The following is a 55,551-nucleotide window of genomic DNA, read 5'->3' as shown; positions in this document are numbered from 1 at the left end:
ACGCCGAGCGCGTCGGCGATATCGAGTTCGTGCATCCAGCAGTCGAACAGCCGCACCCGCATGAACCGGCTATAGCTGACCTTGCCGATCGGCGATACGGTCTCGGCCTGCCATTCCGCATCACCGAAGGATGCGAGCGCCGCGCGCCTGCGGTCGGTGACCTCGCGGTACAGCTCGAGCAGTCGCCTACCCGACAGCGGCCGCAATCGGTCGACCCAGATCTCGTTGAGCACACCGGTCTCGTTGCGCACATGTGGCAGCGTGGTCACATCGGTTTTGGGCCGGATCGGATCGTGCGCGGGCGGGCGTTCACCGAGCAACCAGGATTCCGTCCCGACAACGTGGGCCACCACATCGAACAGCGACCAACCCGGCAGCGGAGACGGTGTGCGCCAACGCTCTTCGTCGAGATCGGCGACGAGCGTCGCGATCGTCTCCCATTGCTCGGACAGCAGGCCGGTCAGCTCGTTCCGGTCCTGGGTCGGGTCGGTCATTCTCGCTCCTCGGCGCTGGTCTCGTCTTCGTGTGCCAATGCCGATATTCCGGCGCGGATGGCGGCCGCGGTGGACTCGAGATCGTGCGGTCGCCGCAGCAGCAGTCCTGCGGCGAAGCTCAGTTTGTCGCCGTGCCGGCGCGGTATCACGTGCAGGTGGACGTGCGCGACGGTCTGGAAGGCCGCGGTGCCGTCATTGAGCACGAGATTCGCGCCGTCCGCGGCCAGGTCGCTGCGCCTGATCGCCAGCGCGAGCCGGTGTCCGGCACGGAAAATGTGCGCTCCCGATTCGGGGTCCAGATCCACCAATTCGGATGCGTGTCGCTTCGGGATGATCAGGGTGTGGCCGCGGGCGATCGGGCGAATGTCCAGGAACGCGCACAGCGTGTCGTCCTCGTAGACCTTGGTCGCCGGGGCCTGCCCCGCCGCGATGCGGCAGAAGACGCAGTCGTTCACACCGCCGACCATACGGCGTACCGCTCACCGGGAACATACTCGGCATGACGCACGTCACTATGGGAAGGTATTGCGCCGCAGCGACCAGGATTCGAACCTTTATGTTGGTCGCGAATCCGACATAACGGCGGAATCCGGCCGCAACTTGTGACCGCCATCTCAGCTACGCTCGCCGCTAGCGATTGCTTGGCAGGTCGCTCGAAAAGATCAGCGAGCCGGGTACAGTTGCGAGGATTTGGACGAACTTACTCCAAAGTAACATCGTCCGGCCGTCGACCGGTTGCTTGAAGCTCAGCCAGAGAAGGAAGTCTGACAAGTGGAGACAACGCAGAGCGTAGGCGACCAGTCGCCGCGCGGAGCGCGTGTCGGAGTCGTTCGCGAGTCAAACGCGGGCGAGCGGCGTGTCGCATTGGTGCCCAAGATCATCCCGAGCCTGCTGAAGCAGGGCGTGGAGGTGGTGGTCGAGGCGGGCGCCGGGGTCGGTGCGCTCATTCCGGACGCGGCCTATGTGGATGCGGGCGCGACCATCGGTGATCCGTGGTCGGCCGATGTGGTCGTGAAGGTCGCTGCGCCCAGTGACACCGAGGTGGCGAAGCTGCACAGCGGGCAGACCCTGATCGGGTTCCTCGCCCCGCGCAATGCCGACAACCAGATTCCCGCGCTGAAATCGGCCGGGGTGCAGGCCTTCGCCGTGGAGGCGATTCCGCGTATTTCGCGGGCCCAGGTGATGGACGCGCTGTCCTCGCAGGCCAATGTCTCCGGGTACAAGGCTGTGCTGCTGGCGGCGTCGGAATCGACGCGGTTCTTCCCGATGCTGACCACCGCGGCGGGCACTGTGAAGCCCGCGACGGTGCTGGTGCTCGGTGTGGGTGTCGCGGGTCTGCAGGCGCTGGCGACGGCGAAGCGTCTGGGTGGCCGGACCACCGGCTACGACGTGCGCCCCGAGGTCGCCGATCAGGTGCGGTCGGTGGGTGCGCAGTGGCTGGATCTGGGGATCGATGCGGCCGGTGAGGGTGGTTATGCCCGTGAGCTCACCGATGAGGAAAAGGCGAAGCAGCAGCAGGCGCTCGAGGATGCGATCAAGGGCTTCGACGTGGTGATCACCACCGCGCTCGTGCCCGGGCGTCCCGCGCCGCGCTTGGTCACCGCGGCAGCGGTGGAGGGTATGAAGCCGGGCAGTGTGATCGTGGATCTGGCCGGTGAGACCGGCGGCAACTGCGAGTTGACCGAGCCGGGTGAGGTCGTGGTCAAGCACGAGGTGACGATCGCTTCGCCGTTGAACCTGCCCGCGACGATGCCCGAGCATGCCTCGGAGTTGTACTCGAAAAACATCGCGGCATTACTCGAGTTGATGCTGGTCGACGGAAAGCTCGCGCCGGACTTCTCCGATCAGGTGCTCGCCGATTCATGCGTCACCCGTGATTCGACCGAATCGGACGCTGCGGCCTCGGCTGGCGCGACCGAGGCGGTGGAGTCGACTGAGACTGCGGAGCCCGCTCATGTGGCGGAGTCTGGCGAGGCGACGGAGATGACCGAGGCGAAGGTGAAGAACTGATGTACACCGAACTGTTGGCGAATATCGCGATCCTGGTGTTGTCCGGGTTCGTCGGGTTCGCGGTCATCTCCAAGGTGCCCAATACCCTGCACACGCCGTTGATGTCGGGTACCAACGCTATTCACGGCATCGTCGTGCTGGGTGCGTTGGTCACCCTCGGGAACGTGCAGGATCCTTCGATCCTGACCCAGATCATTCTGTTCGTCGCGGTCGTGTTCGGAACCCTGAACGTTATCGGTGGTTTCGTCGTCACTGACCGGATGCTGGGAATGTTCAAGGGTAAGAAGGCCGCACCGGTGAAGGTGGATCAGTGATGCATACCTTCGACAATGTGACCTATCTGGTCAACGGGCTCTACATCATCGCCTTCGGCATGTTCATCTACGGTCTGATGGGTTTGACCGGCCCGAAGACCGCGGTGCGCGGCAACCTGATCGCCGCGGCGGGCATGGTCATCGCTGTGGTGGCCACCTTGATTTCGATCCGCCACACCTCCAACTGGATCCTCATCGTCGCCGGACTCGTGGTCGGTGTTGTGCTGGGTGTGCCGCCCGCGAAGTACACGAAGATGACCGCGATGCCGCAGTTGGTGGCCGCGTTCAACGGTGTCGGTGGTGGCACCGTCGCGTTGATCGCGTGGTCGGAATTCATCAATTCCCAGGGGTTCTCGCACTTCGATGAAGAACCCACGATCCATATCGTGATCGGATCCTTGTTCGCGGCGATCATCGGTTCGGTGTCGTTCTGGGGCTCGCTGATCGCGTTCGGCAAACTGCAGGAAATCCTACCCGGACGTCCGATCGGGGTCGGCAAGCTCCAGCAGCCGCTGAACCTGCTGTTGCTGCTCGGCGCGATCGCCGCCGCCGTGGTGATCGGTATCGGCGCTACCAAAGACGGTGTGCCCCAGTACTGGATGATCGCGGTGCTCGTGCTCGCCGGTGTGCTCGGCCTGATGGTGGTGCTGCCCATCGGTGGCGCGGACATGCCGGTGGTCATCTCGCTGCTCAACGCCCTCACGGGATTGAGTGCCGCCGCGGCGGGTTTGGCGCTGAACAACACCGCGATGATCGTGGCGGGCATGATCGTCGGCGCGTCCGGCACCATCCTCACCAACCTGATGGCCAAGGCCATGAACCGTTCCATCCCCGCGATCGTCGCGGGTGGATTCGGTGGCGGCGGCACCGCACCGAGTGGGTCCGGTGGGGAGCAGAAGCAGGCCAAGGCCACCTCCGCGGCGGATGCCGCGATCCAGATGGCATATGCCAACCAGGTGATCGTGGTCCCCGGCTACGGTATGGCCGTCGCCCAAGCCCAGCATGCGGTCAAGGAGATGGCGTCGTTGCTGGAGGCCAAGGGTGTGGAGGTCAAATACGCCATCCACCCCGTCGCCGGTCGCATGCCCGGGCACATGAACGTGCTACTCGCCGAGGCTGAAGTGTCCTACGACGCGCTCAAGGAAATGGACGACATCAACGGTGAATTCTCGCGCACCGATGTGGCTTTGGTGATCGGCGCGAACGACGTCACCAACCCCGCCGCGCGTGAGGACGCCTCGTCCCCGATCTACGGCATGCCGGTGTTGAATGTCGACCAGGCCAAGAGCGTGATCGTGCTCAAGCGTTCCATGAACTCCGGTTTCGCCGGTATCGACAACCCCCTGTTCTACGCCGACCACACCTCGATGCTCTTCGGCGACGCGAAGAAATCGGTCGGTGCGGTCACCGAGGAACTGAAAGCACTGTAAGCACCTCTGCATGAAAGCCCGCTTCCGCGAATGGAAGCGGGCTTTCGTCATTGCAGGTGCCGTTCGCGCGCTTCGACCGCGTCCTTGGCATCCCTCAGACTTCTGCCCGTCAGGTCGCGATAGAGCTTGATCGCGTGGATCTTCTTGCCCTGCCGAATGAGTTCGTCGATTTCGTCATAGGGTGTCGCCGGGTCCGGGCTGGGCAGACCGAGGTGCTTGATGATCATGTCGAGCTTGCGCTCGAGGTTATCGATCCGGCGCTCGAGCCTGTTGTTGTCGAACATCTCTCGAACTTACCGATTCCGACGCTGTTCGCCCGGACTACGCAGGGCATCCGTGACGAGCCGGAGCAGTCGATCCGGTTGATTCGGATCGGTGCTGTGACGTGCTCCCAGCGCTATCCCGGCAACCAGTTGGATCACATCGTCGATGCCGACATCCGCACGGATGCCGCCACTCTGCTGTGCCCTGGTGAGCAGAGCAGCGCCCGCCTGATGGACCGCCTGCCGGCAGTCGAACCCCAGGTCTACCGGTCCGGCCAGGACGGCGCCGCCGAGGCCGTGATCGGTCTGGGCGTGCACGAGTAGGGCGCGCAGCCATGCGGTGAGTGCCTCGGTCGGCTCGCGGGACTGCAATTCTTCGGCTCGGCCGCAAAGCATTTCGATCCGCTCGCTCAGCACGGCGGCCTGCAGCGCCTGCCGGTTGGGGAAGTGTCGGTAGAGAGTGCCGGGGCCGACGCCCGCCCGGCGGGCGATGTCATTCAGCGAGGCCTCCGGACCTTCCTGCGCGAATGCCGCTGCAGCCGCCTCGAGTACGCGTTCGTAGTTCCGTTGAGCGTCGACCCGCATGCGCACCCCTTGTTAACCGGAGAAGTTCTCCGCTATCGTACCGCCCAGGGAAGCGGAGAACCTCTCCGTTTTAGCGTTGGGAGCGCGATGATGATGGAGCACGAACTCGGCGGCGTCGGCATCTGGACCTTCGCATTCGACGGACAACCGGTCGGGCGGGTGCGCGAGGCCGCCGCCGAGATCGAGGAATTGGGTTACGGCGCACTGTGGTTCGGCGAAGCGTTCGGACGCGATACGGTCGGGCAGGCGTGGCTATTGCTCGGGGCTACCGAGCGAGTGGTAGTCGCCGCGGGCATTGCCAATGTGGCACTGCGGGATCCGATGGCCATGGCCACCGCCGAACGCGCACTCGGCGAGGCGTTCCCTGGTCGCTATCTGCTCGGACTCGGCGGTCAGCGAGTTGGTGGTCGCCCCATCGAGGCCGGTGGCTACACGGTTCCGTCCGGCGGCAAACCGCTGGCGCTGATGCGCGGCTATCTCGATGCGATGGATGCCGTTCCGCAGCAGGGGCCGCGGCCGGACCCGGCGCCACGGCGGGTGCTAGCCGCGCTGGGCCCCAAGATGTTGGCATTGGCCGCCGAGCGGACCTGGGGTGCGCATCCCTATCACGCACCGGTCGAGCACACCGCCGAGGCGCGGCGGATCATGGGGCCGCAGGCATTTCTGTGTGTCGAGCAGGTCGTTGTCCTCGATGCCGATCGGGCGCGCGCTCGTGAGGTCGCCAGGGCGCATATCGCGGGCTATCTGGAATCCGCGCCGCATCAGTCGGCGAATATGCGACGCTTCGGTTTCGGCGACGAAGATATCCTCGGTGGTCCCAGCTCACGGCTGGTGGATTCGGTTGCGGCGTATGGGGATATCGAGGTGATCGGCGATCGCGTTCGGCAGCACTTGGATGCCGGGGCCGATCACGTGTGTCTACACGTGCTCACCGCCGATCCGACGGAGCTACCGCTGCCGCAATGGCGTGAACTCGCCACGCTTGCCCGGGAATCAGCTGCTATCCGGTAGTCCGTTGCGGGGCAACCGCACCCGCGTAGCCACAGCAGAGCAGGACCGCGATGAGCGGAACGGCCATCGCGGTGGTGAGTGGGACCAGGGCGGTCAGCCAGCCGATAATGGAGGGGCCCGCGAGCAGGCCGAGGTAACCGAGGCTGAATACCCGCGACATATCGGTAGCCGCCGTAGTCGAGCCGAGATTTCCTGCGGCGGTGAAGATTTGCGGTATTCCGCCGGACAGGCCGAGGCCGCACATCGCCCAGCCGAGCAGCGTCAGCGGCAACCAGCCCGAGGCCATGATCAGGACCAATCCGAATGCGGCGATCAAGGTGCCGTACCGGACGACGGCGACGCGGCCGAAGGCGCCCGCGAAGCGGTCGGCGGTGAATCGGCCCGCGGTCATGGTGCAGGAGAATGCGCCGAACGCCAGTGCGGCGGTGGCATCGTCGACATCGAGGTGGTCGCGGACCTGCAGTGCGCTCCAGTCGGCGGCGACGCCCTCGGTGAGGAGTAGGGCGAAGGCGATTGCGGCCAGCGCCCAAACCTTTCGGGAGCGGTTCGGTGCGGTTGTCGACTGGGCTGTTGCGCCATCATGCGGTGTCGCTTCGGACTCACGATCGCGGTCCGTGCTTTCCGGAATGTGGTCGTGTGGGCCACTTTCCATGGGCGTATCCGAATTCGCTTCTCGTGTCGCCGATCCGGTGTCGACCAGCAGGCGTGGCACGAGCGCGGCGGTAATCGCCAACCCCGCCACCGCCGCGAGCGACAAGCTCAGGCGCACATCCCATCCCGCGCCCTGAGCCGCCGCACCCAGCAGCGAGCCGAGGAATCCGCCACCGGAGAACAAGGCGTGGAACGCCGACATGATCGGTCGGCCATAAGCCCGCTCGACGTGCACCGCTTGGGTATTCATCGAAACGTCGAGCGCACCGTTGCCGAAACCGAAGCAGGCCAACGCAATCGCCAGGCTGACCGGTCCGGTCGCCAATCCAGGGCCGAGCACCGATATCGAGACGATCGCCGCGGCGGCCGCGACCACGGTCCGGCTGCCGAATCGGTCGGCGAGCGGGCCCGCGATGCGCATGCCGACAATGCCCGCACCGGCCAGCATGAGAATGAACATGCCGAGCGTGGAATGCGCGATACCGGTCCGGTCGGTAATGGCCGGGATGTGCACTACCCACATGGCCAGTAGGAAGCCGTTCAACGCGAACACCACGAATACCGCGGCGCGTGCTATCCGTATCTGCGGATCGATCGTCGTGGTCGCCACCGATTCGACGGTACCGCGTCGACCGCGATCTCGCGGCCGCACGGGGAGCCGGTCCGGGACATCGTCGTCCGATGGCCCGGCTCCGCGGATCTCGCCATTGAGATCGGGTGTCCGTGCGGCGGTCTCATTTCCTACAACCACCTACTCGCCGGAGATGTTCCAAATTCCGGCGGCCGCAGTCTCGTCGGCGTAATCCCGGAAATCTTTCGGTTCCCGGCCGAGCGCACGCTGGACGCCGTCCGCGGTCTTGGAGTTCCGGCCGTCCAGGATCGTGCCGAAAAGGTAGTCGAGCAGGCTGACGACGTCGGCGGGAACCTGGTACTCGGTCAGTGCCGCAACGAAATCCGTGCGGGAGATCGGAATGAAGGCGACTTCGCGTCCGGTCGCCGCGGCGATCTCCGCGACGGCTTCGGCGAACGTCAACGACCTGGGTCCGGTCAGTTCGTAGAGTTCGCCGCTGTGCCCGTCCTCGGTCAACGCGGCGGCCGCGGCATCGGCGATATCGTCGGCATGCACGAACGGTTCCGGCACATCGCCATTCGGCAGTGCCACCTCACCCGCAAGCACGTACTCCAGGAATGCGCCTTCGCTGAAGTTCTGTGCGAAGAAACTGCAGCGCACGATGGTCCAGTCGAGCCCCGAACCCTGCACGATCTGCTCACACGCCACGGCCTCCGGTTCGCCGCGACCGGAGAGCAGCACGAGTTTGCGCACACCGTTGACCTTGGCCGCATTGGTGAATGCGCGGATGGTCTCGGGCGCACCCGGTACCGCCAGATCCGGCTGGAAGGCGACGTACACCGCGTCCACGCCGAACAGTGCCGGTGTCCACGTGCTGCGGTCGGCCCAGTCGAAGGGGATCTCGGCCGCGCGGGAACCGATCCGGATCGGATGACCGGCCTGCCGGAGCCGGGTCGCGACGCGGCTGCCGGTCTTGCCCGTACCGCCGGTGACGAGCATGAGACGCTGGTGGGAGGTGCTGTTTGTCATGTTTCCAGTACATCGGCGCGGCGCGCGACGAAACATAGTTCAGCGACTCGTGATCATGCGTCAGCGTCTACTGTTTGTCATGTGGATGCGCTCGCCAGTCTGCTCGAAGGTCCACGCGCCCGAGGTGCGTTCGTCATGTGTTCATTGCTCGACCCGCCCTGGTCGCTGCGCATCCAGGATCGGGCGCCGCTGACGGTGGTGTCGATGATCCGCGGCACGGCCTGGATCATGACCGACGCGGCGGGCAGTAAGCCACGGCAAGTGAGCGCGGGCGATATCGCGATCTTCCGCGGACCCGATCCGTATACGGTCGCCGACGATCCGGCCACCGCACCGCAGATCTTCATCGATCCGGGCAATATCACCAAGACCGCCGATGGTGAAATCCTTTGCGAGACATTGAGTCTCGGTGTGCGCCAGTGGGGCACCGATGCGGACGGCGCCACCATGATGGTCACGGGGACCTATGAGTCCGCGGGCGCGGCGAGTCAGCGGCTGTTGCGTGCTCTGCCGCCGGTAATCATCTTGCAGCGCGGCGATTTCGACACCCGGCTGCTCGACATCCTGGTCGACGAAGCCACCAAGGACGAGCCCGCACAGGGTGTCGTCCTGGACCGGCTGCTCGATATGGTGCTGATCGCGGCCCTGCGTGCCTGGTTCGCCCGCAATGACGCGCCCGCGTGGTATCACGCGTACAGCGATCCGCTGGTCGGCAAGGCGCTGCGGCTGTTGCAGCACAATCCGGCGCACGGCTGGACGGTCGCCAGCTTGGCGGAGGCGGTCGGGGTCTCGCGCGCCGCGCTGGCCCGCCGGTTCACCGATCTGGTCGGTGAACCGCCGATGGCTTTCCTCACCGAATGGCGGCTGGCCCTGGCGGCCGACCTGCTGCAGGAATCCGATGCCACCATCGAATCCATTGCCCGCCAGGTCGGCTACGGCAGCGCGTTCGCGCTGAGCACGGCATTCAAACGTCACTTCGGTGTGAGTCCGCGCGACCACCGGCAGGGCGGCACCCCGGCTGAGCTATCGTCGGCCGGGTGACCCAGCAGTATCCAGTCCTCTGGCCGATGCCGACCCGGTGGGCCGATAACGACCACTACGGCCACGTGAACAACGTGACGTACTACTCGTACTTCGACACTGCGGTCAATGCCTGGCTCATGCATGCCACCGGCACGGATATCCGCGAACTGCCCGCCCTCGGCGTGGTCGCCCAGACCTCCTGCCAGTACCACGGCTCGCTCAGCTTTCCGGACCAACTCCAGGTAGGCCTGCGCATCTCCCGCCTCGGCCGCTCCAGCATCACCTACGACCTGGCCATCTTCCGCGAATCCGAAGATGGTCTGGAACTGGCCGCGACGGGCGCCTTCGTCCACGTCTACGTAGACAACGAAACGCGCAAACCAGTAGAAATCCCCGAAGTAATCCGCACCGCCGCAACAGCCCTGGTCACCGACTGAACCTGCCGGGCGCCGAAGGCATAGCTAACCGCACTCCATTGGTGACTTCGTTCCAGATTCCCGGCACGGCGGCGTGAACCCCGCGCTGTCGGACCTCCCGGTGCGGAAGGTCTTGCGAGTCTTGGAAACCGAGAACTCGCCGACAATGCCGCCGGATCAGGCTCGTAGCGAGCGATCGGCGGATCCGGCCAGGCGATCCAGCAGTGGAGCCGTGCGCGGTCCGACGAATTGCTGCATCACCAATGCCATATTGGTGCGTTCCACCCCGGGAATCTTCAAGATCTGCCCGGCGATCCGGTACAGATCGTCCGCATCCCGCGCCACCACCCGCACGGTGAGATCGGTCAGGCCGGTCATGCCGCACACCTCGGTCACCTCCGGCACCCGGGCGAGTTCGGCGACCACCGAATCCAATCGGTGCTGATCGACGACGACGGCGACGAAGGCCGCCAGCGGGTAGCCCAGCGCGTGCGGTTGCACTCGACGTTCGAAGCTGGCGAGCACACCGCTCGCCTCCCAGCGCGACAACCGCGCCTGCACGGTATTGCGGGACAACCCGAGCCGGGTCGCCAGCTCGACACCGGTCGCGCGTGGGTTGGCGACCAGCTCGAGCAACAGTCGCGCGTCGGTGGCGTCCAGGGTCGCGTCGGCGGGTTCTCTACTGGTCATACAACGCAGTATGACATCAGTTCGCGGGAAAGAATTGGGCATTCTGCTTACTCGCGTGTTGATCACTTGCGCACTTCGCCTACTCGTGGATGCTATGTGATATAGGGCACACCAGCCCTGCGCTCATGGTCAGGAGGCGATCCCGAATGACGAACAAATCCGACTATCCGGTTCAGTTGGTGCAACCCGACGGCCGCCGCGTATTCGACCGGGAACACGCGGCCCTGATCGCCGATATCGGGCCCGCACAGCTGCGCGCGATGTACACGGACCTGGTCGTGACCCGCCGGATCGACACCGAGGCAACCGCTCTGCAACGCCAGGGCCAGCTCGGACTGTGGGCGCCGATGATCGGGCAGGAGGCCGCCCAGGTCGGCTCGGCATACGCGTTGCGCCCCGACGACTACGTCTTCTGCAGCTACCGCGAGCACGCCGTCGCCTACTGCCGCGGCGTCCATCCCAACGAACTCACCCGGATGTGGCGCGGGGTCGCGCACTCCTGCTGGGATCCCGAAGCGGTCAATATGACCAACCCGAATATCATCGTCGGCTCGCAGGGCCTGCATGCGACCGGTTACGCCTATGCCGCCCACCTCGACGGTGCGGAGATCGCGACCATCGCCTACTTCGGCGACGGCGCGTCGAGCCAGGGTGATCTCGCCGAGGCATTGGGCTTCGCCGCGAGTTGGGGCGCGCCGGTCGTCTTCTTTTGTCAGAACAACCACTGGGCGATCAGTTCCCCGGTCCGCATCCAGAGCGCGACCCCGATCGCGCGGCGCGCCTACGGGTATGGAATTCCCGGCCTCCAGGTCGACGGCAATGATGTGCTCGCCGTCCTCGCGGTCACCAGGCAGGCCGCCGTCCGCGCCCGCACCGGTGGTGGACCGTCGTTCATCGAGGCGCTCACCTACCGGATGGGTCCCCACACCACCGCGGACGATCCGACGCGCTACCGCTCCGCCGCCGAGACCGAGGAGTGGGCGCGCCGCGATCCGATCGCGCGGCTGCGCAAGCTGCTGGAACGTGAGTCTCTATGGGACAACGCATTCGAGCGCCATGTCGATGCGACCGCCGGCGAAGTCGCGCAACAGGTGCGCACCGCGACCATCGATATGCCGGATCCGGCGCCGACACAACTGTTCGATCACGTCTATGCCACCCCGCATCCGCTGATCACCCAGGAGCGGAACGAGTACGCGGAGTATCTGTCCGGCGATCCCGGTGACAGTGCCGCGCGACCGGAAGGAGTCCCCACATGATCACGACCTTCGCCGCAGCGCTCAATGCCGGGCTGCGGCGGGCCATGGACGACGATCCGAAAGTCGTTCTGATGGGCGAGGATATCGGCCGCCTCGGCGGGGTGTTCCGGGTAACCGATACGCTGCAAAAGGATTTCGGAAACAATCGCGTCATCGATACGCCGCTGGCCGAATCCGGTATTGTCGGAACGGCTTTCGGCATGGCGCTGCGCGGCTACCGCCCGGTCTGCGAGATTCAATTCGACGGCTTCGTCTATCCGGCCTTCGACCAGATCGTTTCGCACGTCGCCAAGATCCACTACCGGACGCAGGGAAAAGTGATCGCGCCCATCACGATTCGCATTCCGTTCGGCGGTGGAATCGGTTCGGTGGAGCATCACTCCGAGTCGCCGGAGGCGTATTTCGCCCACACCGCGGGACTGCGCGTCGTGACGCCGAGCAATCCCGCCGACGCGTATTTCATGATCCGCCAGGCTATCGCGCTCGATGATCCGGTGATCTTCTTCGAACCCAAGCGGCGCTACTGGGATAAGGCCGAGATCGATTTCGATGCCGAGGCCATGCCGTTGGACCGGGCCCGCGTCTGCGTCAGCGGTACCGATGCCACCGTCCTCGCCTACGGCGGCACCGTCGCCTCGGCCATTACCGCCGCGAAAATCGCTGCCGAGGAAGGGCATTCGCTCGAGGTGATCGATCTGCGCAGCTTGTCGCCGATCGATTTCGACACCATCGAGGCCTCGGTGGCCAAGACCGGCAGGTTGATCGTGACGCACGAAGCGCCGGTCTTCGGCGGGCTCGGCGCCGAGATCGCCGCGCGGATCGCCGAGCGCTGCTTCTACTACCTGGAGGCGCCGGTGCTGCGCGTCGGTGGCTTCGACATCCCCTACCCCCCGGCTAAGCTCGAAAAGCACCACCTGCCCGATCCGGACCGCATCCTCGCCGCGGTCGATCGCTCACTCGCCGCCTGACTACCGCTCACTGAGAGGTGCCCCAGTGGAAGATCGTGCCCCCGAGGATGATCAGGGAAATATCCTGGAATTCCGGCTACCCGATCTCGGCGAGGGACTGGCCGATGCGGAGTTGGTGTCGTGGTCGGTGGGCGTCGGCGACACCGTGCAGCTGAATCAGACGATCGCCGACGTGGAGACGGCCAAGGCGGTGGTCTCGCTGCCGTCGCCGTTTTCGGGCACGGTGATCGAATTGCTCGCTCGGCCCGGCGAGACGGTCGCGGTGGGGGCGCCGCTGATCCGGGTGCGCAATGATCTGGCGGTCGCGCAGGAGGGGGCGAACGGGCGGACGTCGGTGCTGGTCGGATACGGGCCCGATGATGAGACGGTGTCCCGGCGACGCAGCAGGGTTGCGGAACCGACCGCGCCGCAGGAGGGTTCGGCCGCTGAGCCGGTCGAGTCGGGAATGGCCAGGGCTGCGGCGACACCCGGTGCGCGCAAACTCGCCAAGGAACTCGGCATCGACCTCTGGTACGTCGCGGGTTCGGGCCCCGACGGTGCGGTCACGGTCGAGGATGTGCGCGGGGCGGTCCCGGTATCGCAGCCGCGCGCCGCGCCGACCCGCGCCGACGGCCCGGCCGCGCCGCCGACGCCATCGGTCACCGATCCGAATGCGGGCATCATTCGCCCCGCGACCCGCGAGGAACGCACGCCGATCAGCGGCATCCGCAAACGCACCGCGGCCGCAATGGTGGCGAGCGCGCGCACCATCCCACAGGCCAGCACCTTCGTCACCATCGACTTCACCGCATCGATGGAACTGCTCGACCACCTGCGCACCACCAAATCCTTCGAGGGCCTGACGCTGACGCCATTGGCCCTGGTCACCAAATCCGTCCTAGCCGCCCTCGCGGAATATCCCGGCATCAACGCATTCTGGGACGAGGCGAATCAGCAGATCGTCACCAAGCACTATGTGAATCTCGGTATCGCGGTCGCCACCGAACGCGGCCTGTTGGTGCCCAATCTCAAGGAAGCCCAGGCATTGAGCCTGCGCGACCTGTGCCGGGAGATCGGCTGGCTCGCCGAGACGGCGCGTTCGGGCAGCGCCACCCCGACCGACCTGCGCGGCGGCACCTTCACCATCACCAATGTCGGCGTCTTCGGGGTCGACGCCGGTGTTCCGCTGGTCAATCCGGGTGAGGCCGCGATCCTGTGCCTCGGCTCGATTCGCAAGCGCCCCTGGGTATTCCGCGACGAACTCGCCATCCGGTGGGTCACCACCATCGGCATCAGTTTCGACCACCGGATGGTCGACGGTGAGCTGGCAGCGCGCTTCCTCGCGACCGTCGCCGGATTGCTCGAGGATCCGCTCACGCTATTGGGCCGGATGTAGTCACGCCCCCGGGTCGCCGTAGTGCGCGGCGATGTCTTCGGAGCCGCTCCATCGGCTGTAGGTCGGCGACTGCGGCCACCCCTCGGGCGAGTCCTGCCACTGCTCCTGCCGCCCGTACGGCAGCACGTCGATCAGCGCGAAGCTGTGACTCAGCTGCTCGGTGCCACGGCCGTTGGTGTGCCAGGTGCGATAGACCGTGTCGCCGTCGCGCAGGAATACGTTGACCGCGAATCCGCCGCCGGGCGGTGCGCCGACGTCGGTGCCGAATGGACTGTTCGCCGTGGAATACCAGGCCATTTTGTTCCCGACCCGCCGCTTGTACGCGAGTGCCTCGTCGATCGGCCCCTGGGTGACGATGACGAACCGGGCATCGTAGTTGTCCAGGAACTCCAACCGGGTGAACTGCGAGGTGAACCCGGTACAACCACCGCACTGCCACTTCTCGCCAGGAAACCACATGTGGTTGTAGACGATCAGCTGTGACTTACCGTCGAAGATGTCCGCCAGCCGGACCGATCCCTCCTCGCCCTCGAGGGTGTATTCGGGCATTTCGACCATCGGCAGGCGCCGCCGCTGGGCGGCGATCGCATCGAGTTCTCGGGTCGCTGCCTTCTCCCGGACGCGCAGCTCATCGAGTTGGCGCTGCCAGGTGCCGGCATCGACGACGGGCGGCAGGGCATTCATGACTGCGCCTCGCTGGCGTTCGGCTCCGTCATGACCGCCCTGGGCGCTGTGTTGATTCTTCGCTCGCTGCGCTCGCTCATGTGAGAGTCCTCCCTGATCGTGTTGCCTTTGCGGATATAGACGCGGCCCGGTCGCCGAACTAATCGGTCGCCGGAAAAATCCCTGAACTCGCCGAGATGAACCAGTTACTACCCCTTGGCACCATTTTCGGAACATACTGGTATATCCGCTGGTCATCGCATGAGAACCGCAGTTGGGCGTCAACGGAAAGCGGAGGGCAAAGCATGACGATTCTGCTCCAGGTACTCGAGCAGAGCTTCACGCCGACCACGCCGTGGGAACGGCGCAAATTCACCTTTGTCAATGCCGACAAGATCGTCGGCATGCGACTGGACGGACAGTCCGGCGTCTGGCTCGACCTGTCCCGGCCCGGTGAATCACAGCGGCTGGCCCGAACCCTGGACCCGCGTGACGCCGTCACGTTCCTGCTCACCACCTTCGCGAAGATCGCCGAGTGCGAGGAGCGCGGTGGTTCGTGGCTGATCGGACACGACGGCGCGCACACCGAGTCCATTGTGGCCACCAGATTCCCACCCCGGTCCAGTGAAGTCGCCAATGACGATCTGCTGGCTCGCGCCTGGCTGTAGGTCCTGACCGGCTCCGAGGCGCTTTTCCAGCTGTGTTCTGCGAATGTCGGTCCATACGGGTACATCTGGCACCGTGCGTGCCGACATCCGACGATGGCTGCCTGCCCTGATCGGGGCGGCGCTGTTCGCGCTGCCCGGATGCGCCGAGGTGAGCGGTGGTCCGGTCGCGCCCGCATCCGGCAGCGGGGAGGGGGAACTCAGCCCGACCCGGGTTCAACTCGGGCAGTTGTTGGCATCGGTGCGAATCGTTGCCGCCCGGGGACATCCCGGCGGTTATGAGCGCGGCTGCAAGGAAGGTCAGCGGTGCGCATTCGGACCGTCATGGACCGATGACTACGACGGCCCCGGCGGTCACGACGGCTGCGATACCCGCAACAACGTACTGAGCGCGCAGCTGACCGTGGTGAGCTTCCGGCCGGATACCCACGACTGCGTGGTCACCGCGGGCACACTCGACGATCCGTACACCGGCAAGCGGATCGCTTTCAGCAAGGCCGATGCGGGCGATATCCAGATCGACCACGTTTATCCGCTGGCCGCGGCCTGGGATATGGGTGCGGTGTCCTGGCCGCTCGAGCGGCGGGTGCGTTTCGCCAACGATATCGACGTGAATCTGCTGGCCACCGCGGCGAGTGTCAACCAGGCCAAGGGTGACAGCACCCCGTCCGAATGGACGCCGCGCACGAACCGTTGTTTTTATGCGGGCAAATACCTGACGGTCGCGGTCCGGTACGACCTACCGGTGACCGCTGCGGACAATGCCGCACTGAACGACATTGCCCGCTCATGCCCGTAGCGAGCTATGTCCCGGTGGCGACCGGGCGTTTCGGGTCGTTCGACCATTGCGACCACGAGCCCGGATACAGCGCCGCTTCGATGCCTGCGGCGGCGAGTGCCGCGATCTGGTGGGCGGCGGTCACCCCCGAGCCGCAATAGACCGCGACCGGCCCGGACCCGAATGCGGCGAAGCGATCTTGCAAAACGTCCACGCTCCGGAACCGTCCGTCGGCGTCGAGGTTCTCCGCGGTCGGTGCGCTGATCGCGCCCGGAATGTGGCCCGCCTGCGGATCGACCGGTTCCACCTCGCCGCGGTAGCGTTCGCCCGCGCGCGCGTCGAGCAGTACACCGGACCACTTGGCGGCCGCATCGGCATTGATGACCGGCAGCTGCCCCGGATTCACCTCGACGTCACCGAGTTCGGGATCGTCCTCCTCGCCGGAGGCGATCGCACCGCCCGAACCGGTCCACGCGGGCAGTCCGCCGTCGAGAATCCGCACGTCCGCGATTCCGGCCCAGCGCAGCAGCCACCAGGCCCGCGCCGCGGCCATACCGCCCGTCGCGTCGTAGACGACCACCGGATCGCCGGTCCGTAGACCCCAGCTGCGTGCGCATTTTTCGAGCTGCGCGGGATCGGGCAGCGGATGCCGCCCGCGCGCGGGTGATGGCGGTGCGGCCAGTTCGGTCTCGAGATCGACGAAGACCGCGCCGGGAATATGTCCGTCCAGATAGTGCTGCGGGCCGTCCGGATCACCGAGCGCCCACCGCACATCGAGTAGACGAACCCGCTTGTCCGCCAATACTTCCCGAAGCTCATCCGCCGAGATCAGCACCGCGCTCAACAAGCTCTGTTCCGCCTCTCTGTTCCGCCTCCCCGAATATTCAGGCCATACTAGTAAGAGCCGCTATGCCTGCGTACAGGTCCTGCGTCATGTGCCACATCAGTTTTGGGTGTACCCGGCGAGTTACCCATGTACACGCCAAATAAGTTGGTACGTCCACGTTCGAATTGAATGCGGTTTCGGCGATTCACCCTAGCCGGATGCCACGCAATTCAGTCCAGTTTCCGGGGACTGGCTGTGACAACTGGACTGATGACCGGGGAGGATTCCAGAAATGTTCAGGCTTTCCCCGGCGCTCGCCGACACTCCGACACCGGTCCACCGTGAGGCGCGGCTCGCGCAGCCGGTCGGGGCCGGTGTCGTCACCGCGCTGGTCGGATTCACCAGCTCATTCGCGGTGGTGCTGAGCGGGTTGACGGCGGTCGGGGCCACCCCGGCACAGGCGGCGTCGGGACTGCTCGCGCTCTGCCTCACGCTGGCCATCGGGATGATGCTGCTCAGTTATCGATATCGGTTGCCGATCACACTGGCTTGGTCGACGCCGGGTGCGGCACTGCTCGCCGGCACCGGTTCGGTCGCCGGTGGCTGGGCCGCGGCGGTCGGGGCGTTCGCGATAACCGGTGTGCTGATCGTGATCACCGGACTGTGGCAGCGGCTCGGCAATCTGGTGGCCGCGATTCCGGTGGAGATCGCGCAGGCCATGCTCGCCGGTGTGCTGTTGCCGCTGTGTCTCGCGCCGGTGAAGGCCGTGCAGGCCAGTCCGGCGGTGGTGGTGCCGGTGATCGTGGTCTGGCTGGTGCTGCAGCGATTCGCCAAGCGCTGGGCGGTGATCGCGGCCTTCGCGACCGCGGCGATCGGGGCGGGGATCAGTATCGCGGTGCAGCACAAGCATCTCGATCTCGCGGCGATGCGCCCCTCGCTCGAACTGACAGTGCCGCACTGGAGTTGGCAGGCGATGATCGGTATCGCCATTCCGCTCTACATCGTCACCATGGCCTCGCAGAACATTCCGGGCACCGCCGTGATGAAGTCCTTCGATTACCAAATCCCTTGGCGCGCTTCGATGTCCGTCACCGGTATCGGCACGATTCTGGGCGCACCGGCCGGTGGGCACGCCATCAACCTGGCCGCGATCAGTGCCGCGCTCTCGGCCGCGCCCGCCGCCCATCCGGATCCGAAGCGTCGCTGGATCGCGGCCTGCACCGCGGGTGCCTCCTATCTGATTCTCGCCCTCGGCTCGGCGGCGCTGGTCACCCTGATCGCCACCGCGCCCAAGGGCACGCTGGAAACCGTTGCGGGCCTTGCCCTGCTGGCGACTCTCGCGGCCGCCCTTGCCGGTGCCCTGAAATCCGAACAGCACCGCGAGGCGGGCGTTGTCACCTTCCTGATCGCCGCGTCCGGTGTCGGGTTCCTCGGCATCGGCGCGGCCTTCTGGGCACTGGTCGTCGGTCTTGTCGTGCGCAAGGTCCTCGCCCACCGCAAAGACTCGTGAAAAGTTGTCGGTACCTGCCGTTACGCTGCGCCGCATGAAAGCAATCGGCACCTTCTCCGTCGCCTCCTTCACCCCAACCGATGTCGTGCCGGATCCGGCCATCGCCACCGCGCTGCCGGTCGGCATCGCGCAGATCGAGAAGGAGTTCGCGGGCGAGGTCACCGGACGGTCCGCGACTCTCTTCACCGCCGCCTTCGACCAGGCGACGGGTGCGGGGACTTATGTCGCCATGGAATCGTTCGAGGGCGCGCTGCACGATCGCGCGGGCAGCTTCAACTTCGCGCATTCGGCGACCACCCTCGGCACCGACCGCACGGCCGAGTTCTTCACCATCGTGCCGACCAGCGGCACCGGTGGGCTGACCGGTATCACCGGCACCGGTGGTCTCACCGTCGACACCGACGGTGTGCACCAGATCTGGTTCGATTACGAACTCGACTGAGCAGCGGGCGAGGATGGCCGCGGCGTCTGTCGGACCCGCCTGATTGGATGGGGTGATGCTGCACGGTCTGTGGTCGCCGGGATCGGGCTTGCTGCTCTGGCAGGAGGCCCCGGTCGCGCTACCCGAACCGTTGGGCGGGGTGCTGACGGCGTCGAAGTTCCGGCATCGGGCGCAGGTGCTCGTCAGCGGGTCGCAGGGGGCGACCGAGCAGGTCAGGGCGCATGCGATGGTGCCGGCCGCGGCCGCGGTCGCGCTGCGCCAGCGGCTGCCGGTCGACGCGGTTTCGGGGGATCTGCGGTTTCTCGCGCACGTGGCGCACGGTGTCGAGCGGTGGGTGCGGGCCGGGCGGGTGGTGCCCGAGCTGCGCCGCGACGACGGGCAGTGGTGGGTGCGCTGGCGGTTGGTCGGCGGCGAGCGTCAGCGGGCCTGGCTGGCGGAGTTGGCGGTGGCCATGCCGCCCGCACTGCGCGTCGCGGGGAAGCCGGGGATGCTGCTCGAGGATATGATCACCGAACTCGCCGATCCGATCGTCCGGGAGTTGATGGATCCGCCGCCGTCGGCGCATCCGCTGGTGGCCGCGCTCATCGATGATGTCGCCCTGGATGGCGGCAGCCATCAGCTGGCCGAGGTGCTGGAACGCTGGCGGGCGAGTCTGACCGGGGACGAGCCCGAGTTGGTGCTGCGCCTGCTGGAGCCCGAGGGCGATATCGCGCTCGGCGAGGCCGGTACCGATGCCGATGACGTGGTGGCGCTGTGGCGACTGCAGGTCTGTCTGCGTGCCGATGGCGAAGCGCCGAATCCGGTTCCGCTGCTGGGTGATCCGGTGCTGGTCCGCACCGCGATCGAGAAGCTGGGGGAGGCGACGCGGGCCTATCCGCGCCTGCGCGACCTGCCGAACGATCCGCAGTCGATGGACCTGCTGCTGCCGACCGAGGTGGTCGCGGACCTGGTCGAACACGGTGGACATGCGCTGCAGGCGGCGGGTGTGCGGCTGCTGCTGCCGCGCGCTTGGAATATCAGCGCCCCGACCATGCGGCTGCGCGTGGAGAGCGGCGTACCCGCCGCCGAGAGCACGGTCGGCATGCGCGGACTCGTCTCCTATCGTTGGGAACTCGCCCTCGGCGATACCGTGCTGACCAAGGCCGAGATGGAACGGCTGGTCCGCTCGAAATCGGATCTGGTGCAGCTGCGCGGCGAATGGGTGCAGGCCGACCACAAGGTGCTGGCCGCTGCCGCACGCTATGTCGCCGCCCATCTCGACGACACCGAAATCACCTTCGCCGATCTGGTCGGCGAACTCGTCACCGGCCATGTCGAGAAGGTTCCGATCACCGAGGTGAGCGCAACCGGTTGGGCCGCGGACCTTTTGGACCAGACCCGCGACGCGGTTCCGGTGAGTGCGCCGGTCGGTTTGAAAGCGCAGTTGCGGCCGTATCAGGAGCGTGGGTTGGCCTGGCTTGCCACCATGAGTCGCTACGGGGTGGGCGGAATCCTGGCCGACGACATGGGCCTGGGTAAGACCGTGCAGGTCTTGGCGCTCTTGGTACATGAACGCGAGGTCGATCGCCAACTGACGCAACGGCACACCGGTACTGCGCGGTCCGAGGACGCGCAGGTCGTTTCGCTGCGCGATGTGAGGCAGCGGGGTGCAGCGCTTCGCCGGGACGACCGCGACGCGCGCGCTAGCGGGCAGGAGTCACCGGATGGCGACGGTGCGCCAGGGCCGACCCTGCTCGTGAGCCCGATGTCGGTCGTCGGCAACTGGCAGCGCGAGGCGGAGCGATTCGCCCCCGATCTGCGGATTTTGGTGCACCACGGTGTCGGCCGCAAGTCGGGCGCGGATCTGGACGAAGCCGTTGCGGACGCGGACCTGGTGATCACCACCTATTCGCTCCTGGCGAGGGACGCGGCCGAATTGGCGCGGCAGCAGTGGGATCGCGTGGTGCTCGACGAGGCGCAGCACATCAAGAACGCGGGGACCAGACAGGCGAAGGCGGCGCGGGCGCTACCTGCCCGACATCGGTTGGCGCTCACCGGAACTCCGGTGGAGAACCGCCTCGAAGAATTGCGCTCGATTCTGGACTTCACAATGCCGAAGGTGCTCGGTAGCGCACAGACTTTCCGTGCTCGGTTCGCCGTGCCGATCGAACGCGATCGGGACGAGAACGCCATCAGCCGGCTGCGCACCGTCACGCAGCCGTTCGTGCTGCGCCGGGTGAAAACCGATCCCGCCGTCATCAGCGATCTGCCGGAGAAGCTGGAGATGACGGTGCGCGCCAACCTGACCGTGGAGCAGGCGGCGCTGTACCAGGCGGTCGTCGACGACATGATGGCCAAACTGAAGGATGCGAAGGGTATGGCGCGCAAGGGCGCGGTGCTCGGCGCGCTGACCAGGCTCAAACAGGTCTGCAACCATCCCGCGCATTTCCTCGGCGACGGCTCCGGCGTGCTGCACCGCGGCAGTCACCGCTCCGGCAAGCTCGCCCTGGTGGAGGATGTCCTCGATGCGGTACTGGCAGATGGCGAGAAGGCATTGCTGTTCACCCAGTTCCGCGAATTCGGCGAGCTCATCGCGCCCTATCTGATCGAGCGCTTCGGTACGAAGATTCCGTTCCTGCACGGTGGCGTGCCGAAGAAGCACCGCGACACCATGGTCGAGCGCTTCCAGGAACCGGACGGCCCACCGCTGATGCTGTTGTCGCTCAAGGCCGGTGGCACCGGCCTGAACCTCACGGCGGCCAACCATGTTGTGCACCTGGATCGTTGGTGGAATCCGGCCGTCGAGAACCAAGCGACCGACCGCGCCTTCCGGATCGGTCAGCAGCGCAATGTGCAGGTGCGCAAACTGATCTGCGTCGACACCATCGAGGAGAAGATCGACGAAATGATCAGCGGCAAACGCCAACTCGCCGATCTGGCCATCGGTGCGGGCGAGAACTGGATCACCGAATTGAGCACCGACGAACTGCACCGGCTCTTCGCCCTCGGCGCGGAGGCGGTCGGCGATTGAGTCCGTTCGAGGATTACAGCAAGTACGGCAAACGCCGCCCGGTGCGCGGCGGGGTCGAAGCACGCAGCCGCCGTGGCGGATTCGGACGAACCTGGTGGGGCAAGGCGCTGATCGAGGCGGTCGAGCAAATGGCCGAACCCGGTCGACTCGCCCGCGGCCGCACCTACGCCCGAGCCGGGCAGGTCGTCAGCTATCGGATCGAACCCGGTGCGGTTACCGCGGAAGTCCAAGGGAGTCAGCCGCGCCCGTTCACCTCGGTATTCGCCATCCGGCCACTGCGCGACGAGGAACTCGAACTGCTCATCGAGACCATCCGGACCACGCCGGGTGTACTGGCCGAAATCGCCTCCGGTGCTTTGCCGACGAGCCTCGGCGAACATCTGCTCCCGACCACGGCCGCCGATCTCGACTTCTCCTGCACCTGTCCGGATCCCGGCTGGCCGTGCAAGCATGTGGCCGCGGTCTGCTATCTGCTCGCCGAACGTCTGGATGAGCGTCCTCGTGAAATCCTCACCCTGCGCGGCCTCGACCTGGATACCCTCATCGTCGGCATCGAACGCGATACGACCCCGACAGTTTCCGACGACCCCTACGGCGACCGTATCCAACTGCCCGACCTCCCAAAGCTCGAATTCCGCCCCGCCATCGATGATCTGGACCCGACCTTGCTACGTCGCGCTCTGCGCATGATCGCCGAGGACGAATCGACGGCCGCGGCAGGGCTGCGCGACATCCGCGCGCTCTACGACGCCCTGGATCGCTGAGTTCGGTTCAACGCTGTTCGATCGGCCCGGCTATCAGCACGGCCGCAAAACACAGTGTGGCAATGCCGGACAGCACTATCACCGGCAGCGGAAAATACAGCGCGGCAATACAGCAGAGACCGCCCGCTGCCACCACGCAGCCGAGATTGAACAACGACCAGCGGGCGATCAACTGTGGCGCGGCCCGGACCGCGCTGATCACCAGTACCCCGAAAAGCAGCCCCAGCAGACCCATTCCGACGCTGTAGCCGGTATTCAGATCGAAGACGCTGACCCGTCTGTCACCGTCGAACAAGGCTGTGGGGGTGCGTCTGGACAATTCGTCGACCACCTCTTCGCCCGCGGAGTCGGGGCCGTTGAAGATGTGCACGACGAGCAGATGAACCGCTCCGATGAGGCCGATGAGCGTGGCACCAGCCATATGCACGGGTGCGGCCCACCGGGCGGATGTCCCGGTGTGTGTGGTTGGCGGGGTCATCGCGACCTCCCGTGAATTATGGTGCGCTCCAGAACAGAACAAAATTTATGTTATAGGCTGGCCAACGTGGCGGGCAAGGCATCATGGTTGGCATCAGGGCTGGTGATCCTCGGTACGGCCGGGCCGACCGGACTCACGATCGACAAGCTGGTCGCGGCGACCGGACTCAGCACCGGGTCCTTCTACCACCACTTTCCGGGTATGCCCAGCTACAAATCCGCTTTGCTGGCCTACTTCGAGGAAATGCACACCACGCGGTACCTGCGCGAGATCGCGGCCGCCGACCTCGATCCGCGCGGTCGGCTCGACCTGCTCATCGATCTGGTGCTCGAGGATGACGAGCCCGCCGCCATCGAGGTTGCCGTGCGGGCCTGGGCGCTGGACGACCCGATCGCGGCCGCGGCCAAGGAGCGCGTCGACGGTACCCGGCTCGGTGTGTTGCGCACGCTGCTCGCGGACTGCGGATACGCGGAAGCCGATGCCGAGCAAACGGCGCAGATTCTCTATCTGCTGGTTCTCGGCGCGGGCAATATGCTGCCGCCCGTGCCACCCGAACAGTTGCGTGTCCTCTGCCGTCGGGTGCTGTCATGATCGATGATCTGGGCGCGGCCGTGCGCATCGACCGCCCGGTGCGCCGGGTGGTGTCGCTGGTTCCGTCGCTGACCGAGGCCGTCGCGGTGAGTCGCCCCGAAGTCCTTGTCGCGGCGACGGATTGGTGCACCCACCCCGCGGACCTGGACGTCGAGCGGGTTCGCGGCACCAAGAATCCGAATGTGCGCCGAATCATCGAGCTCGCACCGGATCTGGTGCTGTGCAATCAGGAGGAGAACCGCCGCATCGATGTGCAGCGGCTGCGCGATGCGGGAATCCCGGTGTGGGTCACCAGAATCGAAACGCTGGACGAGGGTTTCGCCTCGCTGCGCCGACTTTTCACCGAAGCGCTCGACGGTCCGGTGCCCGGCTGGCTTGTCGAGGCCGAAATATCCTGGGCCGCACCAGCTCCCGCGCCGTCGCGCAGTACGGTCATTCCGATCTGGCGCAACCCCTGGATGGTGGTCGGCCACAACACCTTCACCGGTGACCTGGCGGCGCGCCTCGGCCTCCGGCTCGTGCACGTCGACCGCATCGAGCGTTATCCGCACGTCGCCGAGGACGAGCTGACTCGCGATGTCGAACTCGTCCTGCTCCCTGACGAGCCGTACGTATTCACCAGATCCGATGGTCCCGAGGCATTCCCCGGCTTGCCTGTCGCTTTGGTCGAAGGCCGTAGTCTCACCTGGTACGGCCCATCCCTGGCCACCGCTCGCGACACCCTGACCCGCGAAATCGCCGAAGCCTTCGTCCCTTGATCGAGCGGTGGTGCCGGGTCCGATCCCCGGGCCGCGAAGTTTCGGCCGGGTTCAGGATTCGATTCGGTAGGTCCGTTGGGCGTTGGTTCGGAAGATCTGCTCGAGCTGATCGTGTCTGCCGCCGTGCTCGGTGATTGCGGTGGCGATGAGCTCGACGCTGTCGGCGATGCTCGTAATCGGCTTGTCCACTGGGAAATTGGAGCCCCACAGCAGGCGGTCGGCGCCGAAGACTTCGTAGGCATGTGCGACGAGCGGACGAATTCGATCCAGCAGCACCGGAATCGGTGTCGACGTGCCGCGTGGTGGTACCGGGTGGCCGAGGATCGGCATCATCAAACCGCTGACTTTCGCTACCACATTGGGGTTTTCGGCGAGCGCGGTGAGATGGTCGCGCCAGCGGACGAATAGTTCCCGGCGCAGACTCGGATTCGTTCCGGTGTGTTTGCCGACCGGGCCGAAAATCCCTGCGGGCGTGGCGAGATGGTCGAGCACGATCGGGACTTCCGGATAACGTTCGGCAAGCGCCGTCACATCGGGTAGCGCATGCGAATACACCCAGGCCTCGAAAGACAACCCGCGCTCGGCAAGTGCCGTGAAACCGTTGAGGAATTCCTTGGTGGTGAGTGCGCTCTCGTGCTCGGTATAGGGCCGGACATCCGGATCGGGATGGTGCGCGACATGTGCGCGAATGCCGCGCACCAGCGGCGATGCGGCCATGTGGGCGTCGAGCAGCGCCGCGAAATCCGGTGCCGCCGGATCGGCATTCCCGATGATGGCGCCGAGCGCCGGATGGTCGCCGCCGAATGGCAGCCCGGCCACCCATTTCGTCTCATCGGCCCCGGCCAGCGCGCCCTTTCCGGTCCATCCGACCTCGATATGCACGATCGACTCGACCGGGACGCCGTCGGCATCCACGCGGTAATTCGCGGGCAGATATGGATTCGCATAAGCGGTCGGATCCCCGACGAACTCCCGATCCCGGCGCGGTGCCACCCGCTTGGCCCAATCGATCGGAATGGGCAGCATCCGGAGCAACTTGGCCGTCTGGCTGAATTCGCGCGGCGTGCGGAACGGATCCCACTGATGAATGTGGCTGTCGATAATCCGGATATTCGAGAGATGCATGTCCGCCGTCCCAACCACGCTGAAGGCCCTGACATCGCGATTGTCACACGCGCGCGGGCGGGCGCGTTCGGGTTCAGCGGGAACCGTAGGCGGACAGGAATGTCCGCACCGCCGCATCGGCGATATCGGCCTGCTCGGCGTCGCTCACCTCGCGAGTGCCGAGCCGGGACCGGGCCTCCAGCGGGGCGGTGAGCAGGGCGAGCAGCTGTTCGGCGGCCTGCGCAGGATCGTTGGTCCGCAGCCTGCCCGCAAGAGCGAGTCGCGCAAGTCGATCGGCCAGCGCCTCGGCAATGTGTCGCGAGGTGCGCTCCAGCACGGTGTCGGCCAGGTCCGGAAAGGCGGCGAGCTGCGCGTAGGTGAGCGCACGCAGCGAACGGGCGCGCTCGCCCGAGCATTCCGCGAGCAGCGCGCGCGCCGTCGCGGTGAGGGCGGCGGATAGATCGTCGCCCGGCTCGCGCAGGCGATCGATGATCGCGAGGGTTTCGGCGGCCACCGTGTCGGCGGCGGCCAGCACGGCGTGGCGGAAGAGGGTCTGCTTGTCATTGAGGTGGTTGTAGACCGTCGGTTTCGCGACGCCCGCCTCGTCCGCGATCTCCTGCACACAGGCCTTGTCGTAGCCGCGCCGCGCAAAGACGGTGAAGGCGACGTCCAGGATCGCCTGCCGCTTATCGATGCGCCCGCGCGCCGCCGTCGTACCTGTCACCCCTGCATGTTAGCGCCCGATTGAACTTATGGGTTCACTCTTGTGCATCTACCAGTCAGTTATCTAGATTGAACTCGCTAGTTCAAAACGAGGAGGTATCCATGATCGTTCATCTGTTGCGCTTCGGCTTCCGCGAAGAGACCACCGATGCGCAGAAGGCCGAGGTACTGGCGCTGATGAAGCGCACCGCATCGGTCGAATCGGTGTCCTTCGCGACCGTCGGCCAGAATCTCGGCGACGTGAGCGAAGGGCTGACCCATGCCTATTGCGTGGGCATCGAGGATCTGGACGCGATGGAGCGCTATATGCACGATCCGGTCCACCTCGCCGGTGATCCGCAGATCGTTCCGCACTTCCAGAAGATCGCCATCGGACCCGACGTATCGGATGAGCCGGACCCCGAACTGCGCGACAAGATCATGGCGCTGCACAACGCCAAGCTGGCGAAATACCCGGAGTGGGCGCGTCAGATGGACTCGATTCCAGAGGTGCGAATCTTCTGACGGCCCAACCTATTTCACACGTTGCGGCGGTACTGTCCGCCGACGGTGAAGAAGGTGTCGGTGATCTGTTGCAGGGTGCAGACCCGGGCGGCGTCCATCAGGACCTCGAAGATGTTGTCGTCGGTGCGGGCCACCGCGTCCAAGCGGGCGAGGGCGGCATGTGCGGCATCGCGGTGGTCGTTCTGGAACTGGCGCACGCGCTGCAGTTGTGACTGCTTCTCCGTCTCGGTACCGCGAGCCAATTCGATGACCCGATGCGGTTCGCCGTGCGGGTTGCGGAAGGTATTGACGCCGATGATCGGCAGCGAGCCATCGTGTTTGCGGTGCTCGTAGCGCATGGATTCGTCTTGGATCTTGCCCCGCTGGTAGCCGGTCTCCATGGCCCCGAGGACCCCGCCGCGCTCGCTGATGCGATCGAATTCGGCGAGCACGGCCTCCTCGACGAGATCGGTGAGTTCATCGATGAGAAAACTGCCCTGGAGCGGATTTTCGTTCATCGCGATGCCCCACTCGCGGTTGATGATGAGCTGAATGGCCAGGGCGCGGCGCACCGATTCCTCGGTGGGTGTGGTCACTGCCTCGTCGTAGGCATTGGTGTGCAGGCTGTTGCAGTTGTCGTAGATGGCGATGAGCGCCTGCAGGGTGGTGCGAATGTCGTTGAAGCTCATCTCCTGTGCGTGCAGCGATCGGCCCGAGGTCTGCACGTGGTACTTCAACTTCTGCGAACGCTCGTTGGCGCCGTAGCGATCTCGCATGGCAACGGCCCAGATGCGCCGCGCCACCCGGCCGATCACCGAATATTCCGGATCCATGCCGTTGGAGAAGAAGAACGACAGATTCGGTGCGAAGTCATCGATCTGCATGCCGCGTGTGAGGTATGCCTCGACATAGGTGAATCCGTTGGCGAGGGTGAAGGCCAGCTGGCTGATCGGATTCGCACCGGCCTCGGCGATGTGATAGCCGGAAATCGAGACCGAGTAGAAGTTGCGAACGCCCTTGCGCACGAACCATTCCTGGATATCGGCCATCATGCGCAGACTGAATTCGGTGGAGAAGATGCAGGTGTTCTGCCCCTGATCCTCCTTGAGGATGTCGGCCTGAACGGTGCCGCGCACTGTCGTCAGGGTGCGTGCCGTGATATCGGCGGCCTCCTCGGCAGTGGGTTCGCGGCCTTCGGCGGTCGAGAACCGTTCCAGCGCTTGGTCGATGGCGGTATTGAGGAAGTAGGCCAGGATGGTCGGGGCCGGGCCGTTGATGGTCATCGATACCGAGGTGGTCGGCGCGATCAGGTCGAAGCCGTCGTAGAGCGCCTTCATATCGTCGAGTGACGCGATCGAGACACCGGAGGTGCCGACCTTGCCGTAGATATCCGGGCGTTCGGCGGGATCGTGCCCGTAGAGCGTCACCGAATCGAAGGCGGTGGAAAGCCGTGTCGCCTCGGCATGTTCGCTGAGCACCTTGAAGCGCCGGTTGGTGCGGAACGGATCGCCCTCACCGGCGAACATCCGCGCCGGATCCTCGTTATCGCGTTTGAACGCAAAGACGCCCGCGGTGAACGGGAACCGTCCGGGTAAATTCTCCGAGCGCAGGAATCGCAGCAGCTCACCATGATCGGTGAAGCGTGGCAGCGCGACGCGCGGAATGGAATTGCCGGACAGCGTCTCCCGGCGCAGGGGGGTGTGGATCTCCCGATCACGAACCCGAACCACCTGCTCCGCACCCCGATAGGAGTCGGCCAGTTCGGGCCAACCCGCCAGCAGTTCGGCATTGTCGGCATGCAGCGCGTCGCGGGCTTTTTCGGCGAGTTCGGCCACCGCGATGTCATCGGGCAGTTCGGCCGCCACCTGCTCGAGCCGCTGCAGGCGCTGTGCCGCAACGATTTGCGTGGCCGTATCGGCGTGGTAGTCGCGGACCGTATCGGCGATCTCGGCGAGGTAGCGCACCCGGGCGGGCGGGATGTTCTGGGCGAACCTGGTGGAGGAGCGGGTTTCCACCTTCGGTAGTACGCCGGGCTCCAGGTGCAGACCGTGCTCGGCGAGCAATCCGGTGAGGTGCTGGTAGAGCGCCGTTACTCCGTCATCGTTGAAAGTGGCTGCGCTGGTGCCGAATACCGGCATCTCCTCGGGAGATTTGGCGAACTCCTCGCGATTGCGAATCAACTGGCGCGAGACATCACGCAGCGCATCCTCGGCGCCGCGGCGCTCGAACTTATTGATCGCCACCACATCCGCGTAATCCAGCATGTCGATCTTCTCCAGCTGGGAGGCCGCGCCGAATTCCGGTGTCATCACATACATCGAAACGTCGACGTGGTCGGTGACCGCGGCGTCGCCCTGGCCGATGCCGGGGGTTTCCAGGATGACCAGGTCGTATCCCGCTGCCTTGCAGGCGGTCACGATGGCATCGATATTCTGCGGCAGCTCGTGGCCGCCGCGGGTGGCCAGTGAGCGGAAGAAGATGTGATCGCCGTCGAGGGCGTTCATCCGGATGCGGTCGCCGAGCAGCGCACCGCCGCCGCGTCGCCGGGTCGGGTCCACCGCGAGAATCGCGACGCGCAATTTGTCCTGCTGATCGGAACGCAGACGCCGCACCAATTCATCGGTGAGTGAAGACTTTCCGGAACCGCCCGTGCCGGTAATGCCGAGCACCGGCACCGTGCGTGCGGCGGCGGCCGAGGCCAGGGTCTGGCGATCGGACTCCGACAGCGTGTCCTGCTGCAGGCAGGTGATCGCGCGGGCGAGCGCGGCCCGTTCACCGGCGAGTACCGCGTCCAGCACCGGCGGCTCGGCGGCGAGATCGAAATCGCAGGTCCGGATCAGCTGATTGATCATGCCGGGCAGGCCGAGGCGCTGGCCGTCCTCGGGGGAGAAGATGGTCACCCCGGATTCGGCGAGGCGCGCGATCTCCTCGGCGACGATCACCCCGCCGCCACCGCCGAAAATCCGGACATGGCCGGCGCCGGCCTTCTTCAGTGCGTCGGCGAGATATTCGAAGTACTCGACATGTCCGCCCTGATACGAACTCACCGCGACGCCCTGGGCGTCCTCGGTGAGCACCGCGTCCACGACCTCACTGACCGCGCGATTGTGTCCGAGGTGGATGACCTCGGCGCCCTGCGCCTGCAGGATCCGTCGCATGATGTTGATCGCCGCATCGTGCCCGTCGAAGAGCGCGGCCGAGGTCACGAATCGGACGGGATGGGTGGGCGTGTGGAGCGCGGTGCTGTCGGCCACGGGGGTCCTCCGGGGGAGATCCTGTTTGGCGCCCGATACTAGGACGTCAAACTAATCTTACGGTGATGGCAGTCACAGCGCCAGGTGAACCGCGGGCCGGATAGTTGGCCGAATGATTGCCGCGGAATTCCGCTCACCGTGACCGCAACCCGCGACATCCACCCCGGCTCGAGTTCCGATGGAGGCAGCTGCCGAACGGCGACCATTTCCGCTGGCAGGACCGCACCTCGAGCCAAGGACTATCCATGGGAACGAACCGCACACCGCACAAATGCGATTGGTGGTGAGTCGAAATGAACTCGCAGGCTGTCCGCCAGTGGTGCACCGCTGGTGTCGATCGGATCTCGCGGTGGTGCGAAATCAGCGCCGGGGCATGGACCACGGTCGAAGCCCCGACGGTCACCACCGGGATGCGCGATGCGGTCGTGGCCGCAGCCGTCATCGAATTCGGTTCGCCGCTTCGGCCGAATGTGGCAGGCGGTGGCTATCGCATTTCACCTCACTCGCGCACCCCGGCACGGTATTGGAACTCGGCCTGAAGCGCTGAGTCGGCTTGCAGCAGTTAACGATTGCCGATGCACCGTCCATACTCGATACATGGGGATCCAGGATCGGTCGGGGGCGGCCTTGCGGCGGCTGGTCGACGAAGGTGTATTGACCGAAGCTCAGCGCGATGCGGTTGCGAAGGCGCTGGTGGCGGAGCGGACAAAGCCGGAATCTCCCGGCAAGTTACTCGCCGAGATCGCCGCTTACATCGGCGCGGGGTTGGTGTTCGGTGCTCTCGCTCTCTTGCTCATATCGTCCTGGGACGACCTACAGCGGACCGGGCGCGTCGTCATTTTCGGGCTGGTATCGGCTGGCCTCGCCCTCGGCGCGATCACGCTCGCCGGTGGCGTCTCCGCCTTGTTCGGGCGCTCCGCGGTCCCGCCCGGCTCTCGCGTGCGGCTTGCGACAGTGCTCTTCGCACTCGCATCCGGATCGGTCGCCGTGACGGTGGGTTCGGCCATCGATGGCGGCGATATCGATGACGCCTGGGTGTCCGCCTGCCTTGCGGGCTTGGTGGTGGCCGTACTCGGCTACCTTGCGTTGCCGTCGGTCATCGGCCTGCTGGTTGCCGCCTGGTACAGCGTTGTCCTGGTCCCGGGCGTACTCGACGAGGTGTTCGGGGTCGAAGAAGTCTGGATCGGGCTCGGGCTGCTCGTCCTAGGCGCGATCTGGTTCGCGCTCACCAGGATCGGCGTGGTCGTCGAAACCTGGGCGGGCTATCTTGTCGCGGTCCTCATCTCGGCGGCGGGCGTCGTGACCGTCTACGTCGACGCCGAGCGCGCGGGTTTCGTACTCGCCGTCACGGTGGCGGTCGTCTGCTTCGCGCTGCAAGCCACGCAGCGCTCGGCAGTGCTCATGATCGGCGGCGCTGTGATGATCGCGCTGGCCGTGGGCTCAGCGGTTGCCCATTGGTTCGACGACGGGGTCGGGGTGATGGTTGCGATCCTGATCATCGGCACAGTGGTCCTCGCTCTCGGTGCGTGGTTGCTCACCCGCCAGTCGAAGTCCTCCACCTGACCGGCAACAGCTCTCCCACGGGATTTGCGCCCCGCCGAGCGCAGTCGAATGGTGGTGGTCGCCGGGGTTCCGAGCCGCCATGCGACTACGCTCACCGCGCTGGTCGGGCGGCGGGTGCACGCTCAGTTCGCTGGGCGGTTGCCGTGGGATGAATCACAGTCTGTTCCCGCGCCTATATTTACTTGGACATCCAACTATAGGATGACCGTAAATCGCGCGATGCGCGGCGTCCACTACGAGAACAGGACTGGCATGGTTCGCGAACTCACTCATTACATCGGCGGACAGCATGTCGCCGGGGCCTCGGGCAACTTCGCCGATGTCTTCGATCCGAATACCGGCCAGGTGCAGGCGCGGGTGCCGCTGGCGAGTAAGGCCGAGGTCGATGCCGTCATCGCGAATGCGGCCGAGGCGCAGCAGGTGTGGGCCGCGTTCAACCCGCAGAAGCGGGCCAGGGTGCTGATGAAGTTCCTGACACTCGTGCAGGACGAGATGGATTCCCTTGCGGCGCTGCTGTCTGCCGAACACGGCAAGACCATCCCCGACGCCAGGGGTGATATCCAGCGCGGTATCGAGGTCATCGAATTCGCGGCGGGTATTCCGCATCTGCTCAAGGGTGAGTACACCGAGAGCGCGGGCACCGGCATCGACGTCTACTCGATGCGTCAGCCGCTCGGTGTGGTCGCGGGCATTACCCCGTTCAACTTCCCGGCCATGATTCCGCTGTGGAAGGCCGGTCCGGCGCTGGCCTGCGGAAACGCCTTCGTGCTCAAGCCGTCCGAGCGCGACCCCTCGGTGCCGCTGCGGCTGGCCGAGCTGTTCCTCGAGGCGGGTCTGCCCGCGGGTGTGTTCAACGTGGTCAACGGCGATAAGGAAGCCGTCGACGCGATCCTGCACTCGCCGACCGTCAAGGCCGTCGGCTTCGTCGGCTCCACCCCGATCGCGCAGTACATCTACGAGACCGCGACCGCGAATGGCAAACGCGCACAATGCTTCGGCGGCGCCAAGAACCACGCGATCGTGATGCCGGACGCCGACCTCGACGATGTCGCCGACCAGCTCATCGGCGCGGGCTACGGCTCGGCGGGCGAGCGCTGCATGGCCATCTCGGTTGCTGTCCCGGTCGGCCATGAGACCGCGAATCGCCTGCGCGAGAAGCTGATCGAGCGAATCGCCAAGCTGAATGTCGGGCGCTCCGACGATGCCGGTGCCGATTTCGGCCCGCTGGTCACCAAGGATGCGCTCGGCCGAGTCGAGAACTACGTCCAGATCGGCATCGATGAGGGGGCCGAGCTGGTGATCGACGGGCGCGGTCTCGCGGTCGACGGCGGCGAAGGCGGGTACTTCACCGGCGCAACGCTTTTCGACAATGTCACCCCGGAAATGCGGATCTACAAGGAAGAGATCTTCGGTCCGGTGCTCGCGATCGTGCGGGCCAAGGATTACGACGAAGCGCTGGCCCTGCCCAACGAGCACGAATACGGCAACGGCGTCGCGATCTTCACCCGCGACGGCGATACCGCACGGGATTTCGCCGCCCGCGTGCAGGTCGGCATGGTCGGCATCAATGTGCCGATTCCGGTGCCGATCGCGTACCACACCTTCGGCGGCTGGAAGCGCTCCGGTTTCGGTGATCTGAACCAGCACGGTCCGGATTCGATTCGCTTCTACACCAAGACCAAGACCGTTACCCAGCGCTGGCCTTCCGGGCTGAAGGACAGCAACCACTTCGTCATTCCGACGATGGACTGAATGGCCCACGGACGGGAGGTCGACGATCGTGTTCGCACTGAATGACGACGAGCGCGCCATTTCCGAAATGGCGCGCGACTTCGCCGACGAATACCTCGCCCCGAACGCCCTGGAATGGGATGAGCAGAAGCACTTTCCAGTGGATGTGCTGCGCAAGGCGGGTTCGCTCGGCATGGGTGGCATCTATATCGGCGAGGACGTCGGCGGCTCCGGACTGCGCAGGCTCGATGCCGTGCGCATCTTCGAACAACTGGCCACCGGCTGCCCCGCCATCGCCGCGTATATCTCCATCCACAACATGGTTGGGTGGATGATCGACAACTACGGCAATGCCGAGCAGCGCAACCATTGGCTGCCCCGGCTGACCTCGATGGAATGGCTCGGCAGCTACGCGCTCACCGAGCCGGGCGTCGGATCGGATGCGGCGGCCTTGAGCACCAAGGCCGTTCGCGACGGTGACGACTACTTGCTCACCGGGGTAAAGCAATTCATCTCCGGGGCGGGCAGCACCGATGTGTACGTCATCATGGCGCGCACCGGCGATGCGGGCGCGCGCGGGATTTCGGCATTCATCGTTCCGGCCGATACCCCGGGAATTTCCTTCGGCCCCAACGAGAAGAAGATGGGTTGGAATGCCCAGCCGACTCGTCAGGTGATTCTGGACAATGCCAGGGTGCCCGCCGCCAATATGCTCGGCGTCGAGGGCAATGGCTTCCGCATCGCCATGAACGGGCTCAACGGCGGGCGACTCAATATCGCCGCCTGCTCGTTGGGCGGCGGCCAGGCGGCGCTCGAGAAATCCGTGACGTACCTGGCCCAGCGCAAGGCATTCAACAGCCGACTGCTGGACAACCCGGCATTGCAATTCCAGCTCGCGGATATGCGCACCTCGCTGGAGGCGGCGCGGACCCTGCTGTGGCGGGCCGCCGCCGCATTGGATGCCGATGCCGACGACAAGGTCGAACTGTGCGCCATGGCAAAGCGATTCACAACTGACGCCGGATTCGAAGTCGCGAATAAGGCGCTGCAGATGCACGGCGGCTACGGGTACCTGGCCGAATACGGCGTGGAAAAGATCGTCCGCGATCTGCGGGTGCACCAGATTCTGGAGGGCACCAACGAAATCATGCGGGTGGTCGTCGCCCGCTCGGTGGTAGGAGCAGCATGACGGAATCCGAAGTTCACATCGATAAGCGCGACGGACTCGGTCTGATCACGCTGAACCGGCCCAAGGCCATCAACGCACTGAATCATCCGATGGCCCTTGCCATTTCCGCCGCACTTCAGGTGTGGGCCGATGACGACGAGGTGCGCACCGTTGTCGTCACCGGTGCGGGGGAGCGCGGGCTCTGCGCGGGCGGCGATATCGTCGCCATCCACCGTGACGCGTCCGCATTGCATGGTGGCTCCCCGGCCGGTGCCGCCGATGCGGATTCGGCCACCGGTGTGTTCTGGCGCGACGAGTACATCCTCAACGCCCTGATCGGCCGCTACCCGAAGCCGTATGTGGTGGTCATGGACGGCATCGTGATGGGCGGCGGTGTCGGTCTTTCCGGCCACGGCAGCCATCGGATCGTCACCGAGCGCTCCAAGATCGGCATGCCGGAGGTCGGCATCGGCTTCATTCCGGATGTCGGTGGCACCTACCTGCTCGCCCGCACGCCGGGCGAAATCGGCACGCACGTCGCACTGACGACCGCGCGGATGAGCGCCGGTGACGCCATTGCCGCGGGATTCGCCGATTACTACGTGGCCTCGGAACACATTCCGGCACTGCTGGAAACGCTGCGGACCGAGTCCGCGGAAATCGCGATCGCCAAATTCGCCACGGCCGCACCGGAATCCGAGCTGGTCGCCCAGCAGGACTGGATCGATGCCTGCTACGGCGCAGATTCCGTCGAGGAGATCGTCGATCGGTTGCGGTCGCACGGCTCGCCGGAGGCAGCCAAGGCCGCGACCGAACTGCTCGCCAAATCGCCTGTGGCGCTGAAGGTGACGTTGCGTTCGCTGCGTGCCGCCCGTGCCGCCAACAGCCTCGAGGCAGTGCTGAACGAGGAGTACCGGGTGTCCATCGCTTCGCTGGCCTCGCACGATCTGGTCGAAGGCATCCGCGCGCAAGTGATCGACAAGGACCGCAACCCGCGGTGGTCGCCCGCGACGCTCGCCGATGTCACCGCCGAGCAGGTCGACGCGTACTTCGTCGAATTGGGCGATAAGGAACTGGGTTTGGAGGCAATCAAGTGACGAAGAAGATCGGTTTTCTCGGCCTCGGCCATATGGGCGGTCCGATGGCCGCGAACTTGGTCAAGGCCGGATATGAGGTACTCGCCTTCGATCCCGTCCCCGCGGCACAGGAGCAGGCACGCAAAGACGGTGCCACCGTGGTGGATTCGGCCACTGCGGCGGCTGCGGGCCGCGATGTCGTGATCACCATGTTGCCCAATGGCAAGCTCGTCCTCGACGTCTACGCCGATCTGCTCTCCGCCGCGGCTCCGGGCACTTTGTTCATCGACTGCTCGACCATCGATGTCGCCGACGCCAAAGCGGCCGCCGCTACCGCCATCGACGCGGGTCATCGTGCACTCGACGCCCCGGTCTCCGGTGGTGTCGCGGGTGCCGCGGCGGGCACGCTGACCTTCATGGTCGGCGGCACCGAGGCCGACTTCGCCGATGCGCTCGACGTGCTCCAGGTAATGGGCGGCAAGGTCGTGCACTGCGGTGGCTCCGGTGTCGGCCAGGCCGCGAAGATCTGCAACAACATGCTGCTCGGCATCTCGATGATCGGCCTGTCCGAGGCCCTGGTGCTCGGCGAGAAGCTGGGCCTGAGCCACCAGTCGTTCTTCGATGTGGTCTCGACCGCATCCGGCCAGAGTTGGGCGCTGACCAGCTACTGTCCGGTTCCGGGTCCGGTACCGACCAGCCCAGCGAACAACGATTACCAGCCCGGTTTCGCCACCGCGTTGATGACCAAGGACCTGGGTCTTGCCGCGAATGCCCTGCGCGATAACGACGTCGATGGTCAACTCGGCATACTCGCCGCGGAGATCTACACCCGGTTCAACCAGTCGCAGGGCGGGAAGGACTTCTCCGCTATCGTCACCGATATCCGTGACCGTTCCGATGAAGAGGGTGTCTGAAAGATGGATACATCGCGAAGCGATTCCGTGGGGGGCGGTGGTCGGGCGACGGGAGGGCGCGACTTCGAGACGATTCTGCTGGAGCGCAAGGGCCGGGTCGGCTGGATCACGCTCAACCGCCCGAAGGCGCTGAACGCGCTGAACGCGCAGGTCCTCGACGATGTCATCGCTGCGCTCGACGAACTCGAGCACGATGACGCGATCGGCGCCATCGTCATCACCGGTTCGGAGCGGGCCTTCGCGGCCGGTGCCGATATCAAGGAGATGCAGCCCAAGTCGTACATGGACATGTTCATGAACGACTACTTCGCCCGCTGGGACCGGCTGGCGCAGTTCCGCAAGCCCACCATCGCCGCCGTCGCCGGTTACGCCCTGGGCGGTGGCTGTGAGCTGGCCATGATCTGCGACATCCTGCTCGCCGCCGACAACGCGAAATTCGGTCAGCCCGAAATCAAGCTCGGCGTCATCCCGGGCATCGGCGGCTCACAGCGCCTGACCCGTGCCATCGGCAAGGCCAAGGCGATGGATCTGGTGCTCACCGGCCGCAATATGGATGCCGAGGAGGCCGAGCGCGCCGGCCTCGTTTCCCGCATCGTGCCCGCCGCCGAACTGCTGGACACCGCACTCGAGGTCGCCGAAACGATCGCCTCGATGTCGCTGCCGGTCACCATGATCGCCAAGGAGGCCGTGGACCGCTCCTTCGAAACCACCCTCGCCGAGGGCCTGCGCTTCGAACGCCGAGTCTTCCACTCGCTCTTCGCAATCGACGACCAGAAGGAAGGCATGAGCGCCTTCGTCGAGAAGCGTCCGGCGAAGTTCACCAACAGCTAGCGCTGACGCATAGCACTGTGCCCGGCCGGGTGGATCTCGGCCGGGCACAGGTGTATTCGATCAGCCGCGGCCACGTCGCCGGAACGATTGCGACAGATCGGCCGTGGCGAACGCGATCGGCGCGTTGCCATCAACGCTGTACCGGTACAGCGCCGTCTGGTAGATGCCCGACAGCGCGGACACGACAACCCCGGTCGCCATGAGCCATGCGATGCCGAGCGCGATCACTGCCAGCCCGGCTACCGCACCCGTGCCGAGCATCAGGAATCCGACGAACATCACCAGAATGCCCGGCAGGGCGAACAGCAAGCCGAACAATCCGAGCCCGGCATTGCCTGCCAGATTCTCCCCCCAGGTCCGCTGCAAAGCCGCCGACGAATCCTTCACCGCCGCAACAACATTACGATCCTCGAGCACGATCTTCGGCAACACCAGGAATGTCACCACCTGCCATGCCGTCCCAGCGATAGCGGCCAAGATCATCCCGAGAAACGGCACTCGATCCTGTAGCCACCGCAACGCCTGCGACACCGTGGCCGAAATCGCCGCCCACACCAGAATCTGCGGCCATCGCGCCCCCGCCGCCCGCAGCCCCTCGGCCACATCGGGGTCCCCACCCTGCAACGCAACATTCGCCTGCGAGATCAATGCCGCATTGAAGAAAATCGTGACGAACGCGGAGACCAGATACATCAGCCCGAACAGCACGTAGGTCATCGTCGATGATTTGTGCCAGATATCGTTGGCAATGATCGGCACAATGAATGTCGCGGCCACCAGGACGCTCGCGACCGCCGAGAACACCGGAAAAACCGCCAATTCTTTGCGCGACTTCAGTACCGCGGCCGATGTCCTGAACATCTGCCACGAGCTTGCGAACGCCATTCCTGCCTCCAAGACCATCCGATCGATTGCGTCCACAATCGGTCAGGCCCCCTAAGAACCCCTTGCCGACTCCTTAAAAGGCACCGTCGGTCTTCGTATACCGCGTCGGGTTCAGTTGAAGGATTTCGCCGGGATTTCCGCGACTTCGACTGGGGTCGGCGCGTTGACACCACCGGGCGGCTGGGCGGAGCTGTGGTCCATGGCGAGCAGTCCGGCGATGGTCGCGCCCAATGCGATCGTAACCGCAACGGCGGCAATGAGTTTGCGGCGGCCGGTGGTGGTCGGCACCAGTGAACCGGTCAGCGCACCACTGCGTAAGCGCGCCATACGCACATCGCCATTGGGACGTTCCGCGGCAAGCAAAACCGCCCCGCGGGCCGAAACGTATTCGGGCTCCTCGTCGTAGATGACCGGGAGTTCGATCATTTCGGACAATTCTTCGCGGATATCGGGGTTGCGAGTGCAGCCGCCCAGCAAGATCAGAGCTTCCGGTTGGACGCCGGTTTCCTCGACCAGCTGGCGGACGAATGATGCGGAGTGGTGGATGCCCGCGGCGCACAGTTCGGCGAGGTCGCTGCGGGTGACCACGGCGCGTCCGCCGGAACTGTTGTCCATGGCGGTGATCACCCGAGCACTGCTGAGTTCTTCGCGATGCTTGCGGCTGGTGAGTTTGTCGGTGAATACACCGCCGCGGGCCAATTGCCAGCGCAGCAGTGCGTCGTAGCCGTCGCCGCCGAGTACGGTGCTGCGCTTGCTGGACAGGATGGTGTCGGTGCGGCAGTCGGCGTGGGTGATGGTCAGGCCGGAACTGCCGAGGTCGTAGAGGATGACCGAGCCAGTGGTAGGCAGGCAGCCGGTGAAGCGCAGGTAGCGCAGCTGGGCCAGCGGTTCGTCGACGATGGTGAGCCGGGTGCGGCCCGCGGTGGTGCGGATGGCGTCGGCGTGCAGCGGGCAGCGGCAGGTCACGGCGGTTCCGGTGATGAGCTCGTCGCGCCGGTCGGCGGCCGCGCGCATCTGGCGGATCGCCTCGAAGACTGGTTCCTCGACCCCACCACCCGCCCGACGCGGCACCTGGCATCGATCGATCGGGGGGAGATGCGGCTGATCGGAATGCGTCAGCATCGCGCGGGCACCACCAGCGCCCGCCGATACCCCCAAGACCAGCACCATGGATTCCATGGTGGACCCTTTCGCCTCCGCTGCCAAGAAGACGGGGCGGGAAATTCGCTAGTTGGATGCCAGACCGTTACCGCGCGGTCGTCCGCGCAGTGTAAAGACCGACCGGTTCGGCTGTTTGGTTACTGCTCGTGTGCCGACCATCGGGCCGGTTCATCACCGGTGTCGAAGTCCCCTGCGGCATGGCGGAATTCCGCGAGCAACTGCAGCAGCGTGTGCAGCCGATCCGGCGGAAGGCCGGGAATCGCGAAGACTTTCGCGTTGAGTTCCTCGGTCGCGTCGGCGACCAATTCCCTTCCGGCAGAGGTGATTTCGATCAGGGTGGCACGTCGGTCGCTGGGGTGCGGCACGCGCTCGACGAGCTTCGCGGCCTCGAGTCGATCGACGGTATTCGTCACGCTGGTGGGGTGTACCTGCAGTCGCGCACTGGCCTTCGCCATGGGCAGTGCACCCGTCTTGCTGAAAGCGAGCAGCATGAGGAGTTCATATCGAGAGAATGTCAGACCGGTTGGTTTCAGGGCCTCGTCCACTCGAGCCATCACGATTTGCTGGGCGCGAACCAGCGAGGTCACCGTCGCCATTCCGTCGGCGAAATCGCCCCAGCCGTGGCCGACCCATTGACGATGGGCCTCCTCGATCGGATCAATCGGAAGTGGGCGTGGCCGCGACATGGTCTTGATCATTCCACGTTCCGCCTCCGCTCCGGCTCTTCTCCCGATCGGTGAGCACCGCAGAAGTCGCATTCCGGAGATTCGAGCGTCATCGGTTCAGATCACACTGAGTGCAAACGTGGGCATTCCGATGCGGCGACGGCAATATTCATTGCGAGGCGGGCGTGGCTGAGTGGTTGAGGCAACGGTCTGCAAAGCCGTTTACGCGGGTTCAATTCCCGCCGCTCGCTCCGAAGGTGAGGGTGCGCCATGGGTGCCCGGCCCGGTGATACGCCACCGCCGGGCCGGGTGTCCGTGGTTCAGGCCGCTTCGAAGGCCACGGCGTTTCCGAGCACCTCCAGGCGGACGCGCTCGCCCGCGGTCGGCGCCGCGACGCTGGCCCGGCGCACCCGCACCGGATCGACATCGCCGTCCAGCGCGATGGTAAGCATCACATCCGCCCCGCGGAACTCCACCTCGTGCACGATCCCGCTACTCGCTTCGCTGTCCGAAACCACCTGCGCCACAAGCTGTTCCGGGCGGATCATGATGGTCGTCGACCCCGTCGGCGCGGACTTCTGCACCGGAACCCGGCCGAGCGCGCATTTGGCCACATCGCCGTCGACCACCGCATCGAGCAGTACACAATCACCGAGGAATTTGGCGGTGAACAGATCCGTGGGCGCGGCGTAGACCTCTTCCGGCGCGCCTACCTGGGTGAATACCCCCTCGCGCATGACCGCGACCTGTTCGGCGAAGCAGAGCGCTTCCTCCTGGTCGTGGGTGACCAGGATGCTGGTCATGCCCGCCGCGCGCAGCGTCTCGGCAACGGCCTGCCTGGTGGTGGCTCGCAGCCCGGCATCGAGTGCGCTGAACGGCTCGTCGAGCAGCATCACATTGGGTTTGCGGGCGAGCGCACGCGCGAGCGCGACGCGCTGCTGCTGGCCGCCGGAGAGCTGATGGGGGCGACGGTCGGCGTAGGACGGATCGAGCGAGACCATCTCCAGCAGCTCGTTCACTCGATTCCGGCCGCGTCGTAGTCCGCAGAATCCGTTGTGCAGACCGTAGGCGATGTTCTGGCCGACGGTCAGGTGCGGGAACAGCGCACCGTCCTGCGCGACGTAACCGACATTGCGCCGCTGCGGCGGTACCGAAAACCGGTCGCGGGTCACGGTTTCCGTGCCGATCGCGACCGAACCCGTGTCCGGCGCCTCGAATCCGGCGATCACCCGCAAGAGCGTGGTCTTTCCGCATCCCGATGACCCGACCACCGCGGTCGAACTGCCGTTCGGCACTTCGAGGTCGATCCCGCCGAGTACCCGGTGGTGGCCGAATGTCTTCGAAACATCCGCCACGACAAGCCGACTCATAACCCGGCCGCCTTCCTGGATTGGGTGAACAGCAGATACGTCACCGGCACGGCCGCGACGATCATGATGAGTGCGTAGGGTGCGGCCGCGGCATAGTCCAATTCGCCCGAGAGCGACCAGAATCGCATCGCCAGTGTGCGAGTTCCGCTGGGCGCCAACAGCAATGTCGCGGTCAATTCGGTCGCGACCGCAACGAATACCAGCGCACCGGCGGAGGCCGCGGCGGGTGCGGTCAGCCGCAAGGTGACGCGCACGAAGGTGACCGGCCCCGATTGACCGAGCGAGCGCGACACTTCCTCCAGCCCGACCGGCACCTGCGCCAGCCCGGCCCGCACGCTGACCAGCGCCCGCGGCAGAAACATCAGCACATAGGCGGCCACGACCATGGTCACCGTCTGATAGAGCGGCGGCGCCCACCGAATGGTGACCGTCACCATGGCCAGCGCGATCACGATGCCCGGCAGCGAACTCGTAATGTAATTGGCGCCCTCCACCATTCGGGCGAAGGCCGATGTCGAGCGCACCGCGATCCAGGCCACCGGGAACGCGCAGAGCGTGGTGAGCAGCGCGGCCATCGCCGCAAGGGCGACGGTCTGTCCGAGCGCTGTGCCGATCTCGGTGTAATCCCAGACCTGCGCACCGCCGATGCGCAGCCAGCGCACGATGGTCCACAGCGGCACGCCGATCGAGCCGACGACCACTGCCGCCAAGGCAGTCAGAACCGGAATCGTGCTGGGCCCCAACGCAATCCGGGCAGCCGCGCGAGGCGCACCGCTGCCGATCCTGGCGTAACGCGCCTTACCGCGCGCCCCGGCCTCGGCCGCCAGCAACACCAGACAGCACAGCACCAGCACACCGGCCAGCATGCTGCCTGCCGGACCGGCGAAACTGGATTGATACTGCTCGAAGATCGCGGTCGTGAACGTGTCGAACCGGATCATCACGAATGCGCCGTATTCGGCGAGCAGATGGAGCGAGATGAGCAGTCCGCCGCCGAGAATCGCCAATCGCAACTGCGGCAGGACGATTCGGGTGAAGACCGCGACCGGGCCGGAACCCAGCGCACGCGCCGATTCCTCCACCGCCGGATCGAGGCGGCGCAGTGTGGCCGCCGCGGGCAGATATACCAGCGGGAAATACGACATGGTGGAGATCACGACGCCCGCCCACAGCCCGTGCATGGTCGGGAAAACGCTGACCCAGCCGTAGCTGTTCACGAACGCGGGCACGGCGAGCGGTGCCGCGAATACCGGCCCCCACCACGCCGCGCCCGGCACATTCGTCCGCTCCACCGCCCAGGCCAGCCCGACCCCCAGCACCACACAGATCGGGACGGTGACGAGCACCAGCCCGACCGTATTGCGCAGCAGATCACCGACTCTCGGGCGGAAAACCAATTCCGCCGCCTCGTGCAGACCGGTGGAGAAGACGGTGGACACGATGTAGCCGAGCGGCACGAACGTCGCCGCCACCAATAGCAGCGCGACGGTCGTGACGAGTGGCCCGGGTCTTCCGACCCGGGGTGTGGCGACAGCGGTCCGGACGGCCATGACTAGAGCAGACCCGCCTCGGTCATCAGCGCCGTCACCTTCTTGGCATCGAGCTTGCTCGGATCGACGGCGGGCGCCTGCAGCGAGGCCAGCGGCGGCAGCGCCGGATTGGCTGCCACATCACTGGCGACCGGGTACTCCAACGAGGTGCCGTCGCGCAGGATCTCCTGGCCGGCCTTGGCGGTGATGAACTCCAGGAACTTCTGCGCCGACTCCTGCTTCTTGCTCGACTTCAGCACGCCGCCACCGGAAACCGAGACGAAGGCGCCCGGATCCTGGTTCTTGAAGTAGTGCAGCCCGGTGTGGCTGCTGCTCTCCTTGGTGTTGGCCTGATCGCGGTACCAGTAGTAGTGATAGATCACGCCGCCGTCGGGTTGACCGGAGTCGACCGCCTTCATGGTGGCGACATTGTTCGGGAATGCGGTGGCGTTGTCCTTCATGCCCTCGAGCCACGCCTTGGTAGCGTCCTCACCCTTGAGCGCGAGCAGGGCCGCAACGATGGCCTGGAAGTCGGCGCCGGAAACGCCAGCGCCCCAGCGCCCCTTCCACTGCGGCCGCGCCAGATCGAGCAGCGATGCGGGCAGCTGATCGGCCGCGATCTTGTCCTTGTTGTAGACGAAAACCGTTGATCGGGCGGCGATGCCGGTCCACTTCCCGGTGGACGGGCGGAACTGTGCGGGCACCTGGTCCAGGGTCTTCTTGTCGACGTCGGCGAACAGTCCGGCGTTCTCCACCAGCGCCATGGCGGGGGAGTTCTCGGTGAGGAAGACATCGGCGGGGGACGCCGCGCCCTCGGCGACCAACTGGTTGCCCAGTGCGGTGTCACCGCCCTGGCGCAGCGTGACCTTGATGCCGGTCTCCTTGGTGAACGCGTCCACCCATTCCTTGGTCAGCGATTCGTGCTGGGCGTTGTAGACGGTGATCTCGTTCTTGTCGTCCGAGGAATTCGAACAGGCCGTCACGCCGAGCGCCGCGACAGCGACGGCCAGCGCTGCGGAAATCGCTTTCCATCTGATCGACATGTTCGAGTCCTTCCGACGCGTGCAAGGTTTCACTTCATATGATGAGGCTTACCTAAGCAAGATACCGCGTCCGAACTGCGGCGACGGTATCGGTACGGCTGCGGCGGACGTGAGTTCGTCGGCCGGTCAGGACAGACCCGAGAAGTCCCGCAGCACAACGTGATTGCGGTCGGCGAAGGTGCCGAGCGTGTAATCCGGCAGCAGGCCGAAGTATTCGCCGCGGGTGGTCGCACTCCAGCGGCGGGCGGCCGCGGTGCGTGTCTTGTAGAAGTTGATCATGTATCCGCCCTCGTACAGGCGCAGCAGGCTGTAGCCGCCCGGGTACTCCTTGACCGCGGCGACCTCCAGGTATTCCACCGCGGCACCGGTGTCGGGGCGGGTGCGACGGTTTCGGTGGGTATGGCCACTGTGCTGCAGGAATACGCCGGGAGCGCGTTCGTAGAGCGTCTGGAGTTCGATGCTGTCCGGGCGGTTGAGGACGAAGCCCGGTCCGGCGGTATTGGTCAGACCGGATTCGATGGTCACCGGGTGATGTCCGAAGACCAGCGTCGGGCGGTCCGGATCCTCGCGAAGCAGTTCGCCGAGCCGGTCGAATTGCGGGCGTTCGATGCTGCCGCCCGAACCATCGAGTTCGCTGGTATCCAGTCCGAGCAGCCGCAGGCCGCCCAACTCGTGTTCGATCAGTTGCTGGCGCGGATTGAATTGCTCTGCCCAGCAATCGTAATGATCCGCGGGTGCGGGTACGCAGCCCTGATATTCCGAACCGAGGTGCGGACGGTCGTGATTGCCGCGCACGGCGAGGTAGTCGCGGTCCTGCGCGCCCCAGGAGTCCAGGTGCCCGCGAACCGAACGCGATTGCTCCGGCTTCGCCTCCGCGGTGAGATCACCCGCGATGAGCAGGAGGTCGGCGGCGCGGTCGGGGCGGCGCAGATCATCGAGCACGGCCGCGAGCATCACCTCCGGGTAGGGCGGCAGGCCGGGCTCCTGCCGGAAACCCGGCGGCAGGTTGTCGACGACGAGGCCGCTGACCTGCTCGCCGTAGTGCACGTCATTGGCCAGTGCGACGGTGCGCAGCGGACGGCCGGGCGGCGGTGTCAGGGTGGTGAATTCGCCGGTGGATTCCGGACTTCCGGGGATGCGAGTGGTCAGCGATAGCGCGGGGACAGCGCGGACGCCGTTCGACCGTGCCTCGAATCGGTAGGGACGGCCTGGCTCGAGACCGTCGATCTCGGCATAGTGGAACGGTGTGGGCTCCTCCTCGGCATAGACGGTGGTCAGCGCTGAATCGGCCGGACCGAGGCGCACTTCGGCGCCCGTGTCGACCGGCAGCAGTCGGCCGCTCGGATCCGGGGCCACCGTCGTCCAGGTGAGAATCACCGATTGATCGGTGACCGTGACGACCTCCAAATCGGTCGCGAAGAGCGGATTCGGTTGGGCCCGAACCGAACCCGGGTCCGCGAGGCTCGCGAGTGCGGCCAGCCCGATGGCGCTGAGGAGGGTCCGGCGCGACGGTCCGCAGCAGCTCATCCGACGAGATTACGTCAGTTCTTACCCGACTCCGCCGAGCAGATCTTCCACTTCCCGTCTTCCTTGCGCAGGTGTTCGGTGGTGCCCGTATCGGTATCCGGCGTCTCACCCGGGACGGTCAGCGTGAGTTTGCCGGTGATCCGAGCCGTCGCACGGTCGCCGGTGACGACGATGTCATCGATCTTGTCGATGCTGACCTCGATCTTGGCAGTATCGAATTCCTTCTTCTGCTCATCGGTCAGCGTGTCGAACTCGGCACGGTCGGCCGCGCATGCCTTGCCCGCCGCGGCGGCGAAACCGTTCGACTCGAGCGTGTCATAGAAGTCGTGGATGGCCGCCTGGATCTTCTTCTCGTCCGAGGCAAGCGGCGTCTTGCCCTGCACGGTCAGCACCACGCCCGCGGCGACCGCACCCGCGATGACGAGCACCAGCACCAACAGGCCGATGATCAGCCCGGTCCTGCGCTTCTTCGGCGGCGGATACCCCTGCTGCTGATAACCGCCGGGCGGCGGATACCCCTGCTGCGGTCCATATCCCGGACCACCCTGCTGCGGATAACCACCCTGCTGCGGATACCCCGGCCCACCCTGCTGCGGATGGCCATACGGCTGCTGCGGCTGCCCCTGTGGCGCCCCGAACGGCGGTTGCCCACCCGGCGGATATGTCATCGTCCCGTCCTCCCGCTCACCCCGACTGTGTGTGAGATTACGGCAACACGGACCACCACGACCGGACACCGATCAGTATCGGTTTTCGTAGCTCTGATCACGTATCCGGCCGAGCCACCATCCGTCGATCACCGGGCACTACGAGAACTGAGTTCCACGAAAGACCGGTCGGCTGCTGGGAATTCAGTGCTGACCGGCGAAGTCACGGATGAGTGCGCCGGTGCTGTCGGGCTCTTCGACCATGGGTGTGTGGCCACAGTCGAGGCTCTCGATCCGAATGCCCGGGACGCGGCGGTAGTCCTCGAAAGAGTCCGGCTGCCAACGCTTGTCCTGAGTGCCGTAGAGCACCATGGCCGGCACGCCGAGGTCGGTGAGCCGGTCCGGTTCGGTCCGTTCCCGCAGGTAGTCATTCGATGCGGTGGAGGTCGCGGTGAGACTGCGGTAGGTCATGCCGCGCAGGTCGGCGACGAACTGGTCGGGGATCCGCACGTCCCGGGTGAACGCGGAACTCATGGCTTGCCGGAGGACGACGTCCGGGAGCAGCGGCCACAGCGGCTGCCCGATCGCCGGAACGAACAGCAGGTTGCCGACCGGACCGTTGTCGGTGACGGCGTCCAGGCGGGGTCCGGAGTCGATCAGCATGATCGCCGACACCAGGTCGTGACGCTGTTCGGCCAGCGAGGTGGCCACGTAGCCGCCGGAGGAATGCCCGACGACGATCGCCTGGCGCACGCCCAGCTGGTCGAGCACGGCCCTGACTCGGCTCGCCTGTTCGGACGTGCGGTAGCCGCTGTCGGGTTTATCGGACTTGCCGTGGCCGAGCAGGTCGATGCGCACGACGTACTGGTCCTGCAAGGCGGGCAGCACCGGATCCCAGTAGGCGGTCGAGGCGCCCAGCCCGTGCAGCAGCACCAGCGCGCGAGCGCCGGGTGTTCCGTCGGCGACGACGTGGATGTCTCCGCCCGGCAGGTGCACCATGTGCTCATTCGAGTCGTCGGCCTCGGCGTTCGCTGCGCCGGTCGTATTGCCGGTGAGCACGGCGACCAGGACGGTGGCGATCAGCATCCCGACACGCCGCGACCGATTCGGTCCTGCGGCGGCAGTGGTTTCATCCACGGTTCCTCCTTCGATTGGTTGGGACGCCACCACGTTCGGGCACGACGACGGGTCGCGTATTGAAGAAATGTCAGCGTCCGCTGCTGCTCATACAATCGACGTGTGCCTTGGGACATCGCGCGACCGGCGCGGCCACCCGCCCTGCGCGGCGTCGACATGGCCGGATTTCATGTCCACGGGAACGGCCCGGAGCAGGTGCGTGTCATTCCGCATCCGGCGGTCACGGTGATCGTCGAGTTCGGCGAGTGCAGCTTCGAGGTCCGCGACTCGACTGGCCGGAGCCATTCGGGCAGCCTGACCCTCGGCCTCGCCGGTACCGCGCTTCCGGTCCGCGTCGACGCCGTCGAATGCGTCCAGATCCGCCTGGAACCGGTTGTCGCCCAGGCCATCCTCGGCTTCTCGCCCAGCGACCTGGGCGGAACCATCATCGGCCTGGACGACCTCTGGGGTCGCGAGGCAGCGTGGCTGCGTGAGCGCCTGCACGAGACACCGAACTGGGCCGACCGATTCGCCCTGGTCGGCACCGCGCTGTCCACGCGGTCCCGGCACGACCACCGCGTCGACCCGGAGGTCGCTTGGGCATGGCGCCAAATCAAGCTCAGCCGCGGCCGATTCCGCGTCGAGCACCTCGCCGCCGAGCTGGGCTGGAGCCGCCAACGACTGTGGTCACGCTTCGGCGCTCAAATCGGCCTGACCCCCAAACGCGCCGCCAAACTGGTCCGCTTCGACCACGCCGTCCACCGCCTCGTCCAAGGACACTCTCCCGCCCGAGTAGCAGCCGACACCGGCTACGCCGACCAATCCCACCTGCACCGCGACATCCGCGAATACACCGGCACACCCCCCACCTGCGCGGCCACCGAACCCTGGCTCACCATCGACGACCGAGCCTGGCCGTCGACCACAGCGACCTGATCCGGCACGACATTCGAGCACTACCGCCCAGACTCACCGAGGTGTCGCTGGCGGTGATTGCGGCCTGGCTCGGGCACGCCGATGCCAGTGTCACAGCGAGGATCTACGCCCATTCGCAAGACGATGCCCAGCGGGATGCGGCAAAGACTTCGGCCGAAGTCGTGTCATCCATGCGAGCTGACTTGGCGGCATGAAAAAGGCTCTGACCGGAATGCACTGGTCAGAGCCTTTTATCGGTGCCCTCGGCAGGATTCGAACCTGCGGCCTTCTGCTCCGGAGGCAGACGCTCTATCCCCTGAGCTACGAGGGCGGGGTAGATTTCGAACGGTGCCGGTGGGGGCGGCCGTTCGGGCGGGGCCAAGCGTATCGCATTGCGAGGCGTCCGCCAAAAAGTGTGTCGGGCCGGGGAGTTTCGGTTCCCGGCCCGACGCGATCGATCAGTTCTGCGGCAGGGGTTTCGCGTTGCGGGCGGTCAGCATGGTGGTGATGAGTTGTGCTTCGCCCTGCTGGGTGGTCGCCATCGCGGCCGCGAGTGTGCGCACCGCGGTGGTTTCGGCGTGCTGGGCGGCGTATTCGGTCATCGAGAGTCCGCCCTGATGGTGGCGCAGCATCAGCTGCAGGAACATCGTGTCCAGCGTGGGACCGGTGGCCTGGCGTAGCGCGGTCACCTCCGCGGTGGTCGCCATGCCCGGCATGGAAGCCGACGGGCCGGACATTGCGTGGTCGGTGGCAGCGCCGGAATGCGAATGACCCGGCTGTTCGGTCATCCAGCCCATATAGCCGTCCACATTCTGGTTCGGTTTGCCCCACATCTGCAGCCAGCCCTGCATTCGGCCGATCTGTTCCTGCTGGGTGGTCAGAATGTCGTAGGCCAGCCTGCGCACATCGTTGTCGGTCGAAGCGATCAGCGCGATACCGGCCATTTCCACGGCCTGCGCGTGGTGTGCCGACATGTCCTGGCTGAATCCGATATCGACCGCGCCGGGATCGGGTTCGCTATTGCTGTCCAGCGGCAACCGGGCCAGCACGCCGACCGCGAAGCCGATCAGCAGGATGCCGATCGCGCCGAGCACCAGCAGCGGAGTGCGCTGCCGACGTGCCTGCGCGGCGAAACCCATGGAATCGCTCGCCACGTCCGGCTCGATTTCGGTATCCACGGGCATCTACTGACCTTCCGTCGGCTGGGTCGGAATCCCGGTGGGCACGCCCGGGATATTCGGCACACCCGGAATGCTCGGCATACCGGGCAGACCGCCCGAGGCGCCGCCGAGTTCGGTCTTGTCCTGCGACAGGCCCTTACCGTCCATCGGCACCGCATCCGGTCCGGGCGGCGTCGGGTCGTACGGCGTCGGGTTGTTCGCGTCGAACGCGGGGTTCGAGCAACTCGCGCCCACCTCGGGGTAGGCGTATTGGTTCGCGCGCAAGGCGGTGATGAATTGATTGACCCGCTTGTCGTCGGCGCTGTCCAGCTTCAGCTGATGCCCCCAGGACTGCAGCGATATCGCCGAGGAAAGTCCGGGGAACGGGGACATCAACGTGAACGGCTTACCTTCGACCTTCTGCTTCAGCGTGTCGATGCCCGCCGCGTCGACCTTGTCGGGGTTGTAGGCGATCCACACCGCACCGTGCTCGAGCGAATGCACGGCATTCTCGACCCGGACCGGCTTGCTGTAGACCACGCCCATGCAGTTCGCCCAGACCTGATCGTGCGGACCACCGAACGGCGGGGTCTGGTCGTACGCGACGCGCTGCGTACCCGCGACGTGCAGTCCCGCCGGGTAGTCCTTCTTGGTCACCCCGGCGATCTGATCCGACGGATCCTTCTTCTGCGCACTCGGCGTGAATTTCTCGAGTTCGGCCTTGTCCCGATACTTCGGCACCAGGCTGTACGCGAGCGCACCGATCAATGCGACGATCACCACGGCGGCTCCGATGACCAACCAGGGGATCTGGCGCTTCTTCAGCGGGCCCTTGCCCATCGGAACCTTGCCGCCGCCTTTTTTCCGCGACGGTGCGACCTTCCCTGCGGCCCGGACGGCCTTGGCCGATTTGGCGCTCGTGCTGCTCGGCATAGCTCGCTGTGCTCTTTCCACGTATTGATCCACGGTGCTGGGTGGTTGCGGAGGGCTCCGCCGAGGTGCCCACTCGAGGCGTACACCTGCCCAGACCATAGGATAGAGACTCGTGACTCCAGCTGACCTTGCAGATCTCCTTCGCGCGACCGCGGCGAAGGTGCTTGTCGAACGTGGACTGGACCCTGCGGTCCTGCCCGACGAGGTCAACGTGGAGCGCCCCCGTAATCCGGAACATGGCGACTATGCCACGAATGTGGCCATGCAGGTAGGTAAGAAGGCCGGAACGAATCCGCGCGAGTTGGCGACCTGGCTGGCCGAGGCGCTGGCCACCACGGACGCCATCGATACCGCCGAGGTCGCAGGTCCCGGCTTCCTCAACATCCGGCTCGCCGCCTCCGCGCAGGGCGCGATCCTGCAACAGGTGTTGACCGCGGGCGCGGCCTACGGCACCTCGGACACCCTGAAGGGCACCCGGATCAATCTGGAATTCGTGTCGGCCAATCCGACCGGTCCGGTGCATCTCGGCGGCACCCGCTGGGCCTCCGTCGGTGATGCGCTCGGCCGCATTCTGGCCGCGCAGGGCGCCGACGTGACCCGCGAGTACTACTTCAACGACCACGGCGCGCAGATCGACCGCTTCGCGAAATCCCTGGTCGCCGCCGCTACCGGCGCGCCGACCCCGGAAAACGGCTACGCGGGTGAATACATCGGCGAGATCGCCGCCAAGATCGTGGCCGCGCACCCCGACGCGCCGACTCTGCCGGAAAACGAGCAGCTCGAACTTTTCCGTGCCGAGGGCGTCGAGTTGATGTTCGCCCATATCAAGGAATCGCTGCACGAATTCGGCACCGATTTCGACGTGTACTTCAACGAGAGTTCGCTATTCGAATCCGGTGCGGTCGAACAGGCAGTCACCAAGCTGAAGAATTCCGGCGACCTCTACGAAAAGGACGGGGCCTGGTGGATCGCCAGCTCCGAATACGGTGACGATCAGGACCGCGTCGTTCTCAAGAGCGACGGCAATGCCGCCTATATCGCCGGTGATATCGCCTACTTCCAGAACAAACGTTCGCGCGGTTTCGATCTGTGCATCTACATGCTCGGTGCGGACCATCACGGCTATATCGGCCGTTTGAAGGCCGCCGCGGCCGCCTTCGGCGATGATCCGGCCACCGTCGAGGTGCTCATCGGACAGATGGTGAATCTCGTCAAAGACGGTGTGGCCGTGCGAATGTCCAAGCGTGCGGGCACCGTGGTGACCCTCGACGATCTGGTCGAGGCCATCGGCGTCGACGCCTCCCGGTACTCGCTGGTGCGCAGCTCGGTGAACTCGAGCATCGATATCGACTTGAACCTGTGGACCAGCCAGAGCAACGAGAACCCGGTCTACTACGTGCAATACGCGCACGCCAGGACCGCGTCCATCGCACGCAATGCCGCCGAGTTCGAATACGACACGGTGACACCGGATTTCGGTCTGCTCACCGCCGATGAAGAGGGAGAACTCATCCGCACCATCGGCGAATACCCGCGGGCCGTCGCCAGCGCCGCGAGTCTGCGCGAACCGCACCGCGTCGCACGGTATCTGGAGGAACTGGCCGGCGCCTACCACCGGTTCCAGACCAACAAGAACCTGCGCGTACTGCCCCTCGGCGACGAACCCGTCACGCCGACCAATGCCGCCAGGCTGGCCCTGGCCAATGCCACCCGTCAGGTGCTGAGCAACGGCCTCGAGCTGCTCGGCGTTAGTGCACCGGAGCGAATGTAGTGAGCGAGCGCAGCGAGCGAACCATAGACACAGCGTCTCGGACGGTCACGGCGGAGCCGAGCGTCAGCGAGGTGGAGTCGTGAGCGTCCACCCTGCCGGTCCTCGGCATGCCGATATTCCACACGCACCCAGCCTCGCGGAGCGTCCGAGCGATCCGAAACAGATGATCGATCTGCCCGCGAATGTGTGGCCGCGCAACGCTTCTCGCGATGCCGCGGGCGTCGTGCACCTGGCCGGTGTGCCGGTGCACGAGCTCGCCGAGCAGTTCGGCACGCCCTTGTTCGTGGTCGACGAGGACGACTTCCGTTCCCGCTGCCGCGATATGGTCGCCGCCTTCGGCCCGGACGCGCGAGTTCACTACGCCTCCAAGGCATTCCTGTGCGGTGAGATCGCCCGCTGGATTCGCGACGAGGGCCTTTCCCTCGATGTCTGCTCCGGCGGTGAACTGGCCATCGCGCTGCACGCGGGCTTCCCCGCGAACCGAATCGCATTGCACGGCAACAACAAATCGGTCGCCGAGCTGGCGGCCGCGGTCGAGGCGGGCGTCGGGCATGTGGTGGTCGACTCGCTGATCGAGATCGAGCGCCTGGAGGCCGTCGCGGGCCGCGCCGGAGTCGTTCAGGATGTGCTCGTCCGCGTCACCGTCGGCGTGGAAGCCCATACCCACGAATACATTTCGACCGCACACGAGGATCAGAAGTTCGGCTTCTCGATCGCGGGCGGCGATGCCATGGAGGCGCTGGCGCGCGTCTTCGAGGCCGATAATCTCCGGCTCGTCGGTCTGCACAGCCACATCGGTTCGCAGATCTTCGAAATCGATGGCTTCGAGATCGCCGCGCGCCGCATGCTCGGGCTGCTGCGCGAGGCGATCGACAAGTTCGGCATCGAGCGCACCGCGCAGATCGCCACACTGGATCTCGGTGGCGGACTTGGCATTTCGTACCTGCCCAATGACGATCCGCCGCCGCTCGACGAATTCGCCGCGAGCCTGCGCAAGCTGGTCGCCACCGAGGCGAGCCGCGCCGGACTGCCCGAGCCGAAGATCGCCGTCGAACCCGGCCGCGCCATCGCCGGACCTGGCACCGTCACCCTCTACGAGGTCGGCACCATCAAGGACGTCTCGCTCGATGCCGGTCTGCGCAGGCGCTACGTCAGCGTCGACGGCGGCATGAGCGACAACATCCGTCCCGCGCTGTATCAGGCCGACTACGACTGCCGCCTGGTTTCGCGCTCCTCCGACGCCGCCCCCGTGGTCGCCCGGGTCGTCGGAAAGCATTGCGAGAGTGGGGATATCGTCATCCGTGATACCTGGATGCCCGCCGATGTCGGCCCCGGCGATCTGGTCGCCGTCGCCGCGACCGGCGCGTACTGCTATTCGATGTCCAGCCGGTACAACCAGCTGACTCGGCCGGCGGTCGTCGCGGTGCGGGGTGGTGTGCCGCGACTCATTCTGCGCCGGGAAACGGTGGCGGATCTGCTCAGCCTGGAGGTGCAATGAACTCAGTATCGCGTAGCGATTCCATCGGGGGTGGTGGTCGGGCAACGGGTGGGCCCGACGCTGCGAAGTTCGGCGTATGGGGAACCGATCGTCCGATCGGAGTCGCGGTCCTCGGGATGGGCAATGTCGGCACCGAGGTGGTGCGCATTCTGCGCGACCACGCCGATGACCTGCGTGCGCGCGTCGGCGCGCCGGTGGTGCTGCGCGGTGTCGCCGTGCGCAACCTGGACGCCGACCGCGGTATCCCGGCCGAATTGCTGACCACCGATGCCGACGCGCTGGTCGCCCGCGAGGATGTCGATCTGGTGGTCGAGGTCATCGGCGGCATCGATCCGGCCCGCCGCCTCATTCTGGCCGCGCTCAACGCGGGCAAATCCGTGGTGACCGCCAATAAGGCACTGCTGGCCGACTACACCGGCGAGCTCGCCGCCGCCGCCGAGCGCAACCGCGCCGACCTGTATTTCGAGGCCGCCGTCGCCGGTGCGATTCCGGTCGTGCGCCCGCTGATCCAGTCGCTGTCCGGTGACCGGGTGAACAAGGTCGTCGGCATCGTCAACGGCACCACCAACTTCATCCTCTCCGCGATGGACGAGACCGGCGCCGACTACGCGATCACCCTCAAAGAGGCCACCCGCCTCGGCTACGCGGAGGCCGATCCGACCGCCGACGTCGAGGGCTACGACGCCGCCGCCAAGGCCGCGATTCTGGCCTCGCTGGCCTTCCACACCCGCGTGACCGCGGCCGATGTGTACCGCGAGGGCATCTCCAAGATCACCGCCGAGGATCTCGAGACCGCCTCCGCGCTGGACTGCACGGTCAAACTGCTCGCCATCTGCGAGCGGGTGGCCGCGGGTCCGGGCGAACCGAGCCCGGAAGAGGGTGGCAAGGAGCGCGTCTCGGTACGTGTCTACCCGGCCCTCATACCGCGCAAGCACCCCTTGGCCGCGGTCACCGGCGCATTCAACGCGGTGGTAGTCGAGGCGGAGAACGCCGGTCGGCTGATGTTCTACGGCCAGGGCGCGGGCGGTGCCCCGACGGCGTCGGCGGTACTCGGCGATCTGGTGATGGCGGCGCGCAACAAGTTCTTCGGTGGCCGCGCTCCGGGCGAGTCGGTTTATGCTGAGCTACCGATCGCGCCGATGGGCGATACGCCCACGCGTTACCACGTGAACCTGCAGGTCGCGGACCGACCCGGGGTGCTGGCCAAGGTGGCGGGCGAATTCGCCAACCACGAGGTGAGCATTTCCACGGTCCGTCAGGAAGGACACGGCGAGGGTGCGCGCCTGGTCGTGGTCACCCACCACGCTTCGGAGTCGGCGCTCGCGGACACCGTCGCCGCCCTGGCGGAAATGGAATCCGTCACATCCGTGACCAGCGTTCTGAGATTGGAAGGCACCAACGAATGAGTACGACCAGGGGACGGCAGACGGCGGAGCCGGCGGGGTGGGTGAGCACAGCCGTTGCGCCGCAGGCAGGGGTGCACTCGCGGTGGCCCGGACTGATCGCCGCCTACCGCGATCGCCTGGCGGGCGCCGCCGACTGGGACCCGGTAACCCTGTACGAGGGCGGCACCCCGCTGGTGCCTGCACCGCACCTCTCGCAGCTGACCGGCTGTGATGTGTATCTCAAGGTCGAGGGTCTGAATCCGACCGGATCCTTCAAGGACCGCGGCATGACCATGGCCATCACCGACGCCAAGTACCGCGGGCAGAAGGCCGTGCTGTGCGCATCCACCGGCAACACCTCGGCATCGGCCGCCGCCTATGCGACCCGGGCCGGGATGAGCTGTGCGGTGCTGATTCCGCAGGGCAAAATCGCCATGGGCAAGCTGGCCCAGGCCGTCATGCTCGGCGCGAAGATCATCCAGGTCGACGGCAATTTCGACGACTGTCTCGAGCTGGCGCGCAAGG

Annotated in this window: 54 protein-coding genes and 2 tRNA genes (2 of these 56 running past the window's edge); 31 read left to right on the top strand and 25 right to left on the bottom strand. The window is 65.8% G+C overall.

Annotation, left to right across the window (positions count from 1 at the left end; all coding sequences use genetic code 11):
* Both ACQPZ2_RS38805 and ACQPZ2_RS38800 read right to left on the bottom strand, forming a co-directional pair.
* Positions 1-494, bottom strand: partial view of a maleylpyruvate isomerase family mycothiol-dependent enzyme gene (locus ACQPZ2_RS38805; RefSeq protein ID WP_433522941.1) — the 5' portion only. The gene continues 346 nt to the left of window position 1, outside the view; the window shows 494 of its 840 coding nt (coding positions 1-494); it begins with the start codon at positions 492-494; its stop codon lies off the left edge, out of view.
* The gene (locus ACQPZ2_RS38800) at positions 491-961 is read right to left on the bottom strand and encodes an HIT family protein (protein ID WP_433522940.1); all 471 of its coding nucleotides are present in this window, start codon (positions 959-961) and stop codon (positions 491-493) included. Before ACQPZ2_RS38800 ends, ACQPZ2_RS38805 begins: the two co-directional genes overlap by 4 nt.
* A 304-nt stretch (positions 962-1,265) precedes the next feature.
* Here ACQPZ2_RS38800 and ACQPZ2_RS38795 point away from each other — a divergent pair, with 304 nt between their 5' ends.
* From ACQPZ2_RS38795 to ACQPZ2_RS38785, 3 genes are read left to right on the top strand one after another with little or no spacing between them, the layout of a single operon-like run.
* Positions 1,266-2,504 (top strand): Re/Si-specific NAD(P)(+) transhydrogenase subunit alpha, encoded by a 1,239-nt coding sequence (locus ACQPZ2_RS38795; protein ID WP_433522939.1) that lies wholly within the window; start codon positions 1,266-1,268, stop codon positions 2,502-2,504.
* Positions 2,504-2,818, top strand: coding sequence for an NAD(P) transhydrogenase subunit alpha (locus tag ACQPZ2_RS38790; protein WP_433522938.1), 315 nt, complete (start codon positions 2,504-2,506; stop codon positions 2,816-2,818). Before ACQPZ2_RS38795 ends, ACQPZ2_RS38790 begins: the two co-directional genes overlap by 1 nt.
* Positions 2,818-4,248 carry an NAD(P)(+) transhydrogenase (Re/Si-specific) subunit beta gene (locus ACQPZ2_RS38785; RefSeq protein ID WP_433522937.1) on the top strand — a complete coding sequence of 477 codons (1,431 nt, stop codon included), beginning with the start codon at positions 2,818-2,820 and terminating at the stop codon, positions 4,246-4,248. Before ACQPZ2_RS38790 ends, ACQPZ2_RS38785 begins: the two co-directional genes overlap by 1 nt.
* Before the next feature lie 47 nt (positions 4,249-4,295).
* On the opposite strand, the gene ACQPZ2_RS38780 is transcribed toward ACQPZ2_RS38785, so the two are convergent.
* Together ACQPZ2_RS38780 and ACQPZ2_RS38775 are read right to left on the bottom strand one after the other, a co-directional pair.
* Complete coding sequence (locus tag ACQPZ2_RS38780; RefSeq protein WP_433522936.1) at positions 4,296-4,532, bottom strand: hypothetical protein; 237 nt, start codon at positions 4,530-4,532, stop codon at positions 4,296-4,298.
* 9 nt (positions 4,533-4,541) lie between these two features.
* Positions 4,542-5,096, bottom strand: coding sequence for a TetR/AcrR family transcriptional regulator (locus ACQPZ2_RS38775; protein WP_433522935.1), 555 nt, complete (start codon positions 5,094-5,096; stop codon positions 4,542-4,544).
* An 87-nt stretch (positions 5,097-5,183) separates the two neighbouring features.
* Here ACQPZ2_RS38775 and ACQPZ2_RS38770 point away from each other — a divergent pair, with 87 nt between their 5' ends.
* Positions 5,184-6,107 carry a TIGR03620 family F420-dependent LLM class oxidoreductase gene (locus tag ACQPZ2_RS38770; RefSeq protein WP_433522934.1) on the top strand — a complete coding sequence of 308 codons (924 nt, stop codon included), beginning with the start codon at positions 5,184-5,186 and terminating at the stop codon, positions 6,105-6,107.
* Here ACQPZ2_RS38770 and ACQPZ2_RS38765 read toward each other — a convergent pair.
* Both ACQPZ2_RS38765 and ACQPZ2_RS38760 read right to left on the bottom strand, forming a co-directional pair.
* Complete coding sequence (locus ACQPZ2_RS38765) at positions 6,097-7,368, bottom strand: MFS transporter (RefSeq protein WP_433522933.1); 1,272 nt, start codon at positions 7,366-7,368, stop codon at positions 6,097-6,099. The genes ACQPZ2_RS38770 and ACQPZ2_RS38765 overlap by 11 nt on opposite strands.
* Before the next feature lie 141 nt (positions 7,369-7,509).
* The gene (locus tag ACQPZ2_RS38760; RefSeq protein WP_433522932.1) at positions 7,510-8,358 is read right to left on the bottom strand and encodes an SDR family oxidoreductase; all 849 of its coding nucleotides are present in this window, start codon (positions 8,356-8,358) and stop codon (positions 7,510-7,512) included.
* A gap of 81 nt (positions 8,359-8,439) precedes the next feature.
* On the opposite strand from ACQPZ2_RS38760, the gene ACQPZ2_RS38755 reads away from it, so the two are divergent.
* Positions 8,440-9,399, top strand: coding sequence for an AraC family transcriptional regulator (locus ACQPZ2_RS38755; RefSeq protein WP_433522931.1), 960 nt, complete (start codon positions 8,440-8,442; stop codon positions 9,397-9,399).
* A gap of 26 nt (positions 9,400-9,425) precedes the next feature.
* A complete protein-coding gene (locus ACQPZ2_RS38750; RefSeq protein WP_063046742.1) occupies positions 9,426-9,818 on the top strand; it encodes an acyl-CoA thioesterase in 393 nt (130 codons plus the stop codon).
* Between the two features lie 156 nt (positions 9,819-9,974).
* Here ACQPZ2_RS38750 and ACQPZ2_RS38745 read toward each other — a convergent pair whose 3' ends face one another.
* Positions 9,975-10,487, bottom strand: coding sequence for an Lrp/AsnC family transcriptional regulator (locus tag ACQPZ2_RS38745; protein WP_433522930.1), 513 nt, complete (start codon positions 10,485-10,487; stop codon positions 9,975-9,977).
* 146 nt (positions 10,488-10,633) lie between these two features.
* Here ACQPZ2_RS38745 and pdhA point away from each other — a divergent pair, with 146 nt between their 5' ends.
* From pdhA to ACQPZ2_RS38730, 3 genes are read left to right on the top strand one after another with little or no spacing between them, the layout of a single operon-like run.
* Entirely contained in the window at positions 10,634-11,746 is a 1,113-nt protein-coding gene (gene pdhA / locus ACQPZ2_RS38740) for a pyruvate dehydrogenase (acetyl-transferring) E1 component subunit alpha (protein ID WP_433522929.1), read from the top strand.
* On the top strand, positions 11,743-12,714 hold the full coding sequence (locus ACQPZ2_RS38735; protein ID WP_433522928.1) for an alpha-ketoacid dehydrogenase subunit beta: 972 nt from the start codon (positions 11,743-11,745) through the stop codon (positions 12,712-12,714). Before pdhA ends, ACQPZ2_RS38735 begins: the two co-directional genes overlap by 4 nt.
* Positions 12,715-12,739: 25 nt before the next feature.
* Positions 12,740-14,089: a dihydrolipoamide acetyltransferase family protein gene (locus ACQPZ2_RS38730; protein WP_433522927.1), complete on the top strand. Its 1,350-nt coding sequence runs from the start codon at positions 12,740-12,742 to the stop codon at positions 14,087-14,089.
* Here the strand turns inward: ACQPZ2_RS38730 and ACQPZ2_RS38725 are convergent, their stop codons facing one another.
* Positions 14,090-14,773, bottom strand: coding sequence for a DUF899 domain-containing protein (locus ACQPZ2_RS38725; protein WP_433522926.1), 684 nt, complete (start codon positions 14,771-14,773; stop codon positions 14,090-14,092).
* Positions 14,774-15,057: 284 nt separating this feature from the next.
* Between ACQPZ2_RS38725 and ACQPZ2_RS38720 the strand changes: the two genes are divergently transcribed.
* Together ACQPZ2_RS38720 and ACQPZ2_RS38715 are read left to right on the top strand one after the other, a co-directional pair.
* Positions 15,058-15,420 carry a hypothetical protein gene (locus ACQPZ2_RS38720; protein WP_040687025.1) on the top strand — a complete coding sequence of 121 codons (363 nt, stop codon included), beginning with the start codon at positions 15,058-15,060 and terminating at the stop codon, positions 15,418-15,420.
* A 73-nt stretch (positions 15,421-15,493) separates the two neighbouring features.
* Positions 15,494-16,216 carry an HNH endonuclease family protein gene (locus tag ACQPZ2_RS38715; protein ID WP_433522925.1) on the top strand — a complete coding sequence of 241 codons (723 nt, stop codon included), beginning with the start codon at positions 15,494-15,496 and terminating at the stop codon, positions 16,214-16,216.
* 4 nt (positions 16,217-16,220) lie between these two features.
* On the opposite strand, the gene ACQPZ2_RS38710 is transcribed toward ACQPZ2_RS38715, so the two are convergent.
* Positions 16,221-17,039 carry a sulfurtransferase gene (locus tag ACQPZ2_RS38710; RefSeq protein ID WP_433527637.1) on the bottom strand — a complete coding sequence of 273 codons (819 nt, stop codon included), beginning with the start codon at positions 17,037-17,039 and terminating at the stop codon, positions 16,221-16,223.
* A 274-nt stretch (positions 17,040-17,313) separates the two neighbouring features.
* Between ACQPZ2_RS38710 and ACQPZ2_RS38705 the strand changes: the two genes are divergently transcribed.
* Genes ACQPZ2_RS38705 through ACQPZ2_RS38690 form a run of 4 tightly spaced genes read left to right on the top strand, consistent with a single transcriptional unit; the run spans position 17,314 to position 22,747 of the window.
* Positions 17,314-18,531 (top strand): benzoate/H(+) symporter BenE family transporter, encoded by a 1,218-nt coding sequence (locus ACQPZ2_RS38705; RefSeq protein ID WP_433522924.1) that lies wholly within the window; start codon positions 17,314-17,316, stop codon positions 18,529-18,531.
* 34 nt (positions 18,532-18,565) lie between these two features.
* Positions 18,566-18,973 (top strand): DUF3224 domain-containing protein, encoded by a 408-nt coding sequence (locus tag ACQPZ2_RS38700; protein WP_433522923.1) that lies wholly within the window; start codon positions 18,566-18,568, stop codon positions 18,971-18,973.
* Positions 18,974-19,028: 55 nt separating this feature from the next.
* A complete protein-coding gene (locus ACQPZ2_RS38695; protein ID WP_433522922.1) occupies positions 19,029-21,983 on the top strand; it encodes a DEAD/DEAH box helicase in 2,955 nt (984 codons plus the stop codon).
* Positions 21,980-22,747, top strand: coding sequence for an SWIM zinc finger family protein (locus tag ACQPZ2_RS38690; RefSeq protein ID WP_433522921.1), 768 nt, complete (start codon positions 21,980-21,982; stop codon positions 22,745-22,747). Before ACQPZ2_RS38695 ends, ACQPZ2_RS38690 begins: the two co-directional genes overlap by 4 nt.
* 7 nt (positions 22,748-22,754) lie before the next feature.
* Here the strand turns inward: ACQPZ2_RS38690 and ACQPZ2_RS38685 are convergent, their stop codons facing one another.
* Entirely contained in the window at positions 22,755-23,225 is a 471-nt protein-coding gene (locus tag ACQPZ2_RS38685) for an LIC_13387 family protein (protein WP_433522920.1), read from the bottom strand.
* 66 nt (positions 23,226-23,291) lie between these two features.
* On the opposite strand from ACQPZ2_RS38685, the gene ACQPZ2_RS38680 reads away from it, so the two are divergent.
* On the top strand, positions 23,292-23,816 hold the full coding sequence (locus ACQPZ2_RS38680) for a TetR/AcrR family transcriptional regulator (protein WP_433522919.1): 525 nt from the start codon (positions 23,292-23,294) through the stop codon (positions 23,814-23,816).
* Complete coding sequence (locus tag ACQPZ2_RS38675) at positions 23,813-24,574, top strand: helical backbone metal receptor (protein WP_433522918.1); 762 nt, start codon at positions 23,813-23,815, stop codon at positions 24,572-24,574. The genes ACQPZ2_RS38680 and ACQPZ2_RS38675 overlap by 4 nt, the downstream gene beginning before the upstream one ends.
* 51 nt (positions 24,575-24,625) lie before the next feature.
* Here ACQPZ2_RS38675 and ACQPZ2_RS38670 read toward each other — a convergent pair whose 3' ends face one another.
* Both ACQPZ2_RS38670 and ACQPZ2_RS38665 read right to left on the bottom strand, forming a co-directional pair.
* On the bottom strand, positions 24,626-25,699 hold the full coding sequence (locus tag ACQPZ2_RS38670; RefSeq protein ID WP_433522917.1) for an amidohydrolase family protein: 1,074 nt from the start codon (positions 25,697-25,699) through the stop codon (positions 24,626-24,628).
* A gap of 73 nt (positions 25,700-25,772) precedes the next feature.
* A complete protein-coding gene (locus tag ACQPZ2_RS38665) occupies positions 25,773-26,402 on the bottom strand; it encodes a TetR/AcrR family transcriptional regulator (protein ID WP_063046717.1) in 630 nt (209 codons plus the stop codon).
* Positions 26,403-26,503: 101 nt separating this feature from the next.
* Between ACQPZ2_RS38665 and ACQPZ2_RS38660 the strand changes: the two genes are divergently transcribed.
* Positions 26,504-26,905 carry a Dabb family protein gene (locus ACQPZ2_RS38660; RefSeq protein ID WP_433522916.1) on the top strand — a complete coding sequence of 134 codons (402 nt, stop codon included), beginning with the start codon at positions 26,504-26,506 and terminating at the stop codon, positions 26,903-26,905.
* A 14-nt stretch (positions 26,906-26,919) separates the two neighbouring features.
* Here the strand turns inward: ACQPZ2_RS38660 and icmF are convergent, their stop codons facing one another.
* Positions 26,920-30,138 (bottom strand): fused isobutyryl-CoA mutase/GTPase IcmF, encoded by a 3,219-nt coding sequence (gene icmF / locus ACQPZ2_RS38655; protein ID WP_433522915.1) that lies wholly within the window; start codon positions 30,136-30,138, stop codon positions 26,920-26,922.
* A gap of 293 nt (positions 30,139-30,431) precedes the next feature.
* Here icmF and ACQPZ2_RS38650 point away from each other — a divergent pair, with 293 nt between their 5' ends.
* The 7 genes from ACQPZ2_RS38650 (at position 30,432) to ACQPZ2_RS38620 (ending at position 37,421) form a co-directional block, all read left to right on the top strand.
* The gene (locus tag ACQPZ2_RS38650) at positions 30,432-30,677 is read left to right on the top strand and encodes a hypothetical protein (RefSeq protein WP_433522914.1); all 246 of its coding nucleotides are present in this window, start codon (positions 30,432-30,434) and stop codon (positions 30,675-30,677) included.
* A 58-nt stretch (positions 30,678-30,735) separates the two neighbouring features.
* On the top strand, positions 30,736-31,701 hold the full coding sequence (locus ACQPZ2_RS38645) for a hypothetical protein (protein ID WP_433522913.1): 966 nt from the start codon (positions 30,736-30,738) through the stop codon (positions 31,699-31,701).
* Positions 31,702-31,953: 252 nt separating this feature from the next.
* A complete protein-coding gene (locus ACQPZ2_RS38640; protein ID WP_433527636.1) occupies positions 31,954-33,453 on the top strand; it encodes a CoA-acylating methylmalonate-semialdehyde dehydrogenase in 1,500 nt (499 codons plus the stop codon).
* A 28-nt stretch (positions 33,454-33,481) separates the two neighbouring features.
* Positions 33,482-34,621 (top strand): acyl-CoA dehydrogenase family protein, encoded by a 1,140-nt coding sequence (locus tag ACQPZ2_RS38635; protein ID WP_433522912.1) that lies wholly within the window; start codon positions 33,482-33,484, stop codon positions 34,619-34,621.
* Complete coding sequence (locus tag ACQPZ2_RS38630) at positions 34,618-35,697, top strand: enoyl-CoA hydratase/isomerase family protein (protein WP_433522911.1); 1,080 nt, start codon at positions 34,618-34,620, stop codon at positions 35,695-35,697. Before ACQPZ2_RS38635 ends, ACQPZ2_RS38630 begins: the two co-directional genes overlap by 4 nt.
* A complete protein-coding gene (gene mmsB / locus ACQPZ2_RS38625; RefSeq protein WP_433522910.1) occupies positions 35,694-36,590 on the top strand; it encodes a 3-hydroxyisobutyrate dehydrogenase in 897 nt (298 codons plus the stop codon). Before ACQPZ2_RS38630 ends, mmsB begins: the two co-directional genes overlap by 4 nt.
* Before the next feature lie 3 nt (positions 36,591-36,593).
* Positions 36,594-37,421 carry an enoyl-CoA hydratase gene (locus tag ACQPZ2_RS38620; RefSeq protein ID WP_433522909.1) on the top strand — a complete coding sequence of 276 codons (828 nt, stop codon included), beginning with the start codon at positions 36,594-36,596 and terminating at the stop codon, positions 37,419-37,421.
* Between the two features lie 60 nt (positions 37,422-37,481).
* Here ACQPZ2_RS38620 and ACQPZ2_RS38615 read toward each other — a convergent pair whose 3' ends face one another.
* The 3 genes from ACQPZ2_RS38615 to ACQPZ2_RS38605 form a co-directional block, all read right to left on the bottom strand.
* Complete coding sequence (locus tag ACQPZ2_RS38615) at positions 37,482-38,282, bottom strand: DUF6159 family protein (protein WP_433522908.1); 801 nt, start codon at positions 38,280-38,282, stop codon at positions 37,482-37,484.
* A gap of 135 nt (positions 38,283-38,417) precedes the next feature.
* Positions 38,418-39,476, bottom strand: a complete 1,059-nt coding sequence (locus ACQPZ2_RS38610) for an Hsp70 family protein (protein ID WP_433522907.1) — start codon at positions 39,474-39,476, stop codon at positions 38,418-38,420.
* Between the two features lie 128 nt (positions 39,477-39,604).
* A complete protein-coding gene (locus ACQPZ2_RS38605) occupies positions 39,605-40,153 on the bottom strand; it encodes a MarR family winged helix-turn-helix transcriptional regulator (protein WP_433527635.1) in 549 nt (182 codons plus the stop codon).
* A gap of 158 nt (positions 40,154-40,311) precedes the next feature.
* Here ACQPZ2_RS38605 and ACQPZ2_RS38600 point away from each other — a divergent pair.
* Positions 40,312-40,383 (top strand) — tRNA-Cys (locus tag ACQPZ2_RS38600).
* A 69-nt stretch (positions 40,384-40,452) separates the two neighbouring features.
* Here the strand turns inward: ACQPZ2_RS38600 and ACQPZ2_RS38595 are convergent.
* The 6 genes from ACQPZ2_RS38595 to ACQPZ2_RS38570 all read right to left on the bottom strand — a co-directional run bounded on the left by ACQPZ2_RS38595 (position 40,453) and on the right by ACQPZ2_RS38570 (position 47,385).
* Complete coding sequence (locus ACQPZ2_RS38595; RefSeq protein ID WP_433522906.1) at positions 40,453-41,502, bottom strand: ABC transporter ATP-binding protein; 1,050 nt, start codon at positions 41,500-41,502, stop codon at positions 40,453-40,455.
* Positions 41,499-43,052 carry an ABC transporter permease gene (locus tag ACQPZ2_RS38590; RefSeq protein ID WP_433522905.1) on the bottom strand — a complete coding sequence of 518 codons (1,554 nt, stop codon included), beginning with the start codon at positions 43,050-43,052 and terminating at the stop codon, positions 41,499-41,501. The genes ACQPZ2_RS38595 and ACQPZ2_RS38590 overlap by 4 nt, the downstream gene beginning before the upstream one ends.
* Before the next feature lie 2 nt (positions 43,053-43,054).
* Positions 43,055-44,074 carry an iron ABC transporter substrate-binding protein gene (locus ACQPZ2_RS38585; protein WP_433522904.1) on the bottom strand — a complete coding sequence of 340 codons (1,020 nt, stop codon included), beginning with the start codon at positions 44,072-44,074 and terminating at the stop codon, positions 43,055-43,057.
* A gap of 126 nt (positions 44,075-44,200) precedes the next feature.
* Entirely contained in the window at positions 44,201-45,601 is a 1,401-nt protein-coding gene (locus ACQPZ2_RS38580; protein WP_433522903.1) for a metallophosphoesterase, read from the bottom strand.
* 14 nt (positions 45,602-45,615) lie between these two features.
* Positions 45,616-46,269, bottom strand: coding sequence for an Rv0361 family membrane protein (locus ACQPZ2_RS38575; RefSeq protein ID WP_433522902.1), 654 nt, complete (start codon positions 46,267-46,269; stop codon positions 45,616-45,618).
* Positions 46,270-46,452: 183 nt separating this feature from the next.
* A complete protein-coding gene (locus ACQPZ2_RS38570) occupies positions 46,453-47,385 on the bottom strand; it encodes an alpha/beta fold hydrolase (RefSeq protein ID WP_433522901.1) in 933 nt (310 codons plus the stop codon).
* Positions 47,386-47,487: 102 nt separating this feature from the next.
* Between ACQPZ2_RS38570 and ACQPZ2_RS38565 the strand changes: the two genes are divergently transcribed.
* On the top strand, positions 47,488-48,300 hold the full coding sequence (locus tag ACQPZ2_RS38565) for a helix-turn-helix domain-containing protein (protein WP_433522900.1): 813 nt from the start codon (positions 47,488-47,490) through the stop codon (positions 48,298-48,300).
* 237 nt (positions 48,301-48,537) lie between these two features.
* Here ACQPZ2_RS38565 and ACQPZ2_RS38560 read toward each other — a convergent pair.
* The 3 genes from ACQPZ2_RS38560 to ACQPZ2_RS38550 all read right to left on the bottom strand — a co-directional run bounded on the left by ACQPZ2_RS38560 (position 48,538) and on the right by ACQPZ2_RS38550 (position 50,372).
* A tRNA-Arg gene (locus tag ACQPZ2_RS38560) sits at positions 48,538-48,610 on the bottom strand.
* 127 nt (positions 48,611-48,737) lie between these two features.
* The gene (locus ACQPZ2_RS38555; protein ID WP_433522899.1) at positions 48,738-49,463 is read right to left on the bottom strand and encodes a DUF305 domain-containing protein; all 726 of its coding nucleotides are present in this window, start codon (positions 49,461-49,463) and stop codon (positions 48,738-48,740) included.
* A complete protein-coding gene (locus tag ACQPZ2_RS38550) occupies positions 49,464-50,372 on the bottom strand; it encodes a DUF3105 domain-containing protein (protein ID WP_433522898.1) in 909 nt (302 codons plus the stop codon). It lies immediately after the preceding gene.
* 112 nt (positions 50,373-50,484) lie between these two features.
* On the opposite strand from ACQPZ2_RS38550, the gene argS reads away from it, so the two are divergent.
* From argS to thrC, 4 genes are all read left to right on the top strand, one after another.
* On the top strand, positions 50,485-52,143 hold the full coding sequence (argS, locus tag ACQPZ2_RS38545; RefSeq protein ID WP_433522897.1) for an arginine--tRNA ligase: 1,659 nt from the start codon (positions 50,485-50,487) through the stop codon (positions 52,141-52,143).
* Positions 52,144-52,222: 79 nt separating this feature from the next.
* A complete protein-coding gene (gene lysA / locus ACQPZ2_RS38540) occupies positions 52,223-53,641 on the top strand; it encodes a diaminopimelate decarboxylase (RefSeq protein WP_433522896.1) in 1,419 nt (472 codons plus the stop codon).
* Positions 53,638-55,047, top strand: a complete 1,410-nt coding sequence (locus ACQPZ2_RS38535; protein WP_433522895.1) for a homoserine dehydrogenase — start codon at positions 53,638-53,640, stop codon at positions 55,045-55,047. The genes lysA and ACQPZ2_RS38535 overlap by 4 nt, the downstream gene beginning before the upstream one ends.
* 71 nt (positions 55,048-55,118) lie before the next feature.
* On the top strand, positions 55,119-55,551 hold the 5' portion of the coding sequence (gene thrC, locus ACQPZ2_RS38530) for a threonine synthase (RefSeq protein WP_433527634.1). It continues 629 nt past the right edge of the window; 433 of the gene's 1,062 nt are visible here — the first part of the coding sequence; it begins with the start codon at positions 55,119-55,121; its stop codon lies off the right edge, out of view.

The organism is Nocardia pseudovaccinii, from assembly GCF_050942345.1.
In the GTDB taxonomy this organism is placed as follows: domain Bacteria; phylum Actinomycetota; class Actinomycetes; order Mycobacteriales; family Mycobacteriaceae; genus Nocardia; species Nocardia pseudovaccinii.
Note: the sequence above shows the minus strand (reverse complement) of the source record. Positions and strands in the feature narration are given on the sequence as shown.

Excerpts from the sequence above, each read along its gene's own strand:
- ACQPZ2_RS38615 (WP_433522908.1), bottom strand. The coding sequence starts at position 38,282 with ATGTTCAGGACATCGGCCGCGGTACTGAAGTCGCGCAAAGAATTGGCG.
- ACQPZ2_RS38610 (WP_433522907.1), bottom strand. The coding sequence starts at position 39,476 with ATGGTGCTGGTCTTGGGGGTATCGGCGGGCGCTGGTGGTGCCCGCGCG.
- ACQPZ2_RS38735 (WP_433522928.1), top strand. The coding sequence starts at position 11,743 with ATGATCACGACCTTCGCCGCAGCGCTCAATGCCGGGCTGCGGCGGGCC.
- ACQPZ2_RS38630 (WP_433522911.1), top strand. The coding sequence starts at position 34,618 with ATGACGGAATCCGAAGTTCACATCGATAAGCGCGACGGACTCGGTCTG.
- ACQPZ2_RS38720 (WP_040687025.1), top strand. The coding sequence starts at position 15,058 with ATGACGATTCTGCTCCAGGTACTCGAGCAGAGCTTCACGCCGACCACG.
- ACQPZ2_RS38580 (WP_433522903.1), bottom strand. The coding sequence starts at position 45,601 with ATGAGCTGCTGCGGACCGTCGCGCCGGACCCTCCTCAGCGCCATCGGG.
- ACQPZ2_RS38670 (WP_433522917.1), bottom strand. The coding sequence starts at position 25,699 with ATGCATCTCTCGAATATCCGGATTATCGACAGCCACATTCATCAGTGG.
- ACQPZ2_RS38790 (WP_433522938.1), top strand. The coding sequence starts at position 2,504 with ATGTACACCGAACTGTTGGCGAATATCGCGATCCTGGTGTTGTCCGGG.
- ACQPZ2_RS38605 (WP_433527635.1), bottom strand. The coding sequence starts at position 40,153 with ATGTCGCGGCCACGCCCACTTCCGATTGATCCGATCGAGGAGGCCCAT.
- ACQPZ2_RS38750 (WP_063046742.1), top strand. The coding sequence starts at position 9,426 with ATGCCGACCCGGTGGGCCGATAACGACCACTACGGCCACGTGAACAAC.
- ACQPZ2_RS38770 (WP_433522934.1), top strand. The coding sequence starts at position 5,184 with ATGATGATGGAGCACGAACTCGGCGGCGTCGGCATCTGGACCTTCGCA.
- ACQPZ2_RS38780 (WP_433522936.1), bottom strand. The coding sequence starts at position 4,532 with ATGTTCGACAACAACAGGCTCGAGCGCCGGATCGATAACCTCGAGCGC.
- ACQPZ2_RS38650 (WP_433522914.1), top strand. The coding sequence starts at position 30,432 with ATGAACTCGCAGGCTGTCCGCCAGTGGTGCACCGCTGGTGTCGATCGG.
- ACQPZ2_RS38700 (WP_433522923.1), top strand. The coding sequence starts at position 18,566 with ATGAAAGCAATCGGCACCTTCTCCGTCGCCTCCTTCACCCCAACCGAT.
- ACQPZ2_RS38685 (WP_433522920.1), bottom strand. The coding sequence starts at position 23,225 with ATGACCCCGCCAACCACACACACCGGGACATCCGCCCGGTGGGCCGCA.
- ACQPZ2_RS38595 (WP_433522906.1), bottom strand. The coding sequence starts at position 41,502 with ATGAGTCGGCTTGTCGTGGCGGATGTTTCGAAGACATTCGGCCACCAC.
- ACQPZ2_RS38705 (WP_433522924.1), top strand. The coding sequence starts at position 17,314 with ATGTTCAGGCTTTCCCCGGCGCTCGCCGACACTCCGACACCGGTCCAC.
- ACQPZ2_RS38695 (WP_433522922.1), top strand. The coding sequence starts at position 19,029 with ATGCTGCACGGTCTGTGGTCGCCGGGATCGGGCTTGCTGCTCTGGCAG.
- ACQPZ2_RS38745 (WP_433522930.1), bottom strand. The coding sequence starts at position 10,487 with ATGACCAGTAGAGAACCCGCCGACGCGACCCTGGACGCCACCGACGCG.
- ACQPZ2_RS38800 (WP_433522940.1), bottom strand. The coding sequence starts at position 961 with ATGGTCGGCGGTGTGAACGACTGCGTCTTCTGCCGCATCGCGGCGGGG.
- ACQPZ2_RS38590 (WP_433522905.1), bottom strand. The coding sequence starts at position 43,052 with ATGGCCGTCCGGACCGCTGTCGCCACACCCCGGGTCGGAAGACCCGGG.
- ACQPZ2_RS38785 (WP_433522937.1), top strand. The coding sequence starts at position 2,818 with ATGCATACCTTCGACAATGTGACCTATCTGGTCAACGGGCTCTACATC.
- ACQPZ2_RS38550 (WP_433522898.1), bottom strand. The coding sequence starts at position 50,372 with ATGCCGAGCAGCACGAGCGCCAAATCGGCCAAGGCCGTCCGGGCCGCA.
- ACQPZ2_RS38640 (WP_433527636.1), top strand. The coding sequence starts at position 31,954 with ATGGTTCGCGAACTCACTCATTACATCGGCGGACAGCATGTCGCCGGG.
- ACQPZ2_RS38675 (WP_433522918.1), top strand. The coding sequence starts at position 23,813 with ATGATCGATGATCTGGGCGCGGCCGTGCGCATCGACCGCCCGGTGCGC.
- ACQPZ2_RS38575 (WP_433522902.1), bottom strand. The coding sequence starts at position 46,269 with ATGACATATCCGCCGGGTGGGCAACCGCCGTTCGGGGCGCCACAGGGG.
- ACQPZ2_RS38645 (WP_433522913.1), top strand. The coding sequence starts at position 30,736 with ATGGGGATCCAGGATCGGTCGGGGGCGGCCTTGCGGCGGCTGGTCGAC.
- ACQPZ2_RS38775 (WP_433522935.1), bottom strand. The coding sequence starts at position 5,096 with ATGCGGGTCGACGCTCAACGGAACTACGAACGCGTACTCGAGGCGGCT.
- ACQPZ2_RS38660 (WP_433522916.1), top strand. The coding sequence starts at position 26,504 with ATGATCGTTCATCTGTTGCGCTTCGGCTTCCGCGAAGAGACCACCGAT.
- ACQPZ2_RS38535 (WP_433522895.1), top strand. The coding sequence starts at position 53,638 with ATGAACTCAGTATCGCGTAGCGATTCCATCGGGGGTGGTGGTCGGGCA.
- ACQPZ2_RS38725 (WP_433522926.1), bottom strand. The coding sequence starts at position 14,773 with ATGAATGCCCTGCCGCCCGTCGTCGATGCCGGCACCTGGCAGCGCCAA.
- ACQPZ2_RS38555 (WP_433522899.1), bottom strand. The coding sequence starts at position 49,463 with ATGCCCGTGGATACCGAAATCGAGCCGGACGTGGCGAGCGATTCCATG.
- ACQPZ2_RS38585 (WP_433522904.1), bottom strand. The coding sequence starts at position 44,074 with ATGTCGATCAGATGGAAAGCGATTTCCGCAGCGCTGGCCGTCGCTGTC.
- pdhA (WP_433522929.1), top strand. The coding sequence starts at position 10,634 with ATGACGAACAAATCCGACTATCCGGTTCAGTTGGTGCAACCCGACGGC.
- ACQPZ2_RS38760 (WP_433522932.1), bottom strand. The coding sequence starts at position 8,358 with ATGACAAACAGCACCTCCCACCAGCGTCTCATGCTCGTCACCGGCGGT.
- ACQPZ2_RS38620 (WP_433522909.1), top strand. The coding sequence starts at position 36,594 with ATGGATACATCGCGAAGCGATTCCGTGGGGGGCGGTGGTCGGGCGACG.